The organism is Streptomyces sp. NPDC040410, assembly GCF_055595715.1.
On sequence record NZ_JBVIVK010000016.1, the window covers coordinates 1 to 56,523 of the forward strand.

Genomic DNA, 56,523 nt, shown 5'->3' on the forward strand with positions numbered 1-56,523 from the left:
GGCCCGATCCAGATCAGTCCGGCATCCAGCACGGCCTGGGCGAAGTCGGCGTTCTCCGACAAGAACCCGTAGCCGGGATGGATCGCGTCCGCGCCCGACTCCCGGGCCGCGCCCAGGACCTTTGCGATGTCCAGGTAGCTGGTGGCCGGGGTGTCACCGCCCAGCGCGAACGCCTCATCCGCCACCCGGACATGCAGAGCGTCCCGGTCCGGGTCGGCGTAGACGGCCACGCTCGCGATCCCGGCGTCCCGGCACGCCCGGGCCACGCGGACAGCGATTTCGCCACGGTTGGCGATGAGCACCTTGCGCACGATGAGGCTCCCTCCTTGAAACAAGCCGAGTTTAGGGACTGCCGACACGTCACTTCGACCCGTCCCCTGTGGTGAGCTTGCCCACACGGAGCGTGATACGAGGCTCGCTCGACCCGGGAAATCCCTTGTCGCACCTCGGCACGCAGGACTCCTCCGGAAAACCCTAGCCCTCCAATGTGGTCAAGGTCTCTGTGAGGGCGTGCTGCGGCCCACTCTGTTTCTTTGTGGAGTCCCTACGAATGGCCCAATGATTCTTTGCCTTCCGCAGAACCCTTGTCCCGCGGTTTACCCGTTAGTAGCGTTCGCGATGCCGAAGAAGGCCCAACGGCCCGAGGGGCCTCCCTGAGGGGTGGTGGTCGGGCGGCGGGTGGGCGTACTTGGGGTAACCGCAGCCTTGCTCGGACGGCAGTCGAAAGTGGGTGGGGACCGGTGATACAGAGGCCGGTGGCGTGGGTCGTGGCGGTCGTGCTTTTCGTAGAGGCGCTGGGCATCGCGGCGCTCAACTGGTTCCTGGGGATCGTCGTCGACCGGCAGGACATGTCCCTGGCCGGCCTCGACCCCGACATGATGTCGATGTCGTCGAAGATCGGCGGCGTCGTCTTCGGCCTCTACTTCGCGCTGTGCGGCCTGGTCGCGCTGCTCGTCGCCCTCCGCAACCGCCCGCCGGCCGGCTTCGGCCGCATCCTGCTGATCAGCGCCGCTGTCGTGCACGGCCTGCTGGGCGCGTTCGCGTGGGGGCTGATGGGCGTGACCGAGTTCGTGTTCATGCTCGTGGTGCTCGGCCTCATCGTGCTGCTGCTGATGACGTACGACTACGAGGTGGCGCCCGCCGCCGAGGAGCCCGAGAACGGCAGGGGGGACGACGGGGGCGCCCCGGTCACGCCCCCGCCGGCGCCCACAACTCCGTGATCCCGACGCCCAGATCGGCCAGCAGCCGGCGGACGAGGGGCAGGCTGATGCCGATCACGTTGCCGTGGTCGCCGTCGATGCCCTCGATGAACGGAGCCGAGCGGCCGTCGAGGGTGAACGCCCCGGCGACGTGGAGGGGTTCTCCCGAGGCGACGTAAGCGGCGATCTCCTCGTCGGTCGGGTCGCCGAAGCGGACGACCGTCGAGGCGGTGCCGGACGCGTAACGCCCGGTGAGGGTGTCATAGACGCAGTGGCCGGTCTGGAGGGTGCCGGCGCGACCGCGCATCGCCTTCCAGCGGGCGGTGGCCTCCTCGGCGTCCGAGGGCTTGCCGAGGGCGGCGCCGTCCAGGTCGAGCACCGAGTCGCAGCCGATCACCAGCGCGCCCTTGACCTCCGGCTGCGCCGCCACGACGGACGCCTTCGCCTCGGCGAGGGCGAGTGCCAGCTCGGCGGGCGTGGGCGCGCTGACGGCGTCCTCGTCGACACCGCTCACGATCACCTCGGGGTCCAGTCCGGCCTGACGCAGCAGGCCCAGCCGGGCGGGGGACTGGGAGGCGAGGACGAGTCGGCGGCGCGGCTGATCAGTCATGCGGTCAGCGTATCGGCGCGGGTCACCTCGTGCCGAGCACGATCATCGCGAGCACCATGGCCAGCGCCATGAGAACCCCCAGCCGCCGCAACATGTTCTGCATGTCGCGCAGTTCCTCGGGCGGCTCGTTGTCGGGATCGGACCACAGCATGAGTCCAGCGTGCGGGTGGCTGCCGCCGGGGCGCCTGAGTACGGGTACTCAAGTTTGTGGCCCGCAGCCGGTTTCGCCGTCGGCTGCGGGCCGGTGGGGGCTGGTCGCGCGGTTCCCCGCGCCCCCGAGGCCGGACAGCTCTAGTGCCGCGTCAGCCAAGGTTCGCCCCGTCGCGCCGCTCCTTGACGGGCAAACCCTGGCTGACCCGGCACTAGCCCGGCCAGTACGTGCGGGCCCATGTCGCGGGCCCCGGCTGGGGCAGGCGGTGGGCTGCGATACGGGACGGGTCCGACCAGGAGTCCCTCGGCATGGGTGCGCCGGGCGGTACGGAGGCTGCCGCCGCGGCGCGGGCCCTGACCACCGCCAGGGCGGCGGCCAGCTCCTCCGGGGTCGGGTTGCCCCTCAGGACCTTGATGTTCATGACGGCTCCCTGCCGGACTAGAGGGGGATGTTGCCGTGCTTCTTCGGCGGCAGCGACTCCCGCTTGGTGCGCAGCTGACGCAGACCGCGTACGACGTGACCACGGGTGTCGGACGGCATGATCACCGAGTCGACGTAGCCGCGCTCGGCCGCGATGTAGGGGTTGAGGAGCGTGTCCTCGTACTCCTGGATCAGCCGGGCGCGGACCGCCTCCAGATCCTCCCCGTTCGCCTCCGCCTCCGCGATCGTGCGGCGGTGCAGGATGTTGACCGCGCCCTGCGCGCCCATGACGGCGATCTGGGCGGTCGGCCAGGCCAGGTTGAGGTCGGCGCCCAGGTGCTTGGAGCCCATGACGTCGTACGCCCCGCCGAAGGCCTTCCTTGTGATCACCGTGATCAGCGGGACCGTCGCCTCGGCGTAGGCGTAGATCAGCTTGGCGCCGCGGCGGATGATGCCCGTGTGCTCCTGGTCGACGCCCGGGAGGAAGCCGGGCACGTCGACGAAGGTGACGACGGGCACGTTGAAGGCGTCGCAGGTCCGCACGAACCGTGCGGCCTTCTCGCTCGCGTCGATGTCGAGGCAGCCGGCGAACTGCATCGGCTGGTTGGCGACGATGCCGACGGGATGGCCCTCGACCCGCCCGAAGCCGGTGAGGATGTTCGGCGCGAACAGCGGCTGCGTCTCGAAGAACTCGGCGTCGTCCAGGATGTGTTCGATCACCGTGTGCATGTCATACGGCTGGTTGGCGCTGTCCGGGACGATCGTGTCCAGCTCCAGGTCCTCGTCGGTGACCGAGAGGTCCGCCTCCTCCGCGAAGACCGGGGCCTCGCTGAGGTTGTTGGACGGCAGGTACGACAGCAGCTGCTTGACGTACTCGATGGCGTCCTTCTCGTCCCCGGCCATGTGGTGCGCCACGCCCGAGGCCGAGTTGTGGGTGCGGGCGCCGCCCAGCTCCTCGAAGCCGACGTCCTCGCCGGTGACCGTCTTGATGACGTCCGGGCCGGTGATGAACATGTGCGAGGTCTGGTCGACCATGACCGTGAAGTCGGTGATGGCGGGGGAGTAGACCGCGCCGCCCGCGCAGGGCCCGACCACCAGGCTGATCTGCGGGATCACGCCGGACGCGTGGGTGTTGCGGCGGAAGATCTCGCCGTAGGCGCCGAGGGAGGCCACGCCCTCCTGGATGCGGGCGCCGCCGGAGTCGTTGATGCCGATGACCGGGCAGCCGGTCTTCAGCGCGAAGTCCATCACCTTGACGATCTTCTGGCCGTAGACCTCGCCGAGAGCCCCGCCGAAGACGGTGAAGTCCTGCGAGAAAACGGCGACGGGGCGGCCGTCGACGGTCCCGTACCCGGTGACGACGCCGTCGCCGTAAGGGCGGTTCTTCTCCAGCCCGAAGTTGGTGGACCGGTGCCGGGCGAACTCGTCGAGCTCGACGAAGGACCCCTCGTCGAGCAGCAGCTCGATCCGCTCACGGGCCGTCAACTTGCCCTTGGCGTGCTGCTTTTCGACGGCACGTTCCGAGCCGGCGTGCGTCGCTTCCTGGATACGGCGCTGGAGATCCGCGAGCTTGCCCGCGGTGGTGTGGATGTCGATCTCTTGACGCTTTTCCGGCTCGGACATCGGGATGCGGCTCCCTGCCTGCTCAAAAGGGGGGACGGTTACTCATCCGTAGCGTAGTGGTGTGCCTATCAATCGGCAGTGCGGCGTTTGCCACACCTAGGGTGGCTTGCATGACGCCGCAAGATGCAGCAGACGAGAACGACGACCGCTGGTCCGATCTGGACCGCCCGCCCCTCAACGCCGCCTCCCTGCGCCGGGCGCTGGTGCGGGACGGCGGGCACGGGGGGCTGTACCGCGACGTGCAGGTGGTGCGGCGCACCGGCTCCACCAACTCCGACCTGGCGGCGCTCGCCGCCTCGGGCGACGCGGAGGAGGGCGCGGTCCTCGTCGCCGAGGAGCAGACGGCCGGGCGGGGCCGCCTGGAGCGGCAGTGGACGGCACCGGCCCGCTCGGGCCTGTTCTTCTCCGTCCTGCTGAAGCCGGGCGAGGTCCCGGTGGCCCGCTGGGGCTGGCTGCCGCTGCTCACCGGAGTGGCGGTGGCGACGGGGCTGTCCCGGGCGGCGGGGGTGGACACGGCACTCAAGTGGCCCAACGACCTGCTGGTGACCGTCGGCGGCGAGGAACGCAAGGCCGGCGGGATCCTCGCGGAGCGGGCCGGGAACGACGGGGTGGTCGTCGGCGTCGGCATCAACGTCACGCTTCGCGCGGACGAGCTCCCGGTACCGCAGGCGGGGTCGCTCGCGCTGGCCGGGGCGGTGAACACGGACCGGGATCCCCTGCTGCGGGCGGTGCTGCGGTCGCTGGAGGAGTGGTACGGGCGGTGGCGGTCGGCCGGGGGCGACCCGGTGGAGAGCGGGCTGCAGGAGACGTATGCGGCAGGCTGCGCGACGCTCGGCCGGGTGGTGCGGGCCGAGCTGCCCGGTGACTCTTCGGTCACGGGGGAGGCGGTGGCGATCGACGGGGACGGGAGGCTGGTGATCGCCACGGAGGAAGGGGTGCAGGAGCCGGTGGGGGCGGGGGACATCGTTCACCTGAGGCCGGCGTGAGGACGATCGGCCCGTCCGGCGTTCGAGGACGGGGCCGTGCGGGCCGGTGCGGGAGTCCGGGGGCGGCAGCCCCCGTGGCGCCCGCACCGATGTCGGCCACCTCACCAGCGACGGCAGGGCACCGTCGGCCGCACCTGACGGAGTGAGGTGGCGCACACCTGCCGTAGAGTTGAGGCCGGTCGATACCTGACCGTGACAGATCGGAAGGGCAGCACGCGTGACCGTCGACGACACGGGCTCCGGCGCGGACGGGGACGGCCGGGTGGACCCTCCCCCGCTCTCGAGTGCGCTCGAGCCGGGGGAACCCTACGCCGCCGACCCCGGCGACGACCCGCTCGCCCTGCGTCTCGAACAGCTGATCATCGGCGCCGAGCGGCGCTACACCCCCTTCCAGGCGGCCCGCAGCGCGGGCGTCTCCATGGAGCTGGCCTCCCGCTTCTGGCGGGCCATGGGCTTCGCCGACATCGGCCAGGCCAAGGCGCTCACGGAGGCGGACGTGCTCGCGCTGCGCCGCCTGGCCGGCCTCGTCGAGGCGGGGCTGCTCAGTGAGGCGATGGCCGTGCAGGTCGCGCGGTCGACGGGGCAGACCACCGCCCGGCTGGCCGAGTGGCAGATCGATTCCTTTCTGGAGGGGCTGACCGAGCCGCCCGAGCCCGGTATGACCCGCACCGAGGTGACGTATCCGATCATCGAGCTGCTCCTGCCCGAGCTGGAGGAGTTCCTCGTCTACGTCTGGCGGCGTCAGCTCGCCGCCTCGGCCGGCCGGGTCATCCAGGCCGCCGACGACGAGGAGATGGTCGACCGGCGCCTCGCCGTCGGCTTCGCGGACCTGGTCGGGTTCACGCGGCTGACCCGCCGTATGGAGGAGGAGGAGCTCGGCGAGCTCGTCGAGGCCTTCGAGACGACCGCCGCGGACCTCGTGGCGGCGCACGGAGGACGGCTGATCAAGACGCTCGGCGACGAGGTGCTGTACGCCGCGGACGACGCGGGTGTGGCCGCCGAGATCGCCCTGCGCCTCATCGAGACGATGGCGCACGACGAGACGATGCCGGAGCTGCGCGTCGGCATGGCGTTCGGCACGGTCACCACCCGGATGGGCGATGTCTTCGGTACGACGGTGAATCTGGCCTCGCGGCTGACGTCGATAGCTCCGAGGGACGCCGTCCTCGTCGACAGCGCCTTCGCGGAGGAGCTGATCCGCACGGCGGAGGCGCCGGCCTCGGAGGCGGAGGCGGCGGAGGCCGCGGCCGCCGCGGAGAAGGAGGGCGAGGAGCCGCCTACGTACCGTTTCGCGCTCCAGCCGATGTGGCAGCGGCCGGTGCGTGGACTCGGCGTGGTAGAGCCCTGGCTGCTCGCACGGCGGGACGGGGAGTCGTAACCGACGCTCAGCGATGGCGGTGGCCGAGCTCGTCGACGCACAGGCCGATCACCGGCAGGCACAGGCGGGGTCGGTCCGGCTCGGGGGCCGGGGAGGCGGTGCTCTCGCTCGGCGCGGGCGTCGGTGTCCTGGACGGCTGCGGGGCCGGGGCCGCCGTCGACGGCGGGTGAGGTGCCGGGGTGTTCGGCGTGTCCGGGATGGTTGTGGCGTCGGGTATCCGTGGGGACGCGGGCGCCGGCCGCGTGGCCGCGGACGCCTCGGCGGGCAGGGAAGCGGTCGGCGTGGGCCACGCGCTCAGCCCGCCCATCGCGGACGTCGCCGAGGGGCTCGCTTTCGGCGCGGCCCCTTCCCCGGCGGGCGCGTCGGCCGGCCGGTCCGCACCGGTGTCGGTGCCCGGCCCCGGGCGGGGTCCGGCCTCCGCCGTGCCTATGCCGCCGCCCCCCGACTCGGGCGCCAGCCGTACGAGGCTCAGCACGCCGGCGGCCAGCGCCAGGCCCCCGGCGGCCAGCAGCACCTTGTGGGGGCGGGGCCTGCGGTGCCGGCCCCGGGGGCCGAAGACACGGGGGCCGGGACCGGTGGTGTCCACCTGGGGTCCGGGCTGCGCGGCGGCACCCTCGGTGCGCGTCTGCGGCCTCGTCGACGTGTCCGTCATCACGATCCCTCCCCGATGCGCCGGCCCCCGGTGCGCAGTGGTGGAGCGCACGCTATGCGCTCTCCGGAGCGGTCGGGCCGGAGTCGGGTGAGATGTCACTCGAACGGGGTGTCGGACGAGGCGGGGTGCGCCCTTTCCCCGGAAGGGTTCGGCTGCGATGATCGGGGCCGAGGTCCGTTAACCAGCGTTAACCGGAGGGTGTCATGAGCGAGGAACGGTTCGGGGAGTTCGTGCTGGTGCGGCGGCCCGGGCCCGGCCATGTGGCGGAGCTGGCCCTCGACCGGCCGGCGGCCATGAACGCGGTCTCGACCGACATGGCCCGGTCCCTGGCCTCGGCCTGTACCGCGCTGGGCGCGGACCGCGACGTACGAGTGGTCGTGGTGACCTCGACGCACGAGCGGGCCTTCTGCGTCGGTGCCGACCTCAAGGAGCGCAACTCCTTCAGCGACGCCGACCTGATGCGGCAGCGGCCGGTTTCCCGGGGCGCGTACACCGGGGTGCTGGAGCTGCCGGTGCCGACGATCGCCGCCGTCCACGGGTTCGCGCTCGGGGGCGGGTTCGAGCTGGCGCTGGCCTGCGACGTGATCGTGGCCGACCGGACGGCCGTGGTCGGCCTGCCGGAAGTGTCCGTGGGGGTGATTCCGGGCGGTGGGGGCACCCAGCTGCTGCCGCGGCGGGTGGGGGCCGCGCGGGCCGCGGAGCTGATCTTCACGGCACGACGGGTGGCGGCGGCGGAAGCGCGGGAGCTGGGGCTGGTGGACCAACTGGTGGAGGAGGGGCGGGACCGCGAGGAGGCGCTGGCGCTGGCCTCCCGGATGGCGGCGAACTCGCCCGTCGGCCTGCGGGCGGCGAAGAGGGCGTTGCGGCTGGGACACGGGCTGGATCTGCGGGCCGGCCTGGAGGTCGAGGACGCGGCGTGGCGGTCGGTGGCGTTCTCCGGGGACCGGGCGGAGGGGGTGGCGGCGTTCAACGAGAAGCGGAAGCCGGAGTGGCCGGGGGAGTAGACGCCGGGGCAAGGTCGGTTCAGCCTGTCCGGCGTTTGATGACGCGGCCCTACCGGCCGGCAGGCAGGGCCGGGGGCCGGGGAGCCGGGGCCGCCCGCCACGGCGCACCCGCGCGCACAACCTGCCGCACCGCCGGAGGTACTCGTTCGGCACGTCAATGTCCCTCTTCGCCCCAATCCTCCCTAGCCTGGAGTGATGGGTGAGGACAAGCGGCTCGCGGCTGTCGTCGCGTTGGCGCAGGGCATGGCGGCGGCCCACGGCTCACGCGAGGCGTGGCGGGCCGCCGCGGCAGGGGCGTGCCGTGCGCTCGGCGGGAGCTTCGCCGCACTGTCGGTGTGGGAACGGGAGCTCGGCCGGCTGCGGGTCCTCGTGAACGTCGGTGACCGTTCCGCGGGCGAGGAGGAGTTCCCCGACGACGAGGCCTACCCCGTGCACCAGTTCCCGGAGATCACCGAGTTTCTGCACGAGTGCTGGGCCCGGGGCGGCGAACCCAACGCCTGGGTCGAGACCGCCGACGGTCCGGCGGCGGGGCGCCGTCCCGGTTACGTCCATCAGCGGGTCGCCGCTCTGCGCCGCCGGGGGCGCGGCTCCTGTGTCGTGGCACCGATCGTGCTGAACGGTCGCGCCTGGGGCGAGCTCTATGTCGCCCGGCCGGCCGGCGCTGCCGTCTTCGAGCGGGCCGACGCCGACTTCGCCACCGTCCTGGCCGCCGTCGTCGCGGCCGGGATCGCCCAGGCCGAGCGGCTGGAGGAGGTCCGGCGGCTGGCGTACACCGACGCGCTCACCGGCCTGGCCAACCGCCGCGCCGTGGACGGACGGCTGGACGAGGCCGTCGAGCGGCACCGGCGGGACGGTGTCGTCGTCAGCCTCGTCGTGTGCGATCTCAACGGGCTCAAGCGGGTCAACGACACCCGCGGGCATGCCGTCGGCGACCGGCTCCTGGAGCGGTTCGGCTCCGTGCTGTCGCTGTGCGGGGCCATGCTGCCCGGCGCGCTCGCGGCCCGCCTCGGCGGTGACGAGTTCTGTCTGCTCGCGGTCGGCCCGTCCGCCGACGCGGTCGTCAAGGCGGCCGGCGAACTCTGCCGTCGCGCGGCCGAGCTGGAGCTGGGGGAAGGGGTCGCCTGCGGGGTCGCGTCCACCGACGACCCCATCGGGCCGGTGCACTCGGCCCGCCGCCTGTTCCGGCTGGCCGACGCGGCCCAGTACCAGGCCAAGGCGCGACGGGCGACCAGGCCGGTCGTCGCCGGGCGCGAGGGCCCCGACGATCCGGTCGTACGGCTGGCCGACGAGCCCTCCGGCGAGACGGCGACCCCCGAGCGCCGCAGGTTCAGGGGGCGGCCCTGAGGCAGCACTGGGGTGTGACGCAGTTGTAAGGGGCGAAGGCGTCCCCCACTGGTGACATCTTCGAATTCACTGCGTACGCTCCTGAATATGGATATGCACACTGTGGTGGTGGGGACGTCCGGGGTGACCGCGTCCGACGTTCTCGCCGTGGCGCGCGGCGGCGCCCGGGTCGAGCTCTCCGAGGAGGCGGTCGCGGCCCTCACCGCGGCCCGCCGGATCGTGGACCAGCTCGCGGCCAAGCCCGACCCCGTCTACGGCGTGAGCACCGGCTTCGGAGCCCTGGCGACCCGGCACATCAGCCAGGAGCTGCGCGCCCAGCTGCAGCGCAACATCGTCCGCTCGCACGCCGCCGGGATGGGCCCCCGGGTCGAGCGGGAGGTCGTACGGGCCCTGATGTTCCTGCGGCTCAAGACCGTCTGTTCCGGGCACACCGGCGTCCGGCCCGAGGTCGCGCAGACCATGGCCGACCTCCTCAACGCCCGTGTCACCCCGGTCGTCCACGAGTACGGCTCGCTCGGCTGCTCCGGCGACCTGGCCCCGCTGTCCCACTGCGCCCTCACCCTCATGGGCGAAGGCGACGCCGAGGGCCCGGACGGGGAGGTCCGACCCGCCGGCGAGCTCCTCGCCGAGCACGGGATCGCCCCCGTCGAGCTGCGGGAGAAGGAGGGGCTCGCCCTCCTCAACGGCACCGACGGCATGCTCGGCATGCTGGTGATGGCCCTCGCCGACCTGGACACGCTCTACAAGTCGGCCGACGTCACCGCGGCCCTGTCGCTGGAGGCCCTCCTCGGCACCGACAAGGTGCTCGCCCCCGAACTGCACGCCATCCGCCCGCACCCGGGGCAGGGCGCCAGCGCCGCCAACATGCTGGCCGTGCTGAAGGGTTCGGAGCTCACGGGCCACCACCAGGACGACGCGCCCCGCGTCCAGGACGCCTACTCGGTGCGCTGTGCCCCGCAGGTCGCGGGTGCCGGACGGGACACCCTCGCGCACGCCCGCCTCGTCGCCGAGCGCGAGCTGGCGTCGGCCGTGGACAACCCCGTGGTGCTGCCCGACGGGCGGGTCGAGTCCAACGGCAACTTCCACGGCGCCCCGGTGGGCTACGTCCTCGACTTTCTCGCCATCGCCGCGGCCGACCTCGCGTCCATCGCCGAGCGCCGCACCGACCGGCTGCTCGACAAGAACCGCAGCCACGGCCTCCCGCCGTTCCTCGCGGACGACGCCGGAGTCGACTCGGGGCTCATGATCGCCCAGTACACGCAGGCCGCGCTGGTGAGCGAGATGAAGCGGCTCGCCGTACCGGCGTCCGCGGACTCGATCCCGTCCTCGGCGATGCAGGAGGACCACGTCTCCATGGGCTGGTCGGCGGCCCGCAAGCTGCGCACCGCCGTCGGCAACCTCACGCGCGTGCTCGCCATCGAGCTGTACGCCGCCACGCGCGGCGTCGAGCTGCGCGAGGGGCTGACCCCGGCGCCGGCGTCGCAGGCCGTCATCGAGGCCGTACGGGAGGCGGGGGTGCAGGGCCCCGGACCGGACCGGTTCCTCGCGCCCGACCTCGCCGCGGCGGACACCTTCGTGCGCGACGGGCGGCTGGTCGCGGCGGCGGAGACGGTCACCGGCCCGCTCCAGTAGAGCGGTTCGGTGGTTCGGGGGCCTGCCGGGGGGCAGGCCCCCGAAGGCTCACCTCAGCTTCGCCGCCTGGGCGTCGATCACGGCGGCCGGGACGTCGTAGGCCTTGCCGGACACCATCGCGCCGAGGTTCATCGTGTAGTACGTAGCGATGGTGTTCCCGTGGCGCACGACCTCGGCGTGCACCGGAGCGGTGTCGCCGTCCTCCATGTCGCCGGTCGCGGCGAAGGCCACCGACTCCTCACCCGTGCCCGAGGCCTTCTCCTCGGCGACCTCGGTGAACTTCTGGTCCTCACCGCCCGAGGTGCCCGTGAAGCCGCCCGCGCACCCGGCGACCGCGTCGGAGACGGACTTGATCGCCTTCTCGGCGCCGTCGCCCTCGTACGAGGACAGGGCGACCACGGTGACGTCCAGGCTCAGCGAGTCGGTGAGCGCATCCTCGACATCCTCGCCGGAGGACAGGTCTTCCAGCGACTTCGAGGCGGCGTCGGAGGGCTTCGGCTCCTCGGTGGCCGTCCGGTTGGTCTCCGTCGCCGCGTCGCCCGGGGCGAGGCCGCTCATGACGTAGAGGAGCGGCGCGCACTTCTCGTCGTCGGCCTTGATGGCGCTCTTGGACGACGGGGCCGATTCGGCGACCGCCGCGACCTTGTACCCGTCCACATCGCCCCCGGCGATGATCAGCTCTTTCAACTCGGCGGCGCTCAGCGCCTTCGCGGCCGTGGTCGACTTCCCGGAATCCGAGTCCCTGGAGTCGTCCGACCCCGCGTCGGAGCAGCCCGTGACGAGGGCGAGCGACAGCACGCTCACCGCGGCGGTGGCGCACCGCCGCACGCCCGATGATCTCTTCATGAGCGGACTATGCGGTCCGAGTCAAAGAATCGTCAAGTACGTTAAAAACCAAGGCGCTCGCGGCGTACCGAATAGACCACGAAGCCCGCGCCCAGGGTCAGGAAGAGCGTCCCGCCGACGACGTACGGCGTGGTGTCGAAGCTTCCCGTGTCGGCCAGCCGGGTCTCGGCCGCGGCGTCGACCGTGCCCGTGGACGCGACCCGCGCCTGCGTCGTGACCTGCGGCGACGGGGCCGCCGAGGACTCCGTTCTCGCCGGGCTGTCCTGTGTCGCGTTCGCGGACGGAACGAACCACAGGGCACCCAGCAGGGTCCCCGCGGCGGTGGCGGTCAGCAACGGACGGCGAGCGGATGACACGGAATATCGATCCCCTTGTGACGCTGGTGAATTGGCCGTGTGGGGCGATGTTAGTGAAAGGCGCGGGTCACGGGAAAGTCACGGGCGCTTCGGGCCTTACGCTCCGGGCATGAGCACTCCAGAGACATCACGTTTTGTACGCCTTCGGGTGGAACTCGTCCTTGAGGTCGAGGACCGGGACGCGGTGATCAAGACCGCGTTGCGGCGGATCGTCGCCGACGCTGACATGCCGGCCGACGAACGGGCACACGCCGAGAGCGCTGTGACGGAAGACACTGCGGAAGCCCTCGCCTACCTCGTCGATCCGTTCGACCTGGTCAGCGATGTGCCGGGGATCGAGCTCGCGCAGGCCTCCTGGAGCAGCGAGCAGATCGACTACGACCCCGACTCGCCGGACTGGGATCTCGACGAGGATGATGTCGAGGAGAACGACGACGAAGAAGAGGCCGGCGACAGCCGGGCCGGCTGACGCGGCTTGGGGAAATCGTGACCCCGGGCGGCAACCGCCGTCCGGGGTTTCGTCGTCTCAGGGGGCGCACGGACCGATATCCGCACCACCCGCCCCGGCGGACGTGGTGTGCCCCACACATGCGAGAAATGTGGAACGGGACGAAGCGGTCTCAGCGTTGAAGTCTTGTTAACGGGCACTCTCGGGGTTCTGGGGAATCGGCAGCGATGGAGAAGCGTGTGATGACGAACAGTAAGCGGCGCAAGGGCCTGACGGTCGCGTCCGCACTGCTCGGCGGTGTGCTGGTGCTCTCGGCGTGTTCCGGCGAGGACAGCTCCGGGAAAGACGGCGGCAAGGACACATCGCAGGCCAAGGTCGACGAGGCGGCGGCCGACAAGACCTCCGAGGCCCAGATCAAGATCACGCCCAAGGACGGCTCGGACAACGCCTCCATCAACAACTCGGCCGCCGTCACCGTGAGCAAGGGCACGCTCACCGAAGTGACGATGAAGACCGCCGACGGCACGGCCGTCGAGGGCGAGATATCCGCCGACAAGACGAGCTGGAAGCCCAGCGCCCAGCTGGAGCGCTCCACCACCTACAAGGTGACGGCGACCGCGAAGGACTCGGACGGCCGCGCCGCCCACGAGAACGCCTCGTTCACGACGGTGTCCCCCACCAACAGCTTCATCGGGAACTTTGCGCCCGAGGACGGCTCCACCGTCGGCGTGGGCTACCCCGTGTCGATCAACTTCGACAAGGCGATCACCAACAAGGCGGCTGTCCAGAAGGGCGTCACCGTCTCGTCCAGCAGCGGCCAGGAGGTCGTCTGCCACTGGTTCAACGCCAACCGGATGGACTGCCGGCCCGAGGACTACTGGCAGGAGAACTCCACCGTCACGCTGAAGCTCGCGCTCGACGGAGTCGAGGGTGCCTCCGGTGTCTACGGCGTCCAGCAGAAGACGGTCACCTTCAAGATCGGCCGCAACCAGGTCTCCTACGTCGACGCGCAGACCAAGCAGATGAAGGTCACGCACAACGGCAAGACCATCAAGACCATCCCGATCTCGGCCGGTTCGCCCGAGAACAAGACCTACGAGGGTCAGATGGTGATGTCGGAGAAGTTCAAGGAGACGCGCATGAACGGCGCGACCGTGGGCTTCACCGACGACGACGGCAAGGGCGAGTACGACATCAAGGACGTGCCGCACGCCATCCGCCTGACGAACTCCGGCACCTTCGTGCACGGCAACTACTGGGGCGCCAAGTCCATCTTCGGCAGCGTGAACACCAGCCACGGCTGCGTGGGCCTGTCGGACACCAAGGGCGCGAACGACCCGAACACGTCGGCCGCGTGGTTCTACGACAACTCGATCCTCGGTGACGTCGTGGTCGTGAAGAACACCGGCGACAAGACGGTGGCCCCGGACAACGGCCTCAACGGCTGGAACATGGACTGGGCGCAGTGGAAGGCCGGTTCGGCCGTCTGACACCCCGACGATTCACGGCTTTCCGGTGCCGCCCCCAGGGGCGGCACCGGTGTTTTCGGGCTCTGCCACAGCCTTCTGGCGTAGAGGCGGATCACGGCGAGGGAGAACAAGACGAACTCGTAACAGTAAGCGCTGTCGGGCGCCTGTCTATTGAGCCAAGTGATCACTTCCCGGCATACTGCGTCATTCCGGGGGGTGCACGCGCATGCGTGCGAGACCACCCCCGGCCGGGTGAACGGGGAATTCGCCCGGTACTTCCGCAAGGGGGAGTTTTGCGTAGACAAGTGAAAAAGGCATGCGCGGCCACGATCGCCACGGCAGCCGCCGTGGCTCTGGCGGCGGGCATGACCAGCCCGGCGTCGGCGAAGGCCGCACAGGCGACCGGTACCTCCAAGGCCGAGCTCACGTCGAAGCACCGCCTCACCCTGATCACCGGTGACCGTGTCGTGGTCGACGCCAAGGGCCGGGTCGTGGGCCTGGAGCCCGCCAAGGGGCGCGAGCACATACCGGTCCAGCTCCGCAAGGCCGACGGCCACACGTACCTGATACCGGCCGACGTCGCCCGCCTGGTCGCGAACGGCAAGCTCGACCAGCGCCTGTTCGACGTCACCGAGCTCAACAAGGCGACCACCCGCAAGTCCCAGAAGTCCGGCCTGAAGGTCATCGTCGGCTACCGCGGCACCGCCGCGGCCACCAAGGCCGACGTCCGTGACGCGGGCAAGCTCCGTACGAGCCTCAAGTCCCTGAACGCGGACGCGATCCAGACGAAGCGTGAGGACGCGCCCGAGCTGTGGGACGCGGTCACCAACGGCGACAAGACCGCCTCCGGCATCGCGCACGTCTGGCTCGACGGCGTCCGCAAGGCCAGCCTCGACAAGTCCGTGCCGCAGATCGGCGCCCCCACCGCGTGGGCGGCCGGCTACGACGGCAAGGGCGTCAAGATCGCCGTCCTGGACACCGGCGTCGACGCGACGCACCCGGACCTCAAGGACCAGGTGATCGCGTCCAAGAACTTCTCCACCTCCGCCGACGCGACCGACAAGTACGGCCACGGCACGCACGTCGCCTCCATCGCCGCCGGTACGGGCGCGAAGTCGGACGGCAAGTACAAGGGCGTCGCGCCGGGCGCGAAGCTGCTCAACGGCAAGGTGCTGAGCGACGACGGCTACGGCGACGACTCGCAGATCCTCGCGGGCATGGAGTGGGCGGCCGAGCAGGGCGCCGACGTCGTCAACCTGAGCCTGGGCGGCGGCGACACCCCGGAGATCGACCCGCTGGAAGCCGAGGTCAACAAGCTCTCGGAGACGAAGGGCATCCTGTTCGCCATCGCCGCGGGCAACGAGGGCGACTTCGGCGACCAGACCGTCGGCTCTCCGGGCAGCGCGGCCGCCGCCCTCACCGTCGGCGCGGTCGACGACACGGACAAGCTGGCCTCCTTCTCCAGCCGCGGACCCGGCCTCGACGGGCAGATCAAGCCCGACGTGACCGCGCCCGGCGTGGACATCACCGCGGCGGCGGCCCCTGGCAGCGTCATCGACCAGGAGGTCGGCCAGAAGCCCGAGGGGTACCTCACGATCTCCGGCACGTCGATGGCGACCCCGCACGTGGCGGGCGCGGCGGCGATCCTCAAGCAGGAGCACCCGGACTGGACGTACGCCGAGCTCAAGGGCGCGCTGACCGGCTCCACCAAGGGCGGTGAGTACACGCCGTTCGAGCAGGGTTCGGGCCGCATCCAGGTCGACAAGGCCATCAAGCAGTCCGTGATCGCCGACCCGTCGTCGGTGAGCTTCGGCCTCCAGCAGTGGCCGCACACCGACGACAAGCCGGTCAGCAAGCAGCTGACGTACCGCAACCTCGGTACCAAGGACGTCACGCTGAAGCTGACGTCGACCGCGACCGACCCGAAGGGGCAGGCCGCTCCGGCCGGCTTCTTCAAGCTCGGCGCGACCACGCTGACGGTCCCGGCGGGCGGCAAGGCCTCCGTCGACCTGACCGTCAACACCAAGCTGGGCGGCACGGTCGACGGCGCGTACTCCGCGTACGTGACCGCGACCGGCGGCGGCCAGACCGTCCGCACGGCGGCCGCGGTGCAGCGCGAGGTCGAGTCGTACGACGTCACGCTGAAGGTCCTCGACCGTGACGGCAAGCCGGCCAAGTACTACAACGCCGGCCTGGCCGGCGTCTCCGGCCTCGCCAAGGAGAAGTTCTACTCGCCGTACGACGCCGACGGCACCGTCACCGTCCGCGTTCCCCGCGGCGGCTACATCCTCGACACCGGTGTCTTCGTGGACCCGGAGGACTTCGGCAAGGGTGTCGACTGGCTGGCCCGGCCGAAGCTGAGTGTCACCAAGAACACGACCATCACGCTGGACGCTCGGACCGCGAAGCCGGTCGACATCACCGTGCCCGACGCGGCCGCCAAGTCCGAGTTCGCGTCGCCGGGATACTCGATCGATACGGCCGAGTCCAGCTTCGGCTTCGGGTGGTTCCTAAGGACGTACGCCAACTTCCACACCGCTCACGTGGGTCCGCAGATCACCGACGGTTCGCTGACCCAGCAGTGGGACGGCCACTGGAGTAGTGGTGCCGACAAGGAGTACGACACGACGACCGGCGCCGTGGTTAAGCAGCTCGCCAGCGGTTACACCAAGCACTACAAGGCGAGCGAGCTGGCCAAGGTGAAGGTCCGCATGGGCGCTGCGGCAAGCGGCAAGAAGGGCTCGGTACAGGCCGTGGGCTGGCTGCCGATCAGCAGCGGCGCCTCCTCTATCGGCATCTCGCAGACCCTGCCAGGCACCCGCACCCTCTACTTGTCCACGTCGGGCGGCGTGAAGTGGGAGCTGGAGTTCGAGCAGTACGGTGGCGTCGACCCGGACGACTTCCCGATCACCGAGGCGTACTACACGCTCGGTGGCCCGCAGACCTTCAAGGCGGGCCAGTCCTACGCGAAGAGGGTCAACACGGCCGTCTTCGGACCGCACCTCACCAAGGACTTCGGTCTTTATCGTGACGGCAACCAGGTCTACGGCGTCCTGCCGCTGTTCGCCGACGGCAAGGGCAACCCGGGCTCCTCGGTCTTCACCTCGGTCGACACGACCCTCTACCGCAACGGCACCAAGGTCGGCTCGAACGACGACCCGCTGTTCGGCGAGAAGGAGTTCAAGGTCCCGTCCGGCGACGCCGAGTACAAGCTGACGACGTCGGTCAAGCGCAGCGTCAAGGTCGCGGCGGCCTCCACCCGCATCGACGCGAGCTGGACGTTCCGCTCCAAGAAGACCACCGACTTGACGAAGCTGCCCGCGTCCACGGCTCGCTTCGCGGCGACCACGGGCCTGGACAGCAAGGTCACGGCCGGCGAGACGGTCAAGATCCCGGTGATCGTCGAGGGCGCGGCCAAGGGCTCGAACCTGAAGTCGCTGTCGGTGTACGTGTCCTACGACTACGGCCAGACCTGGAAGAAGGCCGACGTCAAGGACGGCAAGATCACCGTGAAGAACCCGGAGAAGGGCAAGGCCATCTCCTTCCACGCCAAGATCGCCGACAAGAAGGGCAACAAGTCGACGGTCTCGATCTACAACGCGTACTACGGCAAGTAGATCTACGACGGCGTACTACGGGAAGTAGTGGACCCGTGGGCTGCCGGCCCGGTCCGCTGACCGGGTTCGCTGAGCGCTGAGCGAAAGGCCCGCCGGAGGTGCAGCTTCCGGCGGGCCCTTCGTGTTTCTGTGGGCGCATGACCGCAGAGACCGTCGAATACATCCGGTACCGCATCCCCGAGCAGCAGTCGGCGGAGTTCCTGGCCGCCTACACTCGCGCCGCGGCCCACCTGGCGGCCGCGCCGCAGTGCGTCGACTACGAACTGACCCGCTGCGAGGAGGACTTCGAGCACTACATCCTGCGCATCACCTGGACGTCGTCCGAGGCCCACCTGGAGGGCTTCCGCAAGTCGGAGCTGTTCCCCGACTTCCTCGCCGAGATCCGCCCCTACATCGGCAACATCGACGAGATGCGCCACTACAAGCCGACGACGGTCCGGGGCACGGGCTCCGCCGTCCCCACCCTCTACTCCTGGGCCGGCGGAGCCGAGGCGTTCTCCCGCCTGACCTCGGTCTTCTACGACAAGGTCCTCAAGGACGACCTCCTCGCCCCGCTGTTCGAGGGACTGGCCCCCGAACACGCCTCGCATGTCGCGCTCTGGCTCGGCGAGGTCTTCGGCGGCCCGCCCGCCTACTCGGAGACCCTGGGCGGCCACGGCCACATGGTCACCAAGCACTTCGGCAAGAACATCACGGAGCCCCAGCGCCGCCGTTGGGTCAACCTCATCCAGGACGCGGCGGACGATGCGGACCTGCCCGCAGACGCCGAGTTCCGCTCGGCGTTCCTGGCCTACGTGGAGTGGGGCACGCGGCTGGCGGTGTACTTCTCCGGCCCGGACGCCAAGCCCCCGGCGGAGCAGCCGGTGCCGAAGTGGACGTGGGGGGCGGCGCCGCCGTACCAGCCGTGACGTAGGGTCCGCCTCATGACCGCCGCCGTGACCGCCATGATCACCGCCGTCGTCGGTGTCCTCGGCACGCTCTTCGCCCCCGTGCTCAGCCAGCGGCTCACCGCACGCCAGCGCACCGAAGAGGCCGAACTGGCCGAGGGCAGACGGCGGTTCGAGGAGCGGCGGGCGGCGTACACGGGGATGAACCGCGCCTCCCGCCAGTTCCACACGCTTCTCAAGGACGCCCTGCACCGCCTCCGCGACGGCGTCTACACGGACCAGGAGCGCGACCAGCTGGAGGAGGCCCGCCGCGATCACCGCGACCGTTACGCCGAGGCGCAGATGATCGTCCCCGAACGGATCCTGGAGGCGTCGCGGGCGGTGAACCGGGTCCTCGCGGAGGCGGACGCCGTGGTCAAGCGGCTCGACCGGGGACTGGCCCGGGAGGGCGAGAACGCGCAGCAGGCACTGCTGGACCTGAAGGAGGCGGAGTCCCGGCTGGGGGCGATGCGAAGGGTGATGCGTGAGGACCTGGGGGTGGCGGACTGAGCGCCGCCCAGTGGTGGCTCCTCCGTGTGCCGCGGTGGCTCTTCGGTGTGTCCGGCGATGGCTTTCCGGTGCCGGTCACGGCAACTTCAGCCCGTCCGGCGTTCGGGGACGAGGCCTCTCAGCCCGTCCGGCGTTCGGGGACGAGGCCGTTCAGGACGATCGGGGGTCAGGGGGCGAAGCCCCCAGTCGCGCGCCCGCACCCGACCGCGTCGCATCCGCACCCCAACTCGCCAGCAAGCGGAGCGCCTCCGCCGACGGGGAGCCCGGTTCCGCGTGGTACGTGATCAGGCTCTGGTCCTGGTCGTCGGCCAGCCGGAACGACTCGAAGGACAGCGTCAGGTCGCCGACGAGCGGGTGGCGCAGGCGCTTGACACCGTGGCCCTTCTCCCTGACGTCATGCGTGGCCCACAGCCGCCTGAACTCCTCGCTCTTCACGGACAGTTCACCCACGAGGGCGGACAGCCGCGGATCGTCCGGGTGGCAGCCGGCGTCCATGCGCAGATAGCTGACGATGTCGGTCGCCTTCTGGTCCCACTCCACGAACAGATCGCGGTACTCGGGCTGCAGGAACACCATCCGCGCCCAGTTCCGCTCCTGCGGCGGCAGCTGTGACCAGTCGCCGAAGACAGCCGCGGCCATCCGGTTCCACACGAGGATGTCCGAGCGCCGGCCCGCGATGTAGGCCGGGACACCGTCCATCGTGTCCAGCAGCTGCCGCAGCGCCCCCCGCACGTGCTGGGTACGCCCCGCCGGCTTCTTCTTGTGCCGCTTCGGCTTCGCCAGATGTGTGAGGTGCGCGTGCTCGGCGTCGGTCAGCCGGAGCGCGCGGGCGATCGAGTCGAGGACCGCCGAGGACACGTTCCGCCCGTTGCCCTGTTCCAGGCGCGTGTAGTACGCCACCGACACCCCGGCGAGCTGCGCCAGCTCCTCGCGGCGCAGTCCCGGCACCCGGCGGTGCCGCCCGTACTCCGGCAGCCCCACGTCCTCGGGCTTCAGCCGGGCGCGCCGGGTGCGCAGGAACTCGCTCAGCTCGGCGCGCCGGTCCAGGGGCGCGCCGGCGGCGGCCTGCGCGGCCTCCTGTACGGGATCGGGCTGTGCGTCCATGCCTCAAGTATTCACGGTCGTACGCACACGAACCTGACCCCGCCAGTGGTAGGCACAGCGAACGTAGGCAGAGCCGTGGCCTGGGTGAACCCCGGCCGGTCCGGCAGGCTGGACGCCGTGCCCGGACGGAAAGCAGAAGGCAGCCGGGCGCGGAACCCTGCTAGGAGAACCCCGGCATGACCACTGTTGCTGCGTACGCCGCACCCGCTGCGAAGGCTCCGCTGGAGCGCACCACCATCGAGCGTCGGCCGGTCGGTGAGTTCGACGTCCTGATCGACATCAAGTTCGCCGGCATCTGCCACTCCGACATCCACCAGGCGCGGGAGGGCTGGGGCAAGGCGATGTTCCCGATGGTCCCCGGTCACGAGATCGCGGGCATCGTCTCCGAGGTCGGCCCGGGTGTCACCAGGTTCGCCGTGGGCGACCGGGTGGGCGTCGGCTGCCTGGTCGACTCCTGCCGGGAGTGCGAGAACTGCAAGGCGGGCCTGGAGCAGTACTGCACCGGGGGCAACGTCGGCACGTACAACGCCCTCGACAAGAACGGCGAGCCCACCTACGGCGGCTACTCCGAGAAGATCGTCGTCGACGAGAACTTCGTCGTCCGCATACCTGAGGGGCTGAGGCTGGAAGAGGCCGCTCCGCTGCTGTGCGCCGGCATCACCACGTACTCCCCGCTGAAACACTGGAACGCGGGCCCGGGCAAGAAGGTCGCGATCCTCGGCATGGGCGGCCTCGGCCACATGGGTGTGAAGATCGCGCACGCGCTGGGCGCGGAGGTCACGGTCCTCTCGCAGTCCCTGCGCAAGAAGGAGGACGGCCTGAAGCTGGGCGCGGAGCACTACTACGCGACCAGCGACCCGAAGACCTTCAAGGAGCTGCGCGGCACCTTCGATCTGATCCTGTCGACGGTCTCGGCCCCGCTGGATCTGGACGTCTGCCTGTCCCTGCTGAAGACGGACGGCGCCTTCGTGAACGTCGGCGCCCCCGAGGAGCCCGTCTCCCTCAACCTCTTCTCGGTGATCGGCGGCCGCAAGACCCTCGCCGGCTCCGGCATCGGCGGCATCCAGGAGACCCAGGAGATGCTGGACTTCTGCGCCGAGCACGGCTTCGGCGCCGAGATCGAGCTGATCGGGGCGTCCGAGATCAATGAGGCGTACGAGCGGGTGCTGGCGAGTGACGTGCGGTACCGGTTCGTGATCGACACGGCGACGATCTGACGGCCGCCGGACCACTCGGGGCCCCGGCGAGTGCTACCGCCGGGGCCCCGATCGCTGTCGGTCTTCTTGGCTCAGACGCTGACCCGTACCTCGTTCAAGCGCACCGCGACGCCTTCGTCCGCGGTGGAAGGGCGTGGCGACGCCTGGTCCATGCGACCACGCGTCGAGTCCGGCATCCCCGTGTCCCGGATACAGCGTGGAACAACCGGCATCCATTGTCAGCGGTCACTGTCAGCGGTCACTGTCAGCGGTCACTGTCAGCGGTCATTGTTATCTTGGGCCCACTTTGATCAGAGCCAATTGACGGGAGCGGGCATGTCGAATCACCTCACCGCATGGAAAACCATCGTGGACAGTGCGGATCAGCGGGCCGAGGTGGCCCGGCATCTGCGGGTCCTCACCACTTCCGACAAGGATCAGGAGCTGCTGGACCGTGTGATGGAGCGGTTCCGGCGAGCTGAGGTCAGCGACAGCGACGACCAGTTGCACCTGGTTTTCGAGTCCGTCGAGTCCGACGAGTGCGTCGTCGAGTGTTCCGCGCCGTACAGCGGCCCGGACGGCGATGTGCCGCCCTCGATGCTCGCCGTTGCCCGCGTCCACAACGGGATGGGGTGGGAATACGGCGGTGGTGGGAGCATCGGGTTCAACGGCGTCTCCGACGGTGGGGTGTGCTGTGGTGGCTGGGAGTCAGACGCTCTGACCGACGCGGAAGACGAGAACGCGGAGTTCCTCGGTCGGCTGGCGGCTGCCGGCCTGGATGCCGAAGACGTGCCGTCCCCTGGCGACTACGGGCAGAACTGGCTCATCTGGGATCCGACCGACCGCAATGCCTTGGGGGAACCGGTGTTGTATTTCGTCTCCCACGGTGACTGCATCGCACAGCCGGTCACCGAAGCGCGGGACCTGCCGTACGGGTCGCAACTACTCCGCCTCATGGTCCAGGACATCCTCGACGAGACGATGTTCTCAGCCGTGTACAGCTGACAGGAGTGATGCGTTCTCAGGCCGTGAGGTCGAGTGCGGGCGGTTGCGTGCCGGGGCGTGACCGGCCGTCACCGCCCAGTGTTTCTGGATGAGTTCGGCGACTTGTCGCGGGGCGGCCTGCTCAGGGCCTCTTAGGTCAGCCTTGCCTTACCTGCTCCCGGAGTATGTTGAGTACGGGAGGTCCATGCCATGACCGTTCAGCTGAACCACACCATCGTCGCCGCGCACGACAAGAAGGCGTCGGCCCGCTTCCTCGCCGACATCCTGGGGCTGGACGTGAGCCCCCAGTACGGCCCGTTCATCCCCGTCGAGGTCCCCAACGGCGTGACCCTGGACTTCATTGACACGTCCGGGACCATCACCCCGCAGCACTACGCGTTCCTCGTGTCGGAGGAGGAATTCGACACGATCTTCGCCCGTATCCAGGAGGCGGGCCTGACCTACTGGGCCGACCCGTTCCACAGCCGCCCCGGCGCGATCAACCGCAACGACGGCGGCCGGGGCGCGTACTTCGACGACCCGAACGGACACAACCTGGAGATCCTGACCAGGCCGTACGGCAGCGGCGGCTGATCCCAGGGCGGGCGGGCAAGGACAAGCCGGGAACTCCTCCCTCGTCCGCTCGGCCCCGGGGTCCGGCCGTCGTCGCTACTGCGGAGGCGCCGAACCGCCCGGCGAGGTCTTCGTCAGCGGGGAGGCGGCCTGCCCGCCCATGTCGAGACGGAACGGCGGGTACTGGTCGGTCATCAGCGCGGCATACGCAGCCACCCGGGCGGCCCAGCGGGCCAGGCCCAGCAGGAAGTCGAAGAGAGGCACCGGGTATCGGGCGGTCGCCGCCAGGATGATCACGGCGACCAGGGAGAGGAAGGCGATCAGCCCGCCGCCACCACGCCAGCCTTCCTCGTCTCCCCAGCCCCAGCCACCGACGAACATCCCGACGACGATGTACTGCGGGATCGCCAGCAGCCACCACTTCACCAGGACCAGGCCGCGGGAGAGGCGTTCGGGATAGGCGACGTCGAAGCGCGCCGGATAGTCGGGCACGTCCGCGAGGGTGAACGGCGGGTACCGGTCGGTGCCGAGCGCGGTGTGCGCGTAGTAGCTGACACGCCAGTTCCAGCGCATCACGCCGACATTGAAGTCGAAGAGGGACCGCGGGTACCGGCCGGTGAACAGGATGGCGAAGAACGCGACGACGGTCACGAAGGCGAACGCGATCCACAGGAAGAACAGCACGATGTAATGCGGGATGGCCAGAAGCCACTTCACGAGCCACAGCCATCTGGACAGGCGAGGGTCGAGAGACGCCTCGATACGCACAGCTGACACGGTGGCAGGAATCATGTGGCACAACTCCCAGGTGGTTTCCTGATCATGAGTTCAGGCTTGCACGGGAGGACGAAGCCTGCGACCTGGGCTGGTCCACAAGCGGGGCGCGCCGCCGCCGACCGGCAGTCGGGGCCATGAGAGCCACGACGAGGACGAGCAGACCGCAGCCGGCGACGACGAACCAGCCGGGACGCGACGCCTCGGCGAGCTGTGCGGGCGCGGCGTCGACGACGAGGCTGCCCGCGACGGCGATGCCGAGGGCCGAGCCGAGCTGACGGGCGGTGGACGTGATCCCGCCCGCGACACCGGCCCGGGCGGCCGGCAGGCCGCTGACCGCGGTGTTGGTGATCGGCGCGTTCGCGAATCCGAACCCCATGCCGACGAGCAGACAGGCCGGCATCAGCCATCGGACGTCGGTGCGGTTGCCGATGCCGGCGAGGCAGAGGCCGCCCGCCATGGTGAAAGCCCCGGCGAGGACCAGCGGCAGGCGTGGGCCGAACCGCCCGACGAGCACGCCGGAAAGCGGGGCGCACACGGTCGCCGCGACGGCCATCGGCAGCGTGACGATCCCTGCGGCGAACGGGGTCATGCCCTTCGCCTGCTGGAGGTAGAGCGTGGTGAGCAGCAGGGTCGCGCTGAGGGCGATGAACACCGCGACCGCGCCCACGACGGCGGCGACGAAGGGCCGCCCACGGAACAGCCGGGGGTCCATGAGCGGCTCGGCCCGCCGTGACTCGACCCACCCGAAGGCGGCCGCGGCGACGATGACGACGACGTAGCCGGCCATCGCCGCGGGCGAGCCCCACCCGATGTGCGGTCCCTCGATCAGGACCGCGACCGAACAGCCGGCCACCAGGGCCAGCAGCAGCTGCCCCGGGCCGTCGAGCCGACGCGGTCGCTCCGCACGGGACTCCGGGACGAAAGCGGCGGTCAGGGCCAGTGCCACGGCGACGACCGGAAGGTTGATCCAGAAAACCGAGCGCCAGCCCGCACTCGAGACGAGAGCGCCGCCGACGAGGGGGCCGACGGCCATGCTGACGCCGAAGACGGCCGCCCACACGCCGATGGCGCGCGCCCGCTCCTTCGGCTCGGTCATCACGTTCACGACGATCGCGAGCGCCACCGGGCTGAGCATCGACGCGCCGACGCCCTGCACCGCGCGGGCCGCGACCAGGACGCCGAAGGCCGGCGCGAGCGCGCATGCCACGGACGCGACGCCGAACACGACGAGCCCCATCCGGAAGACACGCCGCCTGCCGATGCGGTCGGCCAGCGCGCCGGACGAGATCAGCAGGCCGGCCAGCGCGAGCGTGTACGCGTCGACCGTCCACTCCAGACCGCGGGTGCCGACGTGCAGGCCGGCGCCTATCGAGGGCAGGCCGACGTTGACGATCGTGGTGTCCAGCCCGACCAGGAACAGGCTCAGGCAGCAGACGGCCAGCACCGTCCAGCGCTTGGGCGCGACAGGGTCCGTGACCGTGGGGTCCATGGGCTTCTTGGAATTCATCGGCTTCATCGGCCTCATGGGCTTCATGGGATTCATGGGTTGCTCCTTACGGGCGCATCGCGGGGGCTCGCGGAATCGAACCCGCACGGGCCCGGGCAACAAGGTCGGTCCGCAGAGACCTGTTCGGACAGGAATTTTGCAAGAACTGCAAAAGGCGTGGGCGGCCGTCCACACTGGAGGGCGTGGACGCCGAACTGGAGCAGCTGCTCACCGCCATCGGATCAGCCGGCAGCGGCAAGGCGAGGGGTCACATGGAGCGGTTGTACAAGCGCGGCAGCAGATCCTGCGAACCGGAAGTGATCGAGCCGGGCACCCGTGACGCCATTGCCGCCCATGCCGAGACCCACTCCCTCGGCGACATACTGGCGAACTGCGTCGCCTGCTGCGCCACCGTCAGCACGCGCCTGTACAAACCGGGTCTGCGCTCCCGCCTGAAGGGCATGGCGGACCCGGACCCCGAGCACCGCACGATCGCCTTGTTCACACCCCGCCATCTCGTGGTGGCCGTGATCCGGGAGTCCACCGGTACCGCCGTGCTGTCCGCACGGCTGGACGACATGTCCCTGGCCGGGCACAGCGCACTGGCCGACCGTCTTCCCGGTCGCCTTCCAGTTCCCGAGGACAGCGGGATCAGCGTCACCGCCCTGTGGTCCGGCCACCCGGAGCGCAGCTCCTACCACGTCGCGCTGGGCGACGACGCGGACGGCAGGTCCTTCCTCGAAGCGCTGCGTACGGCGGTCGCGGCGGCCAAACAGAGCTGAGCCGCGCCGAGGGCCACGCGGACGTGCGATACGGCGACCCGCCCGGACCGGCTGAGGGGACGGCCTCACCGGCCGGCCGGGGCGGGCCTGGGCTGTAGCTGCGGGCTGCCCTGGACTGGTCAAGGTCGTCCGGCTCCCGGTGCTCCAGGATGAGGCGGCGCCAACGGGGTACCCGTAGGTGTCACTGGAGGACCTTGGGCTGTGGAACCCACCGACTGGCTGCTGACCACGGGCGAACGCGGCAACGGCGCGACACGTCTGGACAGCCGCCGATCGCATCGGGCGGCTTGGTCGTACGGAAACCTGGTGCGGCCTCTCATCCACGGCTCGACGTACTTCCCGGAACTGCTCAGCGCGATCCGCGCGCAGCGCGCCGGAGACCTGCTCCTGTTCACCGACTGGCGGGGCGACCCCGACGAGCGCCTCGCCGGACCGGGGAGCGAAATAGGCACCGTCCTCAGCGAGGCCGCAGAGCGCGGTGTGATCGTCAAAGGGTTGGTCTGGCGCTCCCACCTGGACCGTTTCCAGTTCAGTGAGGCCGAGAACCGCCACCTCGGCGAGGAAATCGAAGCGGCGGGCGGCGAGTGCCTGCTCGACATGAGGGTGCGCCCCGGCGGCTCGCACCACCAGAAGTTCGTCGTACTCCGGCATGCCGGACGCCCCGAGCTCGACATCGCGTTCGCCGGCGGCATCGACCTGTGCCACAACCGCCACGACGACGCGACGCACCGGGGCGACCCGCAGTCACTGCCCATCGCCGCCGCGTACGGACGGCACCCACCGTGGCACGACGTCCAGCTCGCGATACGCGGACCGGCCGTCGGCGACATCGAGGCCGGCTTCCGCGAACGCTGGGACGACCCCGCGCCGCTCAGCCGCAGCCCGCTCGTCCGCCTGCGGGAGCTCGCTCACCGCGAGGACACACGTGCGGACCCGCTGCCACCCCAGGCACCCGACCCCTCGCCCTGCGGAGCCCACACCGTCCAGGTCCTGCGCACCTACCCCAACCGGCTGCTGCGCGGCTACGACTTCGCCCCCGACGGCGAGCGCAGTATCGCGCGCGGCTACCGCAAGGCGCTGCGGCGGGCCCGCGCCCTGATCTACCTGGAGGACCAGTACCTCTGGTCTCCGCACGTGGTGGAATGCTTCGCCGAGGCGCTGACCGCCCACTCCGGTCTGCGCCTGATCGCGGTCATCCCCTCCCTTCCCGAACAGGACGGCCGGTTCACCCTGCCGATGAACCTGATCGGCCGGATCACGGCCCTGGAGAGGCTGCGCCGCGCCGGTGGCGGGCGCGTCGCGGTGTACGGGCTGGAGAACCACGCCGGGACACCGGTGTATGTGCACGCCAAGGTGTGCGTGATCGACGACGTGTGGGCCTCGGTCGGATCCGACAACATCAACCTCCGCTCCTGGACCCACGACTCCGAACTCACCTGTGCCGTCCTGGACGAGAGCACGGACCCACGTGAGCCGCGCGACCCCGGCGGTCTCGGGGACGGCGCGCGCGGCTACGCCAGGAATCTGCGCCTGGATCTCGCGCGCGAACACCTGGACAGGGAAGCACCCCGGGCCCAGCACGCTCCCGACACGCTCTGCGATCCCGTGAGCGCCTTCGACGCCTTCGCGGCGAGCGCCGCCGCACTGGACTCCTGGCACGACAACGGTCGTTGCGGCCCCAGGCCGCCCGGCCGCCTGCGCACCTATCGCCCGCCGAGTCTCGCCCGTACGGCCAAGACGCTCTGCACGCCTCTGCATCGCCTTCTCGTCGACCCGGACGGCCGCCCCTTCAGGCTGCGGCGCCGCAACGACTACTGACTTTCGTGGCCGCCGCCGGCCTGGAACGCCGAGCCGGCAGAGTTCTGGGGGCGGCGAAGGCGGGCAGTCCGCCGGTCCGGTGCCTCAGCGGCATGCCGATCCCGGGCGGCCATGACCTCATCGCCGTACTCGAAGGCAGCGGGTGCGGCGGCAGCCAGTGTGCATGCGGCCCGGTGTTGTGCCAGCAGGCGGAAACCTCGTTGCTCGGCCCGATCGACACGCTCGGGGCGTGGCGGATGCAGCGTCGGCGAGAAAGAGCGACGATGGACGGGTAGCCGCGGCGCGAGCACCACCCCGGGGGTCTGGAGATGCGACATGCCGGTTCACAAGGTCCGCCCGGACATCAGCGTCCTGAATGACAGCCTGGAGGTGCCGGGAATCGGGCACCTCCCGGTGAACGCCTTCGTGTTGCTCGCCTCCCAGCCCGTCGTCATCGACACCGGCCTCGGGCTGCCCGACCGGAACTTCCTGGAGGCGGTCGCTTCCGTGCTGGACCCCGCTGATGTGCGATGGATCTGGCTCACACACCCGGACCGGGATCACACGGGCGGGATCTTCGATCTGCTGGCCGCGGCGCCCGAGGCCCGCGTTGTGGCCACGTTCCTCTCCGTGGGGCTCATGTCCTGTGAGCGGCCGCTGCCGCTCGACCGCCTCTACCTGATCAACCCGGGGCAGAGCATGGATGTCGGCGACCGCACCCTGACGGCGTTCAGACCTCCGCTGTACGACAACCCGGGCACGGTCGGCTTCTTCGACGACCTGACGGGGGTCTGCTTCAGCTCCGACTGCTTCGGCGGGCCGATGGCCAGCGCCGAACTGGCCCGAGCCGATGACGTCGGTGCCGTCGGCGAGGAGGATCTGCGGGCCGCGCAGCTGCTGTGGGCCACGGTCGACAGTCCCTGGGTGCAGAACGTCGATGTCCGGAAGTTCCTGGGCAGCTTCGAGCCTCTGCGTCAGAGGGAGCCGGAACTCATCCTCTCCACGCATCTGCCGCCGGCCACGGGGATCACCGGCGCGATGATCGACAGGCTGGGTTCGGCGGCCGGCGCTCCGGCGTTCGTCGGGCCGGACCAGGCGGCGCTGGAGCAGATGCTGGCGGGGTTCGAGCCCGGTGGCGGCGAGCACCAGGACATGCCCGGAACTCCGGGATGATCCTACGGTCAGGCGCGGGTCCCCTTCAGGGTCCCACTGGAGGCGTGCGGGCGCGCACGCCCAACTGCCGCTGCTGGCTCGCGCGGTCCGGGGGAACCCCACGGGCGTAGCGTCAAGCGGGGCTCGCGGCCCTTTGAGTGAAGGGTGCGCGTTGCCCTCCGTCCGCCCCACGACCGTCCGTTAGGCTCGCGCCGCCACACAGGTTCCGATCTTCACGGAGGGCAGGACGGCGAGGATCAATCGCGAGCGCCTCGTCAGAACGCTGACGTTCTGGCTGCGTCCTGCCTTCGCATTGCGGGTCATCAACCGGTTTCAGAAAATCGTGGGTTTCGACCGCTCGATGGCCCTGGCCTCCAGCGCTTTGACCACGCTGGTCCCGCTCGCCATCCTCAGCGGCGCCGTTCTCAGCAACCTCGTGCACTACGACGCCGCGGATCGGATCATCAAGCGCTACGGCCTCACCGGAGAAGGGGCCGAGGCAGTCAACTCCCTCTTCTCCCCGGCCGAGAACACGAGTGCGAGCGCGGGCGCCTTCGGGTTCGTGTTTTTGACGATCTCCGTGCTGAGCTTCGCGCGAGCCTCGCAGAGGCTCTTCGAACAGACATGGGAACTCAAGCCCCTCAGCGTCCGCAACACCCGGAACGGCCTGTGGTGGATCCTCACCCTGGTCGGCTACGCAGTGCTCACCGGCTGGCTCGCCGCGGCTCTTGGAGGGGGCACCCTGGGTCTGGCGGCCTCGTTGTGCGCGGTACCGGTGACCGCCGTGTTCCTCGTCTGGAGCGGCTGGATCCTGTCCGCGAAGCGGATCGTCCGGGCTGACCTGATCCCTTTCGGCGTCACCGCGGCCGTTCTGACAGCGGCCTGCTCCGTGGGCGCGACCGTCTACCTGCCACGCCTCTTCAACTCCTCCGTCTCACGGTACGGGGTCTTCGGTGCCGTCTTCGCAATGATCTCGGCCCTCTTCGCAGTGATGCTCGCCATCGTCGCATCGGCGGCACTGGGACGAGAAGTACGAGACGAGCTCAGCCGCATCCGTCATGGCCAACGCCCTTCCGACAACGAGGTCCGTCGCCAGTGGGACAGCGTGGTCGAGCAGACTCGGTCACGTTGGCGCACCGCACGGGAGCAGGTCTCTCGTCGTCGGCCCAAGGACTCGGACCACTGACAGGTTCCCCGCCGAGGCCGCCGTAGAGACTTTCGAGTTTCCGCGGGATCCGCGTCGCGTCACGAGCCCGCCCGAGCCGCGGGGACCGACCTGTGCAGGGACAGAGCGAAAGCACAGCTGGTGATGGTGAGGACGACGATCGGCGGAAGGGGCAGCAGGAGCACGGATATCACCAGGACGGCCAGCGAGACCGCGAGGGCGATCCATCCGAAGGCGGTGCGGCGCTGGACGAGGGTGGGGGAATGGCGGACGGCGGCGAGGATCAGGAGGCCGCAGGTCGTGACGAAGAAGGCCATGGCGATGCTCATGCCGTTGAAGACATCGAGGACCGTCCGTTCCAGACCCAGCAGGGTGAAGGTGGACTCCCGCATGGCGGCGTCGGCTTCACGCCGTTGCGGGGTCTGGGCGGCCAGCGCCGCAGCGCCGGAGAGGGCGAGGTGACCGATGCCCAGGAAGACGAAGCCGTAGGCGCCGACCGCGAAGGGCCGGACGGAGTCCGCCCGGCGGAGGGCGCTGGATGTGACCGGGGTGTTCACTGTTACTCCTTGACGTTGGCGGGGGCGGGGGCGGAAGGCGGTTGCCAGCCGAGGACCGTGTCGAGGGCTCTCAGTGACAGCGTCTGTGGCGTGCCTGATCCGGCGCAGAGGCGCGGCCAGTTCGTGGCATGGCACCTCACCTCCGCCGCCTCTACAGCTGTAGAGGTCGATGACCCGCACTCTACATCTGTAGAGTGCGGGTATGTCCATCCCCGACCGCCGAGACCTGATCGCCGACGCCGCCATCAGCACCGTGGCCGCCGCCGGGCTGCGCGGCCTGACCCATCGCGCGGTCGACGCCGCCGCGGGCCTGCCGGCCGGCAGCACGTCGTACTACTTCCGCACCCGCAGCGCTCTGATCAGCGCCTGCTACCTCCGCCTGGCCGAACTCTCGGTCGCCGACATGGATCGCTGGGAAGCGGACCACGGGCCCCCGGACCTGGACTCCGCCGCAGGCCTGATGGCCGCACTGCTGCACCACTGGCTTACGGCGGCGCGCGACCGCCAGCTCGCCCGCTTCGAACTCAGCCTGGAGGCAACCCGTCGGCCGGAGCTGCGTGCCGACCTGCAGACCGCCGGCCTCGCCGCACGGTCCAGGGCCACCACCCTGCTGGCAGCGCTCGGGGCTCCCCGTCCGGCGCAGGCAGCGGATCTGCTCGTCGCCTGGACCGACGGCCTGCTGTACGACTGGCTCGTCGGCGCGCTGGCCGCGACCCGCCCGCTGCCCGATGTGACCGAGCTGACCGCGGTGGTCCGTCGGATGCTCGATGCCGCGCTTTCCACCTGACCGAAGCCGACGACCTCGTCGGCGTACGGACGTCCGGAATGGCGATCGCGCTCAGGCCGCTGCATCCTGGGCGGCCCCAGCCCGTGGCACCACTGTCCCAGCGGTGGAACCTCCATTCTGGAAGCCACACATCGCCTCGACTGCCCCCAGCACACGCGGATACGGCGCAATCCGGGCGGGCACCACGTCAGTCGCCGCCCCGAGGGGCCATCACCCGATTCGGCGAACGCGCCCGGTCACAGACGCAGTTGGGCCAGCGCGGCGTCCCCGGCGGCGTAGGGACGCTCCTGGGGCAGCAGTCGGGCCGCGGAGTCCAGGTCGCCGCTGCTCACCAACCCGTGGATCTCGCGAGCGAGCGGAGTGACGTCACTGATCGCCACGATCCACTCATCCGCGTAGCGCCGTACGGCCTCACCGGAGAGCCCGAGTTGCAGCGAGCGGTACGGCTGCGGCCTCAGGCGCAGATCACGCTCGGGATCCCACTGCACCCGAGCGGGCGCGCGCCGCAACTGCCGCTTCCAGTCGGCCTGGTCGGCGTGCAGCCCGGGCACGTAGTGCGACAAGCACGCGTTGAGCAGGGCCCACTCGAAGCCGTCGCGGCTGATCTCGACGGCCAGGACGGTCTCCTGCCCCTCCTTCGTGCCCCAGCCGCAGCGGTACATCATCCACAGGAACGACGGCTTGATCCATGTCATGCGGTCCCGCTTCCACGCGGCGGGGAAACGGCCCTGGCGAACCGCGGCCATGCCGATCTCGGGGGAGTAGGCCTGATAGACGGTGATCGTGGACGCCGTGTGGAGCGCGCGGATCCTGCGTTGCGGTTCTTCCATGCAGCACAGGGTGAGGCCGCCGGATTCCAGTCGGCCACCGATTTTCGAGTGTGCTTCCGCGAGACGACTGGGCGGCGGCACCGCGCGCACGATGCGACACCACCACCGCCGCCGGTCGGACGGGCTCAGGCGATGGGCGGGACCGACGGCTGCCGTTCCCGCCACAGCGAGGCGAGTTGCGTCGGTGCGACGCCTGCGATCACCCGAGCGCAGATTCAAATCAGCAACTGGACCCAGTATGGGCTCGAAGTCACCGCGCTGCTGAGACTGATCAACCAAAACAGCAGGGCAAGCGACATAGACACCTGCAGATGCCGGCCGACGTGCACGTGCAGCCCGTCACGGGTCAGTCTCAGGCCCCACTGACTGCCCTTCCCCTTGGCCATGCTCTTCCCTTCCATTCTCTACAGGCATGCCGAGAAGTCCTCCGATGGGATGGAGGCTGGGCATGCGGTGGTGGATCCATGAAAAGCCCATGAGGGAAGGGTGATCCAGCTTTCAGAACAGACTCGTCTCACTTCGTACGCTGCTGGCCAGAGGCCGTACGGCAGCCGTGTTTGACCGAACGAGGCGGTTGTTCGGCAGTGTTCGGAGAACGTCGTGAACGTTCGGCCATGAGCCTCTACGCTGACCCTACAAGCGGCCAGAACGGGGGCGAGATGACTGGCAACGCGCAGACGGCGGCAGACCATCAGTTGATCAAGACGGCAGGTGTCGCACTGCGAGAGTTCGCCGACGCCTTGAACCATCTGCACATCTACTGTGGCGCCCCATCTTTTCGGCAGATCGCAAAGGCAACGGTCACCAGACGGACCACGCTCTCCGCTTCCGCAATTTCCGAGGCGTTGACCGGCAAGCGGCTTCCCTCCCTGGCCTTCGCACTGGAGCTGGTGCATCAGTTGACGAACGGAGATCCAGAGAAGGCAAAGGAATGGCATTTGAAGTGGAGCGACACCAAGCACTTGCAGAAGCAAGCAGCATCAGCCAGAAGACGTCTGAAGGAGCAGGGTGCCTCAACAGCATCATCGAGGCCTCGACGGAGGGCGGCTGTTCGGCCGCAGTTGGGTGGTTTCCCGGATGCCCAGCAGTGGTCGTCTTCGGAGTCTGCGCCTGAGCGAGCGCCTGCCGATGTGACGGAGCGGGCTGTCGCTGATGGTGAGGAAGGCGAACCCAGGCCGAGGCGTCGACGGAGGGCGGCTGTTCGGCCGCAGTTGGGTGGTTCCCCGGATGCCCAGCAGTGGTCGTCTTCGGAGTCTGCGCCTGAGCGAGCGCCTGCCGATGTGACGGAGCGGGCTGTCGCTGATGGTGAGGAAGGTGAAGTCAGGCCGAGGCGTCGACGCACGAGGACGAGAACACCTGCGCTCCCGCAGCTTGAGCAGCAGTTCAGCGCCCTTGCCACAGCGTCACCACGACCCTCGGAGGCGACGGCAACGTCGGCGCCGTCCCAAGTGCAGCAGCGTGCGGCAAAGATAATCGCGGACGCGGAATACAACGCCAACGCCATCATTGTTGAGGCACACGAAGCCGCCAGGAAGATCCTCGCAACAGCACAGGAGGAGGTTCGTCAGCTTCTGGGTCCGGCACGGTCCCAACCATCGGACGACCATCCATTGGATAAACGCACGTCCTCTGGCTCACGGCGGCGACGTAGGACCGTGAACGATTTCCCTGCTCCAGCGGAGTCGGACCCAGTGCGTTGCCATGTCTGCAATCACACCTTCGCGCGTTCCCAAGCGCCTTCAATCGCCGGCCGTCTGCAATGCCCGAGGTGCGACACATTCATTGAAGCTCCGCCATCTTGACGTGGCTGGTCAGGGTGCTGGTGTGATGTCGTTTCGGGGCGCTCGTGCTGGTCATGGGCGCCAGTCGGGGGTGTAGATCGTCTGGCAGGAGTGGGTTTTTGGATTCCCGTCCCTCATCCCCACCCAGCGCCGTACCGGAGAGGCGAACCGCCCGAATTACTCCGGCAAGCATCGTCGCCACGGCCTGCACGTCCTCGCGCTGACCGACGAGCGGGGCCGTCTGGTGTGGATATCGGCCGCCCGGCCCGGCCGCACCCACGACATCACCGCCGCCCGCCGCGACCGCATCCCTGGCCCACCTGCGTGCTGCCGGCCTCGGTGCCCTGGCCGGCCTGGGCTTCCCGGAACAGCGTCACCGGGCCGGGATCGGCTGGGTGAGGTTCACCGGGTTGCCGTCGGGGTCCTGGATGTGGGCGACGCGCTGTCCCCACGGCATGTCGTTGGGGCCGCTGCGGACCGAGCCGCCCAGCGCCTCCACCCGGCCGAGCGTCTCGTCGACGTCGTCGACACCGATGCTGAGCAGGATCCGGGGTGCCGCCCCAGTCCCCGGGTTCGTCGCCTTGGCCACCAGCCCGAGGTCGGTGTCGCCGATGCGCAAACCGAGGTAGAAGGCCGGGCCTTCCGCCGGTACCCGGAAGATCTCCTCAGCGCCGAACAATTTCGTATAGAAGCCGAGCAGGACGTCCTGGTCGGCAGTAATGATCACTGGCTGGATGGTGGACATGGCACTCCTGGCGAGAACGGTCGTGTCGGGTAGACCGTTCGAGGACGGTGAACTCATCGGCAAAACCAACCCCGCCGGACGATCTGCGAGACAGACTGCCGCCCACGACCAGTACGAGCATCCCGAAACGAGGTCACGCCACCCCGCTGACCAGCCGCTTCAAGATGGCGGAGTTCATTGACGCCATGGGCCGCCCCACCACTGACCGACTCACAAGCCTGCCGACAACCGGCGACGGGGCAAGACATCCCGGTCTTGGCGAGCCCGTACTGCCGTGTGACCCGTCGGATCAGGCCCGCAGACCCTTGAGCCCGTCGTAGGCGGCCGTCACAAGCTCCAGTCCCCGGTTGTCGTCCGCGGGTTCACGCATCTGGTTGGTCACGTACGCCACCGCCATACGGCCCTCGGGATCGATCACGACGAGCGAGCCGCCCCAACCTCCCCACCCGAAGGTGTCGCCGAACAGCCCGTAGCCCAGCCCGTAACGGACTGGCATGCCAAGGATGCGGTCCTCGCCGCTGAACTGCTCCTCCCTTGCACGGTCACAGCCCGCCTGCGACAGCAGTCGCACCCCGTGCACTGCTCCTCCGCAGGCCATCACCGACTGCACGAGGGCGACCGAGTGGGCGTTGCCGAAGCCGCTCGCCGCGGGGATCTGCGCGCGACGCCAGGCCACGCTGTTACCGTCACGGACCCGTACGGCGGTGCCGGCGGCGGGGGACACGCTGCTGGCGGGCGCGCTCGCGGCGTAGTCCTCGTCCCGGGACGGCGGCGGGACGGTGAGCGCCACCCGGTGGTCGTGCTCGGCAGGCAGTCCGATGTGGAAGGCGGCACCCAGCGGTCTGGCCACCTCCTCTTCGAAGAACTCGCCCAGGCTTCGGCCGGTGATCCGGCGTACGACCTCGCCCACGAGAAACCCCTGGGTGAGCGAGTGGTATCCGGCCGTGCTTCCCGGTTCCCATTGCGGAGCCTGCGCGGCCAGACGTGCCGTGGCGGACGGCCAGTCGTAGAGATCCTCGATCGGCCCGTCCCAGTCGGGCAGGCCCGCGGTGTGCGCGAGCAGGTGTCGCACCAGCACGCTTTCCTTGCCTGCCGTGGCGAACTCGGGCCAGTACCGGCCGACCGGTGCAGCAAGATCGAGGTCGCCACGGTCGGCCAGGACCAGCGCGCACAGTGCCGTCATCGTCTTGGTGACGGACCAGACATTGGTGATCGTGTCCCGCTGCCACGGGATGGTGCGGTCCGCGTCGGCGAACCCACCCCAGACGTCCACCACCGGCTCGCCGTCCACGAAAACCGCAACCGAGGCACCCGCGTCCCCGTCGTCCAGCAATCCGGCCAGCGCACTCGGCACTGCGGTGAACAGGTCGTCATAGGTGCCCTGAATATCGGCCATGCGCCGTATTAGCGCGCATCGGCCCGTCAAGGGCAATCGAATTTCCCGGCCCGGCACGTGTGTTGGGCGCTCCAGTCGATCACCTCGGCCGGCGGAGGGACCGGCACGAGAGCGCGTGCGGACGCCGATCGGGCGACTGCGGCACACCCGTCTGGCGGAAGAAGGCGGTCTCCTCCCTCTCGGCCTCTGGAGCCGGAGCGATGCCGGCCTTTCCACGAGCGTGCCCGGTCGCGGGCGTACGGGGGTGGTCAGTTCGTCCTCCACCCCGGCGAGCCGTCGGGCCGCGGAGTCCAGGTCGCCGCTGCTGACGAGTGCGTGGATCTCGTTGGCGGGCGGAGTCACGTCGCGGAGACTGTCCACTCGTCCGCGTAACGTGCGTGGTACGGCCCCACCGAGGGTCCAAGCGCAGAAATGCCTCAGGATCGGCGCCGACCCGGCCGTGGCACCGCGCGAACGATGATCGACACCACGGCCGGTTGGGCGGGACTCAAGCTGGTTCGGCTACTTCTCCGGCGCCGGAGCGATGCCCGTCGGGCAGGAAGCTCCCCAGTTCGTCTCGAACGGGGTACTCAGCTTGACCCCCGTCCCGCCCAGCCCGCAGTACCCGCCCGGGTTTTTGGCGTCCGAAAGATACTGCTGGTGATATCCCTCGGCCGGATAGAAGATCCGGCCTTCGGCAGGCAGGATCTCCGTCGTGATCGTGCCGTGGCCCGAGGCCGTCAGGACCTGTTGGTAGGCCGCTCGGGAGGACTCCGCCAGCGCTGCCTGTTCGGGGGTGTGGGTGTAGATCGCGGAGCGGTACTGGGTTCCCACGTCGTTGCCCTGGCGGAAGCCCTGCGTGGGGTCGTGGGACTCCCAGAACGTCTTCAGGAGCTTCTCGTACGAGATCAGCCGGGGGTCGTAGGCCACGCGGACGGCCTCCGTGTGGCCGGTGAGGCCCGAGCAGACCTCCTCGTACGTGGGGTTCTCGGTGTGGCCGCCCTGGTAGCCGACCAAGGTCGTCCACACGCCTGCGGGGAGCTGCCAGAACTTGCGCTCGGCGCCCCAGAAGCAGCCCAGGCCGAAGTCGGCGACCTCGTAGCCCTCGGGGTAGGGGCCGAGCAGCGGGGTGCCGAGGACCGTGTGGCGGTCGGGGACCGTGAAGGCCGGCTCAGGGCGCCCCTTCAGCGCCTGCTCGGGGGTGGGCAGGACGGGCGTGCGGCCGAACAGCATGCGAGGGCTCCTTCGTCTCCTTGCCGATGGTCCCGGCCTTCGGTCCTGATCGACGGTCCTCGGCCGGGGCGGCATCCTTCACAACGTCTCGGTGCCGCCCCGAATTCCGTCAGGGGGACGGGGACGCGTTCGCCAGGCTCAGATCCCGCTATCAGCGGAGAAGCGGCGGAGCGGCGGAGAAGACGGCCGGCCGGCGCCCGAAGGGCACCTGGCCGGCCCCACCCACACACCCGCGCGGATCCGCGCGGACCCCGCCCGCGGCGTCAGTGCGGCAGGGTCGCCGGGCTGCCGCCGTTCGCCTCGTAGCCCGCGACCGCGAGCGCCCGGTAGACCGCGAACTCCGCCGCCGGGTCGGCCTGCAGGGTCCAGGGGAGGGCGCCCACGTGGCCGTCGACGTGTATCAGCTGGTTCATGGCCTCCGCCCAGCGCTCGGAGCGGACCAGGAAGAAGACCAGGAGGTGGCGGACGTGCGCCAGCATCGGGTCGTCTGGGCGGGCCGTGTGCACGGCGTGGAGCGCGCCGTGGATCGCCTTGGTGACGACCTCGCTCTGGTAGAAACTGCTGACCAGGTTCACCTCGGGCAGGTGCTCGAAGACCGAGAACAGCGGCATCGCGGCCAGCAGTGAGCCCTGGGGTGCGCGGGCAGCGGCGGCCTCCGCGAACGACGTGGCCAGTTCGCGCGAGCCGTGCCACTTCTCGCACCAGTAGTGCAGGGCTGCCAGATGCGCTCCCATGTGGGCCGGGGCGCGGTCCAGGATCTGCAGCCAGAGCTGCTCGAACTCCGGTCGAGGGTAGGCGAGTCCGCGGGCCACCGACAGCTCGACGATGTACGGGATGGGGTCACCGGGAGCCAGCAGCGCGGCGTCGGCGCACGCCGACTTCGCCTCCTCCATGATGATCCGGAACTCGTCCGTGCCGGGTGTCGACGTCCGCCACGCCTGCTGCACGAGGAACTCGGCGTGTACGGCCGCGCTGCCCGCGTCCTTGGGTGCCTCGGTCCGCCACACCCGCAGCCACTGCCCGCCGGGCGTCTCGCTGACCCCGCCGGGCCGCTGCCGCAGCTCCAGCGACGCGGCACCGGCGAAGGCCTGCACGCGCTGCCAGCGCAGCTCGCCCTCGCTCTCGGTGCCCGCGAGGAGCTGCGCGGCCGCCCGGTAGTCCTGGGTGCGCTGCACCAGGTCCAGGACGTCCAGCAGGTCCTGGTCGGGGCCCGGCATGCGGACGTCCAGCTCCTCCTGCCGGACGAACCCGTAGTTCGCCGGGTCCGCGGCGTCCGGGTGGCCCGGATGAACCTGCTCGATCACGCCGCGCCTGCGCCGCAGGAACGGAAGCAGCACGAAGCCGAGCATGACCAGCGCCATCAGGACCCAGATAATCTCCATGCCTCAAGCGAACCAGACCGCGCCGACAATTGGCCAACCTGGTCGCGGACCCTGTGGAAAACGGCGACGCCGTTCTCGTGGGCGCGGGGAAAACCCTCCCGTCCGGCCTCCCGCGTCCCGCCGTCCGGCACGGTCACCGCAAGCGCACTACCCTCGGTGCCCATGAGCGACAGGCACATCAGTCAGCACTTCGAGACCCTTGCGATCCACGCGGGCAACACCGCCGATCCCCTCACCGGCGCGGTCGTCCCGCCGATCTACCAGGTCTCGACCTACAAGCAGGACGGCGTCGGCGGCCTGCGCGGCGGTTACGAGTACAGCCGCAGCGCCAATCCGACCAGGACCGCGCTCGAAGAGAACCTCGCCGCCCTGGAGGGCGGCCGCCGCGGCCTCGCGTTCGCGTCCGGACTGGCGGCCGAGGACTGCCTGTTGCGTACGCTGCTCAGCCCCGGCGACCACGTGGTCATCCCCAATGACGCGTACGGCGGCACGTTCCGGCTGTTCGCGAAGGTCGTCTCCCGATGGGGGGTGGAGTGGTCGGTCGCCGACACCAGCGACCCCGTGGCCGTACGGGCCGCCATCACGCCGAAGACCAAGGCCGTGTGGGTGGAGACCCCCTCCAACCCGCTGCTCGGCATCACCGACATCGCCACCGTCGCCCAGATCGCCCGGGACGCGGGCGCCCGGCTGGTCGTCGACAACACCTTCGCCACGCCGTACCTGCAGCAGCCGCTGTCCCTCGGCGCGGACGTCGTCGTGCACTCGCTGACCAAGTACATGGGCGGCCACTCGGACGTCGTCGGCGGCGCGCTGATCGTCAGCGACCCGGCGCTGGGCGAGGAACTGGCGTACCACCAGAACGCGATGGGCGCGGTCGCCGGACCCTTCGACTCCTGGCTGGTGCTGCGCGGAACCAAGACGCTCTCGGTGCGCATGGACCGGCACAGCGAGAACGCCACCGAGGTCGCCGACATGCTCACCCGGCATGCGCGCGTGACGCGCGTTCTGTACCCGGGTCTGCCGGAGCACCCCGGTCACGAGGTCGCCGCCAAGCAGATGCGGGCATTCGGCGGCATGGTCTCCTTCCAGGTGGAGGGCGGTGAGGAGGCGGCTGTGGAGGTCTGCAACCGCGCCAAGGTGTTCACGCTCGGTGAGTCGCTCGGCGGCGTGGAGTCCCTGATCGAGCACCCGGGGCGGATGACTCACGCGTCCGCGGCGGGCTCGGCCCTCGAGGTCCCCGCCGACCTGGTCCGCCTTTCCGTGGGCATCGAGAACGTCGACGACCTTCTGGAGGACCTGCAGCAGGCGCTCGGTCAGTAGGGCGGCCGGGTCACCAGCCGGTGAGCGGTGGAGTCGTGTCCGAGGGCGGCTCCACCCAGGGGCGGGCCATCACCGCCCACACGACGAAGGCCACGGACGCGGCGAACAGCAGCAGCCACATGAGCCGGCGTACGGCGATCCTGCGGCGCAGCATGCGGCCGCCGCGCCGCACGACGTCCGCGTACAGGTCGGGCGGGACGGCGGGCTGCGTCCGCTCCATGATCCGCCGCGCGGCGGCCTCCCGCTCCGGCCGGTTCACGACGCCGCCACCTTCGTCCTCACCGCCGGTGCCGGCCCCCGCGGGGGATGCAGCAGCGTGGCCGTCGCCCGGTCACAGATCGCGTGGACGCGTTCCGCGGGCAGGCCGAGCAGGGCCGCAGTCTGCTCCTCGGCGACGCCCTCGAAGAACCTGAGGACCAGGATCAGCCGCTCCTGGGGAGCGAGCACGGCCAGCGGACTGCCGGGGTGCGGGCGGGCCCGGCCGAGGCCGCCGTACTGGTGCCACGCCCCCCGGGCGAAGCGGGTGGCCAGGTACTGGCGGGCACGGTCGTACGGGTCCTCGCCGCGCAGGCCGTCCCAGCACGCGTACGTGTGGGCCAGGGCCAGCGTCAGCAGGCGGCGCGCGCGCGGGTTGTCGTCCGGTGCCTCCGCCGTCAGCAGCGTGGCGGCATGCAGCAGCCGCCCGGCCGCGCCAGCGACGAACGCCTCGAACTCCCGGGCCCTGCGGACGCCTTGGGACGCATGCCGTTGTCGCACCGCGCCTCCCGCCTGAGGGCGACCCTGAGGAAACGGGCCCCGGCCGCGTACGGAACGCGTCAGCCGCGTGCGACAGGGATCCCGATCTCATATGAGGCCAGGGGTGGCCTTTCGGTCAAGAGCCACGCACGCACTGGTGGCCTCCCGCCGGGAACCGCTCCGCACGCGTGCGTGGTGGCCGCTCAGGACGACGACGGCGCGTCTGCTCCCGGCAGCCCCTGGGCGGCCATGCGGGCCGACAGGGCGGTGTTGAAGCGCGTGAGGAGCGTGCAGAACGCCTCGCGTTCCTCCGGCGCCCAGTCGTGTGTCAGCTCGGCCATCAACTGACGCCTGGACGAACGTACTTCCTCGAGCCGGGACTGCCCGCGCGGGGACAGCTGGAGCACCACGGCCCGCCCGTCCTCCGGATGTGAGGTGCGCTTCACAAGCCCGGTGTCGACGAGCGGAGCCACCTGCCGGGTGACCGTCGACGAGTCGATCCCCATGCTCGCGGCGAGCGCCTTGACGCCCATCGGTCCCTCTTTGTCGAGACGGTTCAGCAGCAGGTACGCGGCACGGTCCATGGAGTTGCGCACCTGCCCCACCCCGCCGAGCCGGGTCTGTTCCGCACGGCGGGCGAACACCGCCACCTCGTGCTGCAGGGTGTCGAGGAGACCGATGTCACCGACGGTCGTCATGTCCATCGACATTTCAGGTGTTGTGGGCATGGCCGGAGGCTCGCTTCATGAAAGGGGTGCTGGGTTGGGGGACAGGGTACGCGGCCGGGAGGCGGGCCGTACCGGCGCTGAGGAAACCAGTCTCGGAGGTTGGTCACAGCGGGGGTTCCGGCGTGTGAACTGCGAGACTTGTGTCATGAACCACCGTACGGCCCACTCCTTGCCTCCGGTCACCCTGGACGACGTGCGCGGTGCCCAGAAGATGGTCACGGGCGTCGCGCGGATGACCGCCATGGAGGGCAGCCGCCACCTGTCCCAGCTGGTCGGCGCGCCGGTCCACTTCAAGTGCGAGAACCTGCAGCGGACGGGGTCGTTCAAGCTGCGCGGCGCGTACGTCCGTATCGCCGGCCTCCTGCCCGAGGAACGGGCCGCCGGTGTCGTCGCCGCGAGCGCGGGCAACCACGCGCAGGGCGTGGCGCTGGCCTCCACGCTGCTCGGGGTGCGGTCCACGGTGTTCATGCCGAAGGGCGCCCCGCTGCCGAAGATCAGTGCCACGCAGGAGTACGGGGCCGAGGTGCGCCTGCACGGCCAGGTGGTCGACGAGACACTGGCCGCCGCGCAGGAGTACGCGGCCGAGACGGGCGCGGTGTTCATCCACCCCTTCGACCACCCCGACATCATCGCGGGCCAGGGCACGGTCGGCCTGGAGATCCTGGAGCAGTGCCCGGAGGTGCGCACGATCGTCGTGGGTATCGGCGGGGGCGGGCTCGCGGCCGGTATCGCGGTCGCGGTGAAGGCGCTCCGGCCGGACGTGCGGATCGTGGGCGTGCAGGCGGCCGGCGCGGCCGCGTATCCGCCCTCGCTGGCCGCCGGGCGGCCGGTGTCGGTCGGGAATCCGGCGACGATGGCCGACGGCATCAGGGTGGGGCGGCCCGGCGACGTGCCGTTCGGGATCGTCAACGACCTGGTGGACGAGGTCCGCACGGTGACCGAGGACGAGCTGTCCACCGCGCTGCTGCTGTGCCTGGAACGGGCGAAGCTCGTGGTGGAGCCCGCCGGCGCGAGCCCGGTCGCGGCACTGCTGAGCGACCCCGGGTCCTTCGAGGGGCCGGTCGTGGCGGTGCTGTCCGGCGGCAACGTCGACCCGCTGCTGCTCCAGCGCATCCTGCGGCACGGCATGGCCGCGCAGGGCCGCTACCTGGCCGTGCGCCTGCGCCTGACGGACCGGCCGGGCGCCCTCGCGACGCTTCTCGGGGTGTTGTCAGTGGTGGACGCTAACGTCCTCGATGTGAGCCACGTACGGACCGACCCACGGCTCGGGCTCACGGAGGCGGAGGTCGAGCTGCACCTGGAGACGAAGGGCCCGGCGCACTGCGCCGAGGTCGGCCAGGCCCTCCGCGAGGCGGGCTACACCGTCATCGACTGAGGTCAGGCGCGGATCGTCACCCGTTCGGAAATTTCCATTGAGAGACACGATACATCGCGTTATGGTGTGCCCCGTGAATGATGAACAATCCCCGACGACGTGGAGACTCATATGCCAGGCGCCATCTATGCCGAGGGTCTCGTCAAGACCTTCGGCGACGTAAGGGCCCTGGACGGCGTCGACCTCGATGTCCCCGAGGGCACCGTGCTGGGCCTGCTCGGGCCCAACGGCGCGGGCAAGACGACGACGGTCCGCTGTCTGACGACCCTGCTGCGCCCCGACAGCGGCAAGGCGGTCGTCGCCGGCCTCGACGTGCTCAGGCAGCCCCACGAGGTGCGGCGGTCCATCGGTCTGTCCGGCCAGTTCGCCGCCGTCGACGAGTACCTGACCGGCCGCGAGAACCTCGAGATGGTCGGCCGGCTCTACCAGATGAAGGCCAGGGCGGCCAAGGCCCGGGCCGAGGAACTGCTCGAGCAGTTCAACCTCGCGGACGCCGCCGAGCGCACCGCCAAGACCTACTCCGGAGGCATGCGCCGCAGGCTCGACCTGGCCGCGGCCCTGGTGGTCTCCCCGCCCGTGATGTTCATGGACGAACCGACGACCGGGCTCGACCCCCGTAACCGCCAGCAGCTGTGGGACGTCATCAAACAGCTGGTCTCCGGCGGTACGACCCTGCTGCTGACCACCCAGTACCTGGAAGAGGCCGACAACCTCGCGCACGACATCGCGGTCGTCGACCACGGCCGTGTCATCGCCCGCGGCACCTCCGACCAGCTCAAGGCCCGCACCGGCGGCGAGTGCGTCGAGGTCGTCGTCCACGACCGCGAACACATCGCGACCGCGGCCGAGGTGCTGGCCGGCTTCGGCAAGGGGGACACCTCCGTCGAGGATCACACCCGCAAGATCACCGTCCCCGTCACCGGCGGCGCCAAGCTCCTCGCCGAGGTCATCCGCGAGCTCGACGCACGCGGCATCGAGATGGACGACATCGGGCTGCGCCGCCCGACCCTGGACGACGTCTTCCTGTCCCTGACCGGCCACGTGGCCGAGGTGAGGGACGAGGAGAACGGATCGGCGGCCGGGGCGGCCGCCAAGGACCGCCGGCACAAGAAGGAGGCCACCGAGTGAGCGCCGTCACCGATGCCGTACGGGCCGCGGCCCCCGGCCACCCGTTCGGCCAGTCCGTGCGCGACTCGCTGGTCGTCGCGAAGCGCAACCTGATCCGGATGTCCCGCATCCCGGAAATGGTGATCTTCGGACTGATCCAGCCGATCATGTTCGTGGTGCTGTTCAGCTACGTCTTCGGCGGATCCATGCAGATCGGCGGCAGCACCAGCGCCACCGACTACAAGAACTTCCTGATGGCAGGCATCTTCGCGCAGACCGTCACGTTCGCCACGGCCGGAGCCGGCGCGGGCATCGCCGACGACATGCACAAGGGACTCATCGACCGCTTCCGCTCGCTGCCCATGGCGCGCGGGGCGGTCCTGACCGGGCGTACGCTCGCGGACCTCGTGCAGACGGCGCTGACGCTGCTCGTGCTCGCGGTGGTCGCTCTCCTGGTGGGCTGGCGCGTCGGATCCGACGGCGACACGAACGCCGTCAAGGTCCTCGGTGCCTTCGGCCTGCTGCTCCTGCTCGGCTACGCGTTCACCTGGATCGGCGCCCTGATCGGCCTGTCCGTCCGCACGCCCGAGGCGGCCACGTCCGGCGGCCTGATCTGGCTGTTCCCCGTGACCTTCATCTCCAACGCGTTCGTGGACACCAGCAACATGACCCCGTGGCTGCGCCATGTCGCCGAGTGGAACCCCTTCAGCGCCACTGTCCAGGCATGCCGTGTGCTCTTCGCCAACCCCGGCCGGTCTCCGTCGGACGCCTGGCCGATGGTGCACCCGGTGTGGGCGTCGCTGATCTACTCGGTCCTGATCATCGTCATCTTCAGGACGCTGTCGGTCCGGAAGTACCGGTCGGCGACGGCATGACCAGGGCCCCGGGCGTCGGGGACGCCGGGGGCCCATCACAGGTCGTGCAGGTCGGGAGCGGCCGGGGATCAGCTGCTGTACGGCTCGGCCTTGAGGATCTTCACCGAGGCCTTCTTGCCGTTCGGCAGCTCGTACTCCGCGTCCTCGCCGACCTTGTGGCCGATCACGCCGGAGCCCAGCGGCGACTGCGGCGAGTAGGTCTCGATGTCGGCACTCGCGTACTCGCGCGAGGCGAGCAGGAACGACAGGGTGTCGTCCTCGTCGCCGTCGAAGGCGATCGTCACGACCATGCCGGGCGCGACCGCGCCGTCCGCCGAGGCCGGGGCCTCGCCCACCTGGGCGTTCTCCAGGAGCTGGGTCAGCTGGCGCACACGGAGCTCCTGCTTGCCCTGCTCCTCCTTGGCCGCGTGGTACCCGCCGTTCTCACGCAGGTCGCCCTCCTCGCGCGCGGCCGCGATCTTGGCGGCGATCTCCGTGCGCGCGGGACCAGTAAGGTGCGCAAGCTCGTCCCTGAGCTTGTTGTACGCCTCCTGGGTCAGCCAGGTGACGTTCTCGCTGGTCTGGGTCACAGGTGCTCCTCGTAGGTACTGGGAATACAAAGCATCGCCCTACCCAGAAGAATGTTCCTTCACGGATGGGCGAAACCACGAGCCTAACAATTCAGGGGCGGAAGGGGGAGGACATAAGCCACCAGAATTACGTCCGCGCAGGTCAGCGCCTACGTATTCAAAAGTGACGTCAGTCGGCGTGGCAGCCGAGCAGCTCGGCCGTCGTACCCGGCGAGGTGGTGCGGAGCGTGACGACCTTGTCGATACGCGTGGCGGGCCCGTCGAAGCGGAAGTCGGCCCGGCCCACCTCGGCACCGTTCTCCGCCTGGGACCGCAGGGTGCAGTACCCGCCGGCGCCGGCGTCCTTGTGGACCTCCAGATGCACCTTCACGGCGTCCTTCGAGGGATCGAAGGTGATCACCTCGGCGCTGATCTTGTTCTGGCCGACGTAGTGGTAGGCGAAGTAGCCGACCAGGGCGAGCAGTGCCGCCGCGAGGAGGGCACCGACGACCTTGAGCCTGCGGTCGGCGCGCGCGTCCGAGGAGCGGCCGTAACGGCCCTCGGGCAGCCGCGTGCTCGCCGTACTCATGATCGTCCTCTCGGCAGGGGCCGGACCCGGTTGTCCCCGAAGGGGCCCCGGAGTTGGACCCCGGAATTATTCGCCCCCCGATTCGGTCACTATAGAAGCCTCCCGCCCGCCGCCCGACCGCCACCCCTCAACGACGTCCCTGCGGGACGGCACCTGTTGAATTGCACCCGGTCACACCGGGCGCCGACTACTGAGGATTGAGTCTTGACTGACCAGCTGCGACTGATGGCCGTCCACGCCCACCCCGACGACGAGTCGAGCAAGGGCGCGGCCACCATGGCGAAGTACGTGTCCGAGGGGGTGGACGTGCTGGTCGTGACCTGCACGGGCGGGGAGCGCGGCTCCATCCTCAATCCGAAGCTGCAGGGCGACAAGTACATCGAGGAGCACATCCACGAGGTACGCAAGAAGGAGATGGACGAGGCCCGCGAGATCCTCGGTGTGAAGCAGGAGTGGCTCGGCTTCGTCGACTCCGGCCTGCCCGAGGGCGACCCGCTGCCGCCGCTGCCCGAGGGCTGCTTCGCCTTGGAGGACGTCGACAAGGCGGCCGGCGAGCTGGTGAGGCAGATCCGCTCGTTCCGCCCCCAGGTGATCACGACGTACGACGAGAACGGCGGATACCCGCACCCCGACCACATCATGACCCACAAGATCTCCATGGTGGCGTTCGAGGGCGCCTCCGACACCGAGAAGTACCCGGAGGCGGAGTTCGGCCCCGTCTACCAGCCGCTCAAGCTGTACTACAACCAGGGCTTCAACCGCCCGCGCACCGAGGCGCTCCACAGCGCCATGCTGGAGCGCGGCCTGGAGTCGCCCTACGGGGAGTGGCTCAAGCGGTGGAAGGAGTTCCAGCGCACCGAGCGCACGCTGACCACGCACATCCCGTGCGCCGACTTCTTCGAGATCCGCGACAAGGCACTGATCGCACACGCCACGCAGATCGACCCCGACGGCGGCTGGTTCCGCGTCCCGATGGAGATCCAGAAGGAGGTCTGGCCGACGGAGGAGTACGAGCTCGCGAAGTCGCTTGCGGACACCTCCCTCCCCGAGGACGACCTCTTCGCGGGCATCCGCGACAATGCCTGATATGAGCGCAAGCGCAAGCCTGGCAATGACGCACCTCGTCCCCCTCGCCAAGGAGGTGGACGAGAACAAGGTCACCCCCGGTGTCCTCGGCTTCATCGTCTTCGCGGCGATGGCCCTGGCCGTGTGGGCCCTGATGAAGTCCATGAGCCGCCACATGGGCAAGGTCGACTTCAAGGAAGCACCCGACCCGAAGGCGGACGGCGAGGCCGACTCCGAGGACACCCCGGCCGAGCCCAAGGCCCGGCGGGGCTGACGAGTCCGGGAAGGCGGGCGCCGGTCAGGGGGCCGGCACCGCCACCCCCATCACCTCCCGGGCATGGCGGCTCGGCACCATACCCAGCCGCCACGCCTGCCAGCCCGCCTCCAGGTCGATCCCCCGCTCCAGGAGCAGCTGGTACGCCTCCACGTAGTCGTCCAGCTTCTGGTCCCGCGAGAGGTGCCCCGCCCGCGACAGCTGGGCCAGCTCCTCCTGGGCCACCGCCGTGCCGATCTCCACGCCGCCGGGAGCCGCGTACGGCAGCAGGGTGCAGCGCAGGAAGCGCGCCCAGTCCTCGCCCCGGCGGTCGCCGTACGACATGAACAGCTCCACCGCCTCGTCGCACAGCGCCAGAGCCTGCTGCGTCCGGGCGTTGCCCGCGTCGACGACCGCGAGTTCCAGACAGGTCCACGCCTCGCCGTGCGCGACGCCGATGCGCTGGAAGTCGGCGCGGGCGTCGACCAGCAGCTGGCGCGCGAACCCCGAGTTGCGCAGCGAGCCCGTCTGGGCCGCACGCTGGTCTCGGGTCGCCCGGGCCGAATGGTGGCGGGCACACGCCAGGCCGTAGACGTCCCGCATGCGCGAGAACATCGTGCGCGAGCGTTCCAGTTCACGTACCGCGTGATCCAGGTTGCCCGTCTCCTCCAGGGCCTGGCCCAGGTAGTAGACCGTCCACGCCTCGCCGCGGGCGTCCTCGTTGTCGCGGTGGCGCGAGGTCGCCCGCCGCAGGCCGTCCACCGCCGTGGCGGGATCGCCGGCGATCAGACGGGCCCGGGCCAGCTGCGTCAGGGCCCACGCCTCGCCGCGGCCGTCGCGGGTACGGCCGTACAGATCGAGGGCGGTCCGCAGCTCGGCCTCCGCGCGCGCGATGTCGCCCATGCGCAGGCCCAGCTGACCGAGCTGGAAATGGGCCCACGCCTCGCCGTGCACCGACTCGCCCGCCCGGTGCAGCACCAGCGACTGGGTCAGCAGGTCCATCGCCTCGCGGAGACGGCCGCGGTCCCGTTCGACCGCCGCCAGCGCGTGCATCGTCCAGGCCCGGTCCGTGGCCAGCTCCGGGGCCGCCTGAAGATCCAGCGCCTCCCGCAGCTTCGCCGTCGCCTCGCTGAGATTGCCCTGGTGGTGCAGGGTGATGCCGAGCGAGCACAGGGCGCGGGCCGCGCCCGCGTCGTGATGGGCCTCCATGTACAGGTCCACCACCGACGTCAGCGTCGTACGCGCCTTGTCGAGCTCGCCCAGCTGCCGGGCCGCGATACCCGTACGCCACTGCACCGAGCGGACCAGCAGACCCTGGTCCACAGCCTGCGTCAGCTCGCTGATCTCGCCCAGGCGGTACAGGTCTCCGCGCAGCAGGCAGTAGTCGCACAGGGCGCCGAGGAGGTTCAGGACCGCAGCCTGGTTCACGCCCTCCGCGTGCCGCAGCGTCGCCGTGATGAAGCTCGACTCGTCGTCCAGCCAGCGCAGCGCCTCGTCGAGCGAGGTGAAACCGTGCGGACTGAAACGGTCCGAGCGGGTCGACACGTTGCCGTCCACCAGACGCAGCACCGAGTCCGCCAGGTCCGCGTAGTTCACGATCAGCCGCTCCTGCGCCGCCGTACGGTCCGACGCCTCCTCCTCGTCGACGAGACGGGCGTGAGCGAACGCGCGGACCAGGTCGTGCAGGCGGTAGCGGTCGCCGCGGACATGGTCGATCAGGCCCGCCCGGGCCAGGGCCACCAGGTGGCGGGTCGCCTCCGTCTCGTCCGTGGCCAGCAGCGCGGCCGCCGCGGCCGCACCCAGCGACGCCCGGCCGGCCAGCGCCAGCCGGCGCAGCAGCCGGCGGGCCGTGTCCGACTGGTCGGTGTAGCGCAGCCACAGCACGCGCTCGACGGGCTCCACCGGGCCGTACGCGGCGAGATCCGCGGCCAGCCGGCGGGGCGAGCGCGGGCCCAGACCAGAGCCCGCGATACGCAGCGCCAAGGGCAGACCCCCGCACAACTCCGCGATCCGGTCGGCCGATTCGGCGTCGTACGGCCCCGAACCATCTTGCGCCGCCGCACCCAGCAACTCCTCCGCACCGGCCGCGTCCAGCGATTCCACCGGGAGCCGGTGCACCCGGGCGGAGAGATCGTCGGGCAGTTCGAGAGGTTTGCGGGCGGTGACCAGGACCAGGCTGTCGGAGCGCTCGGGGACGAGCAAGCGGACCTGCGCGGGGTCGAAGGCGTCGTCCAGGACGATGGTGACGGGCACGCCGGTCAGATGCTGGTGGTACAGCTCGCTCAACCGCTTGACCTGCTGCTCGGGGGAGGAGCGCTCACGGAACAGCAGCTGCTCGCGCGGCGCGCCGAGACGGTTCAGCAGGTGGAGCAGCGCGTCGCGGGTGGGCAGCGGCGACTCCTCCGGGCTGTCACCGCGCAGATCCACGACACACGCGCCGCGGAACTGGTCCTTGAGATCGTGGGCCGCACGGACCGCCAGCGTGGAGCGGCCGCTGCCCGGCGCGCCGTGCAGGACGACGACCGTCGGCCGGGTCCTCGTGCTCGCACGGGCCGCCTGCACCCACTGCCGGATCCGCGCCAGCTCCTGCCGACGGCCCGCGAACGGTTCCACCGGCTCCGGAAGCTGACCGAACGACTGCTCCAGGACGCTGCGCCCGCGGGCCGCCGCGCTCTTGTCCGTGCCGCGCAGCCGCGGCCCCGTCTTCTTCGGACCGGTGGAGGCGCTCAGCACACGCTGCTGGTCCAGGAAGGGGCGGATGCCGCGCACCTCCAGCGCCGTCAGCCACTGCAGGCGCAGCTGCTCGGGACCGCCGGGCTGGCCGATGGCGCCCGCGCGGTGGTGGGCGGCGGGCAGATGGGCACCGGCCACCTTCACCACCGTCGCCGCGGCGCCCACGACGCCCACCGTCACGCCGGTGCCCAGGGCCGTGCCCGCGCCGGTGCCGAGAGCCAGGTCGGCGACGGTGGCGGCGACGGCGGCGACGCCGGCCACCAGCAGGGGAGTGCCCGCGCCCTCCCGCGCATACCGCTGCCCGAAGGTGACCCGCCCCGCCTCCGACTCGTCCAGGGCGCGGGTGTACGCCTCGTACTCCTCGGCCGCCGTCTGGGCCATGGCGTCCAGCGATCCGCGCGCCCGTGACAGCAGCACGCCGCCGTCGGTACGCCCACCCGACCGGCGCACCTCCTCCTCCACGGCCCGAGCGAGCAGTTGCTCGGCCTCCGCCCGATGACCGTCCCGCATGTCACGTCCCCCTCCGGCGGCAACAGGTTTCTTGGTCAAGTGTGCTGCGGATGATGCGTTCAGGGGAGGGGGCGGGATCAGGGGGACATGTGAGGACCCGCCCCGGACGGCCTGCGGCGCACGCGTGCTGTCCGGTGTTCTCCGGGTGCTGCGGCAGGATGGAGGTATGCCGAACCGACTGGCCCATGAGACGTCCCCCTACCTCCTCCAGCACGCCGACAATCCCGTCGACTGGTGGCCCTGGTCGGCCGAGGCGTTCGACGAGGCTCGCAAGAGCAACAAGCCGGTCCTGCTGAGCGTCGGCTATTCAAGTTGCCACTGGTGTCATGTGATGGCTCACGAGTCGTTCGAGGACCAGCAGACCGCTGACTATCTCAACGACCACTTCGTCAGCATCAAGGTCGACCGGGAAGAGCGCCCCGACGTGGACGCCGTCTACATGGAGGCCGTTCAGGCCGCCACCGGGCAGGGCGGCTGGCCCATGACCGTGTTTCTGACGCCTGAGGCCGAGCCGTTCTACTTCGGGACGTACTTTCCGCCGGCGCCCCGGCACGGCATGCCCTCGTTCCGGCAGGTGCTCGAAGGGGTGCGCAGCGCCTGGGCCGACCGGCGGGACGAGGTGGCCGAGGTGGCCGGGAAGATCGTGCGGGATCTGGCGGGGCGGGAGATCGGTTTCGGCGACAGCCTGGCGCCCGGTGAGGAGGAGCTCGCGCAGGCGCTGCTCGGGCTTACGCGGGAGTACGACCCGCAGCGCGGCGGGTTCGGCGGGGCACCCAAGTTCCCGCCGTCCATGGTGATCGAGTTCCTGCTGCGGCATCATGCGCGGACCGGGGCCGAGGGGGCGCTGCAGATGGCCCGCGACACCTGCGAGCGTATGGCGCGCGGCGGTATCTACGACCAGCTCGGGGGCGGGTTCGCCCGCTACTCCGTCGACCGGGACTGGGTCGTGCCCCATTTCGAGAAGATGCTCTACGACAACGCGCTGTTGTGCCGTGTGTACGCCCACCTGTGGCGTGCCACCGGGTCCGAGCTCGCCCGTCGGGTCGCGCTGGAGACCGCGGACTTCATGGTGGGCGAACTGCGGACCGCCGAGGGCGGGTTCGCCTCCGCGCTCGACGCCGACAGTGACGACGGGAGCGGGAGGCACGTCGAGGGCGCGTACTACGTGTGGACGCCGCAGCAGCTGCGCGAGGTCCTCGGTGACGACGCCGAGCTCGCCGCCCGCCACTTCGGTGTGACGGCGGACGGTACCTTCGAGCACGGCTCCTCCGTCCTCCAACTTCCGCAGGACGAGGGTGTGTTCGAAGCGGGGAAGATCGAGTCGGTCAGGAGCCGTCTCCTCCGTGCCCGGTCCGCCCGCCCCGCCCCAGGCCGTGACGACAAGGTCGTCGCCGCCTGGAACGGGCTCGCCGTCGCCGCGCTGGCGGAGACCGGTGCCTACTTCGACCGTCCCGACCTGGTGGAGGCCGCGCTCGGCGCGGCGGATCTCCTCGTACGGCTGCACCTGGACGACCACGCCCGGCTGGCGCGTACCAGCAGGGACGGTCAAGTGGGGGCGAACGCCGGTGTGCTGGAGGACTATGCCGATGTGGCGGAGGGATTCCTCTCGCTGGCCTCCGTCACCGGGGAAGGCGTGTGGCTGGAGTTCGCCGGGTTCCTGCTCGATCACGTCCTCGTCCGGTTCGTCGATCCGGAGTCGGGTGCGCTGTACGACACCGCCGCCGACGCCGAGCGGTTGATCCGCCGGCCGCAGGATCCGACCGACAACGCGACCCCGTCCGGCTGGACCGCCGCCGCGGGCGCCCTGCTGAGCTATGCCGCCCACACGGGTTCCGAGCCGCACCGCACCGCCGCCGAGCGGGCGTTGGGTGTCGTCAAGGCGCTCGGGCCGCGGGTGCCGCGGTTCATCGGCTGGGGGCTCGCCGTCGCCGAGGCGCTGCTCGACGGTCCTCGCGAGGTCGCCGTCGTGGGGCCGGGCCTGGACGACGAGGCCACAAAAGCACTGCACCGTACGGCACTTCTCGGGCCCGCCCCCGGTGCCGTCGTCGCCGTCGGGACTCCGGAGAGTGACGAGTTCCCGCTGCTCGCCGATCGGCCGCTCCTCCACGGTGAACCAACCGCGTTTGTCTGCCGTAACTTCACTTGTGACGCCCCGACGACCGATCCTGATCGGTTGCGCATCGCGTTGAGTCACTGAAAGGGCAGGAAAAGCGGCGCGGAGGGGCACATCGGCCTGCCCTAATGAGGCAAGTGTTCGGATGGATCCCGTTAGTCACCGCACCGTTCCGAAACACGCTATTTATCGGAACAGCTCTCGCGCTTCACAGTTCCCCCCTACTCTCTCCACAGTAATGCGGCGGGGGTGACTCACCGTCGCGACAGGGGGCATTGGGATCTGGGGGGATCTGTTGCTGACGTCTGTCTTCATCGCTGCCGTCTCGCTGGCCTTGTTCTGGATGGCGGCCTTCACCTTGTGGTGGCAGATGCACGCGTGGCGTACGCCCGAAGTGCTCGCCTCCACCCGATTCAGCAGTCCGGACGGTGACGAGCACGTCTCCTTCTCGCTGCTGCTTCCGGCGCGGCACGAGCAGGCCGTGCTGGACCACACCATCCAGCGGCTGCTGGAGTCCACACACACCGACTTCGAGATCATCGTCATCGTCGGGCACGACGACCCCGAGACCACGGCGGTGGCCGAGAGGGCCGCCGAACGCGATCCGCGCGTCCGTGTCGTCGTCGACACCCATGAGAAGAAGAACAAGCCGAAGGCCATGAACACGGCGCTGCCGCACTGCCGCGGCGACGTCGTAGGTGTCTTCGACGCCGAGGACCAGGTCCATCCGGAGCTGCTCGCCCACGTCGACCACGCGTTCCGGACCACCGGTGCGGACGTCGTGCAGGGCGGGGTCCAGCTCATCAACTTCCACTCCAGCTGGTACAGCCTGCGCAACTGCCTGGAGTACTTCTTCTGGTTCCGCTCGCGGCTGCACCTGCACGCGCAGAAGGGGTTCATCCCGCTCGGCGGCAACACCGTCTTCGTACGGACCGATGTGCTGAGAGAAGCCGACGGATGGGATCCCAACTGCCTGGCCGAGGACTGCGACCTCGGTGTGCGGCTGTCCAGCGTCGGCAAGAAGGTCGTCGTCGCCTACGACTCCGACATGGTGACCCGCGAGGAGACCCCGGGCTCGCTGATGTCGCTGCTCAAGCAGCGCACCCGGTGGAACCAGGGCTTCCTGCAGGTCTACCGGAAGAAGGACTGGAAGCAACTCCCGGGCTTCGGGCAGCGGTTGCTCGCCCGGTACACGCTGATGACGCCGTTCCTGCAGGCCTTCTCCGGTGTCATCATCCCGCTCAACGTCGCGATCGCGCTCTTTCTCGACGTGCCCGTCGGCATCGCCTTCATCACCTTTCTGCCGGCTGTCACCGCGCTGGTGACCTTTGTGTTCGAGCTCGTCGGACTGCACGACTTCGGCAAGCAGTACGGGCTCCGCGTCCGCTTCGTCCACTACCTCAAGCTCGTCGTGGGCGGCCCGTTCTATCAGGTCCTCCTCGCAGGGGCCGCCATCCGCGCCGTATGGCGTGAGCAACGCGGCCGCAACGACTGGGAGTTGACCACTCATGTCGGCGCTCACCTCACCGAAGCCGAAGTGATCCGAGAGTCCCGAGAGGACGTTCCCGCGTGACCTCCACCCTTCCCGCGGTGACCACTCCCCAGGTCCCCGCGCAGCGGCAGCCTGCGCCTGAAAGCCGTTCGGCCGGTCGAGCAACTCCGCCGAAGCCGAAGCGGCTCCGTTCCACCCGCCCCGACCTCCTCCTGTGCGGTGCGCTCCTGGTGGCGATCCTCGTCGTGCAGGGCTGGAACATCGCCGACTACCCGACGCTCAGCGACGACGAGGGCACCTATCTCGCCCAGGCCTGGGCGGTCCAGCAGGGCGAGGGCCTCGCCCACTACACGTACTGGTACGACCACCCGCCCCTCGGCTGGATCCAGATAGCCGTACTGACCTGGATCCCGTCGCTGCTGAGCCCCGACTCGATGACCGTCGGCTCGATGCGCGTCATGATGCTGGTGATCAGCGGGATCAGCGCCGTCCTCGTCTTCGTGCTCGCGCGACGCCTGTCACTGCCGCGCTGGGCCGCCGGGCTCGGCATGGTGCTCTTCGGGCTCTCACCCCTGTCGGTGGTGCTCCAGCGCGAGATCTTCCTGGACAACCTCGCGGTGATGTGGACGCTCCTCGCGTTCACCCTCGCCGCCTCTCCGAGCCGCCACCTCTGGCACCACTTCGGCGCGGGCATCGCGGCCGCCACGGCCGTCCTCACCAAGGAGACGATGCTCGTCATCCTGCCCGCTCTCCTGCTGACCATGTGGCGGCACGGCCACCGCGACACCCGGAAGTTCGCGCTGACGGGCGCGATCACCGCCTGCGCGCTGATCGGCCTCTCGTACCCGCTCTTCGCACTCCTCAAGGGCGAGCTCTTCCCGGGCAGCGGTCACGTCTCGCTCTTCGACGGCCTCAAGTACCAGATGACCAGACCCGGTTCCGGCTTCATCCTGGACCAGGGCTCCGGCTCGTACGGCGTACTGCAGTCCTGGCTGTACTACGACCGGGTCCTGATCATCGGCGGCCTCGGGGGAGCCCTGCTGCTCCTGGCCACCTGGCGCTGGTCCGTCACCGCCCGGGCGCTGGCCGGCCCGTCCCTGGCCGTGGCGATCCTCGCCGTGGTCGCGATGCGCCCCAGCGGCTACCTGCCCGCGATGTACGTCATCCAGGCACTGCCCTTCCTCGCGCTCGTCCTCGCCGGGGGGACCGCCTCGGTCGCCCACGCCGTGCTGAGCCGTCGGCGGGCCGAGGGGGAGAAGCGGTTCGTCACGTCGGGCCGGTACGCGCTCGCGGGCGTCCTCGCCCTCGCCGCCGGCGCCTATGTCGTACCCCACTGGTACGACGGCGACCGCACCGCCGTCACCGCAGACGCCAACGCCCCCTACCGGGCGGCCTCGAAATGGCTGGCCACGGAGGTGGAGGACCCCAAGGACACCCGGGTGCTCGTCGACGACGCGCTCTGGCTGGACCTGGTGCACGCCGGGTACGAGCCCGGGCGGGGTGTCATCTGGTTCTACAAGGCCGACCTCGACCCCGCGGTGACGAAGACGATGCCGCGCGGCTGGAAGGACCTCGACTACGTCGTGGCCTCCCCGACGGTGCGGCGCGACGCGGTCGACCTGCCCAACGTCAGGGCGGCCATGCAGCACTCGACGCCGGTCGCCACCTTCGGCACGGGCGAGGACCGGATCGAGATCCGGCAGATCCAGACCACGGGCAGTGCCTCGGGAGGCGAGCGATGAGCCAGGACTACACCGTCCCGGGACGGCTGAACGATCCGGCCGTCCGCGCGGCCGAGGTGCCGGAACCGGGGGCCGTGACGATCGTCGTACCGACCTTCAACGAGTCGGGGAACGTACGGCAGCTGCTGCACCAGATCACCGAGTCGGTGCCGTCCCGGCTGCCCTGTGAGGTCGTCTTCGTGGACGACTCCACCGACGACACGCCCGAGGTCATCCACGAGGCGGCGAAGGACTGCCCCTTCCCGGTCACCGTGCTGCACCGGGACGAGCCGGTCGGCGGGCTCGGCGGGGCGGTCGTCGAGGGGATGAAGGCGGCCTCGTCCGACTGGATCGTCGTCATGGACGGCGACTGCCAGCATCCGCCCTCGCTGGTCCCGGAGCTGGTCGCCACCGGCGAGCGGGCGAACGCCGGACTGGTCGTCGCCTCCCGCTACATCAAGGGCGGCAGCCGCGCCGGGCTC

General features: G+C 70.1%; 52 protein-coding genes and 1 pseudogene (1 of these 53 only partly in view). 30 read left to right on the forward strand and 23 right to left on the reverse strand.

Features of this window, described 5'->3' with window-relative positions; translation table 11 throughout:
* A partial coding sequence (locus tag ACZ562_RS27845) for a biotin carboxylase N-terminal domain-containing protein (protein ID WP_471184425.1) occupies positions 1-311 on the reverse strand: 311 nt, incomplete at its 3' end.
* 429 nt (positions 312-740) lie between these two features.
* On the opposite strand from ACZ562_RS27845, the gene ACZ562_RS27850 reads away from it, so the two are divergent.
* Positions 741-1,220, forward strand: a complete 480-nt coding sequence (locus ACZ562_RS27850) for a hypothetical protein (protein WP_471184428.1) — start codon at positions 741-743, stop codon at positions 1,218-1,220.
* Here the strand turns inward: ACZ562_RS27850 and ACZ562_RS27855 are convergent.
* From ACZ562_RS27855 to ACZ562_RS27870, 4 genes are all read right to left on the reverse strand, one after another.
* Positions 1,189-1,809 (reverse strand): Maf family protein, encoded by a 621-nt coding sequence (locus ACZ562_RS27855; protein ID WP_471184431.1) that lies wholly within the window; start codon positions 1,807-1,809, stop codon positions 1,189-1,191. The genes ACZ562_RS27850 and ACZ562_RS27855 overlap by 32 nt on opposite strands.
* A gap of 22 nt (positions 1,810-1,831) precedes the next feature.
* Positions 1,832-1,960: a morphogenic membrane protein MmpB gene (gene mmpB / locus ACZ562_RS27860; protein ID WP_471184433.1), complete on the reverse strand. Its 129-nt coding sequence runs from the start codon at positions 1,958-1,960 to the stop codon at positions 1,832-1,834.
* A gap of 211 nt (positions 1,961-2,171) precedes the next feature.
* On the reverse strand, positions 2,172-2,381 hold the full coding sequence (locus ACZ562_RS27865; RefSeq protein ID WP_471184436.1) for an acyl-CoA carboxylase epsilon subunit: 210 nt from the start codon (positions 2,379-2,381) through the stop codon (positions 2,172-2,174).
* 17 nt (positions 2,382-2,398) lie between these two features.
* Positions 2,399-4,003: an acyl-CoA carboxylase subunit beta gene (locus tag ACZ562_RS27870; RefSeq protein WP_471184439.1), complete on the reverse strand. Its 1,605-nt coding sequence runs from the start codon at positions 4,001-4,003 to the stop codon at positions 2,399-2,401.
* A gap of 110 nt (positions 4,004-4,113) precedes the next feature.
* Here ACZ562_RS27870 and ACZ562_RS27875 point away from each other — a divergent pair, with 110 nt between their 5' ends.
* Both ACZ562_RS27875 and ACZ562_RS27880 read left to right on the forward strand, forming a co-directional pair.
* Positions 4,114-4,989, forward strand: coding sequence for a biotin--[acetyl-CoA-carboxylase] ligase (locus ACZ562_RS27875; protein WP_471184441.1), 876 nt, complete (start codon positions 4,114-4,116; stop codon positions 4,987-4,989).
* Positions 4,990-5,206: 217 nt separating this feature from the next.
* The gene (locus ACZ562_RS27880; RefSeq protein WP_471184444.1) at positions 5,207-6,367 is read left to right on the forward strand and encodes an adenylate/guanylate cyclase domain-containing protein; all 1,161 of its coding nucleotides are present in this window, start codon (positions 5,207-5,209) and stop codon (positions 6,365-6,367) included.
* 7 nt (positions 6,368-6,374) lie between these two features.
* On the opposite strand, the gene ACZ562_RS27885 is transcribed toward ACZ562_RS27880, so the two are convergent.
* On the reverse strand, positions 6,375-7,019 hold the full coding sequence (locus ACZ562_RS27885; protein ID WP_471184447.1) for a hypothetical protein: 645 nt from the start codon (positions 7,017-7,019) through the stop codon (positions 6,375-6,377).
* 203 nt (positions 7,020-7,222) lie between these two features.
* Here ACZ562_RS27885 and ACZ562_RS27890 point away from each other — a divergent pair, with 203 nt between their 5' ends.
* From ACZ562_RS27890 to hutH, 3 genes are all read left to right on the forward strand, one after another.
* A complete protein-coding gene (locus ACZ562_RS27890) occupies positions 7,223-8,023 on the forward strand; it encodes an enoyl-CoA hydratase/isomerase family protein (protein ID WP_471184449.1) in 801 nt (266 codons plus the stop codon).
* 195 nt (positions 8,024-8,218) lie between these two features.
* Positions 8,219-9,367, forward strand: coding sequence for a GGDEF domain-containing protein (locus ACZ562_RS27895; RefSeq protein WP_471184452.1), 1,149 nt, complete (start codon positions 8,219-8,221; stop codon positions 9,365-9,367).
* Between the two features lie 93 nt (positions 9,368-9,460).
* The gene (gene hutH / locus ACZ562_RS27900) at positions 9,461-10,999 is read left to right on the forward strand and encodes a histidine ammonia-lyase (protein WP_471184808.1); all 1,539 of its coding nucleotides are present in this window, start codon (positions 9,461-9,463) and stop codon (positions 10,997-10,999) included.
* A gap of 48 nt (positions 11,000-11,047) precedes the next feature.
* Here the strand turns inward: hutH and ACZ562_RS27905 are convergent, their stop codons facing one another.
* Both ACZ562_RS27905 and ACZ562_RS27910 read right to left on the reverse strand, forming a co-directional pair.
* On the reverse strand, positions 11,048-11,845 hold the full coding sequence (locus ACZ562_RS27905) for a hypothetical protein (RefSeq protein WP_471184455.1): 798 nt from the start codon (positions 11,843-11,845) through the stop codon (positions 11,048-11,050).
* 41 nt (positions 11,846-11,886) lie between these two features.
* Complete coding sequence (locus ACZ562_RS27910) at positions 11,887-12,201, reverse strand: hypothetical protein (protein ID WP_471184457.1); 315 nt, start codon at positions 12,199-12,201, stop codon at positions 11,887-11,889.
* Positions 12,202-12,310: 109 nt separating this feature from the next.
* On the opposite strand from ACZ562_RS27910, the gene ACZ562_RS27915 reads away from it, so the two are divergent.
* The 5 genes from ACZ562_RS27915 (at position 12,311) to ACZ562_RS27935 (ending at position 19,171) form a co-directional block, all read left to right on the forward strand.
* Positions 12,311-12,670, forward strand: coding sequence for a hypothetical protein (locus ACZ562_RS27915; protein ID WP_471184460.1), 360 nt, complete (start codon positions 12,311-12,313; stop codon positions 12,668-12,670).
* Positions 12,671-12,891: 221 nt separating this feature from the next.
* Positions 12,892-14,139: a L,D-transpeptidase gene (locus ACZ562_RS27920; RefSeq protein ID WP_471184462.1), complete on the forward strand. Its 1,248-nt coding sequence runs from the start codon at positions 12,892-12,894 to the stop codon at positions 14,137-14,139.
* 284 nt (positions 14,140-14,423) lie between these two features.
* Positions 14,424-17,735: a S8 family peptidase gene (locus tag ACZ562_RS27925; protein WP_471184464.1), complete on the forward strand. Its 3,312-nt coding sequence runs from the start codon at positions 14,424-14,426 to the stop codon at positions 17,733-17,735.
* Between the two features lie 137 nt (positions 17,736-17,872).
* Entirely contained in the window at positions 17,873-18,643 is a 771-nt protein-coding gene (locus ACZ562_RS27930; protein ID WP_471184466.1) for a globin domain-containing protein, read from the forward strand.
* 15 nt (positions 18,644-18,658) lie between these two features.
* On the forward strand, positions 18,659-19,171 hold the full coding sequence (locus ACZ562_RS27935) for a hypothetical protein (RefSeq protein WP_471184469.1): 513 nt from the start codon (positions 18,659-18,661) through the stop codon (positions 19,169-19,171).
* A gap of 150 nt (positions 19,172-19,321) precedes the next feature.
* Here the strand turns inward: ACZ562_RS27935 and ACZ562_RS27940 are convergent, their stop codons facing one another.
* Complete coding sequence (locus ACZ562_RS27940; protein ID WP_471184471.1) at positions 19,322-20,275, reverse strand: helix-turn-helix domain-containing protein; 954 nt, start codon at positions 20,273-20,275, stop codon at positions 19,322-19,324.
* A gap of 176 nt (positions 20,276-20,451) precedes the next feature.
* Between ACZ562_RS27940 and ACZ562_RS27945 the strand changes: the two genes are divergently transcribed.
* The 3 genes from ACZ562_RS27945 to ACZ562_RS27955 all read left to right on the forward strand — a co-directional run bounded on the left by ACZ562_RS27945 (position 20,452) and on the right by ACZ562_RS27955 (position 23,049).
* Positions 20,452-21,492: an NAD(P)-dependent alcohol dehydrogenase gene (locus ACZ562_RS27945; RefSeq protein WP_471184474.1), complete on the forward strand. Its 1,041-nt coding sequence runs from the start codon at positions 20,452-20,454 to the stop codon at positions 21,490-21,492.
* A gap of 348 nt (positions 21,493-21,840) precedes the next feature.
* Positions 21,841-22,476, forward strand: coding sequence for a hypothetical protein (locus tag ACZ562_RS27950; RefSeq protein ID WP_471184476.1), 636 nt, complete (start codon positions 21,841-21,843; stop codon positions 22,474-22,476).
* Positions 22,477-22,665: 189 nt separating this feature from the next.
* Positions 22,666-23,049, forward strand: coding sequence for a VOC family protein (locus ACZ562_RS27955; protein ID WP_471184478.1), 384 nt, complete (start codon positions 22,666-22,668; stop codon positions 23,047-23,049).
* Between the two features lie 75 nt (positions 23,050-23,124).
* Here ACZ562_RS27955 and ACZ562_RS27960 read toward each other — a convergent pair whose 3' ends face one another.
* Together ACZ562_RS27960 and ACZ562_RS27965 are read right to left on the reverse strand one after the other, a co-directional pair.
* Complete coding sequence (locus ACZ562_RS27960) at positions 23,125-23,820, reverse strand: DUF4389 domain-containing protein (protein WP_471184481.1); 696 nt, start codon at positions 23,818-23,820, stop codon at positions 23,125-23,127.
* Positions 23,821-23,848: 28 nt separating this feature from the next.
* Positions 23,849-25,348, reverse strand: a complete 1,500-nt coding sequence (locus tag ACZ562_RS27965) for an MFS transporter (RefSeq protein ID WP_471184483.1) — start codon at positions 25,346-25,348, stop codon at positions 23,849-23,851.
* Positions 25,349-25,494: 146 nt separating this feature from the next.
* Between ACZ562_RS27965 and ACZ562_RS27970 the strand changes: the two genes are divergently transcribed.
* From ACZ562_RS27970 to ACZ562_RS27985, 4 genes are all read left to right on the forward strand, one after another.
* Complete coding sequence (locus ACZ562_RS27970; protein ID WP_471184485.1) at positions 25,495-26,073, forward strand: hypothetical protein; 579 nt, start codon at positions 25,495-25,497, stop codon at positions 26,071-26,073.
* Between the two features lie 201 nt (positions 26,074-26,274).
* Positions 26,275-27,891 carry a phospholipase D family protein gene (locus tag ACZ562_RS27975; protein ID WP_471184487.1) on the forward strand — a complete coding sequence of 539 codons (1,617 nt, stop codon included), beginning with the start codon at positions 26,275-26,277 and terminating at the stop codon, positions 27,889-27,891.
* Between the two features lie 315 nt (positions 27,892-28,206).
* Positions 28,207-29,043: an MBL fold metallo-hydrolase gene (locus tag ACZ562_RS27980; protein ID WP_471184489.1), complete on the forward strand. Its 837-nt coding sequence runs from the start codon at positions 28,207-28,209 to the stop codon at positions 29,041-29,043.
* Between the two features lie 322 nt (positions 29,044-29,365).
* Positions 29,366-30,208, forward strand: coding sequence for a hypothetical protein (locus ACZ562_RS27985; protein ID WP_471184492.1), 843 nt, complete (start codon positions 29,366-29,368; stop codon positions 30,206-30,208).
* Positions 30,209-30,267: 59 nt separating this feature from the next.
* Here the strand turns inward: ACZ562_RS27985 and ACZ562_RS27990 are convergent, their stop codons facing one another.
* Positions 30,268-30,744 carry an LIC_13387 family protein gene (locus ACZ562_RS27990; protein ID WP_471184494.1) on the reverse strand — a complete coding sequence of 159 codons (477 nt, stop codon included), beginning with the start codon at positions 30,742-30,744 and terminating at the stop codon, positions 30,268-30,270.
* A 202-nt stretch (positions 30,745-30,946) separates the two neighbouring features.
* On the opposite strand from ACZ562_RS27990, the gene ACZ562_RS27995 reads away from it, so the two are divergent.
* Entirely contained in the window at positions 30,947-31,531 is a 585-nt protein-coding gene (locus tag ACZ562_RS27995) for a TetR/AcrR family transcriptional regulator (RefSeq protein WP_471184497.1), read from the forward strand.
* 236 nt (positions 31,532-31,767) lie between these two features.
* On the opposite strand, the gene ACZ562_RS28000 is transcribed toward ACZ562_RS27995, so the two are convergent.
* Entirely contained in the window at positions 31,768-32,361 is a 594-nt protein-coding gene (locus tag ACZ562_RS28000) for a DUF4291 domain-containing protein (RefSeq protein ID WP_471184499.1), read from the reverse strand.
* 1,932 nt (positions 32,362-34,293) lie between these two features.
* Here ACZ562_RS28000 and ACZ562_RS28005 point away from each other — a divergent pair.
* Positions 34,294-34,452, forward strand: a pseudogene (locus ACZ562_RS28005) (transposase family protein); the annotation flags it as partial.
* A gap of 63 nt (positions 34,453-34,515) precedes the next feature.
* On the opposite strand, the gene ACZ562_RS28010 reads toward ACZ562_RS28005, so the two are convergent.
* From ACZ562_RS28010 to ACZ562_RS28025, 4 genes are all read right to left on the reverse strand, one after another.
* On the reverse strand, positions 34,516-34,887 hold the full coding sequence (locus ACZ562_RS28010; protein WP_471184503.1) for a VOC family protein: 372 nt from the start codon (positions 34,885-34,887) through the stop codon (positions 34,516-34,518).
* A 289-nt stretch (positions 34,888-35,176) separates the two neighbouring features.
* Positions 35,177-36,283: a serine hydrolase domain-containing protein gene (locus tag ACZ562_RS28015; protein WP_471184505.1), complete on the reverse strand. Its 1,107-nt coding sequence runs from the start codon at positions 36,281-36,283 to the stop codon at positions 35,177-35,179.
* A 501-nt stretch (positions 36,284-36,784) separates the two neighbouring features.
* Positions 36,785-37,495: a peptide-methionine (S)-S-oxide reductase MsrA gene (gene msrA, locus ACZ562_RS28020; protein ID WP_471184508.1), complete on the reverse strand. Its 711-nt coding sequence runs from the start codon at positions 37,493-37,495 to the stop codon at positions 36,785-36,787.
* A gap of 263 nt (positions 37,496-37,758) precedes the next feature.
* Entirely contained in the window at positions 37,759-38,877 is a 1,119-nt protein-coding gene (locus tag ACZ562_RS28025; protein WP_471184510.1) for a hypothetical protein, read from the reverse strand.
* A 162-nt stretch (positions 38,878-39,039) separates the two neighbouring features.
* Between ACZ562_RS28025 and ACZ562_RS28030 the strand changes: the two genes are divergently transcribed.
* Entirely contained in the window at positions 39,040-40,197 is a 1,158-nt protein-coding gene (locus ACZ562_RS28030) for a cystathionine gamma-synthase (RefSeq protein WP_471184513.1), read from the forward strand.
* Positions 40,198-40,207: 10 nt separating this feature from the next.
* On the opposite strand, the gene ACZ562_RS28035 is transcribed toward ACZ562_RS28030, so the two are convergent.
* The 3 genes from ACZ562_RS28035 to ACZ562_RS28045 all read right to left on the reverse strand — a co-directional run bounded on the left by ACZ562_RS28035 (position 40,208) and on the right by ACZ562_RS28045 (position 41,642).
* Entirely contained in the window at positions 40,208-40,456 is a 249-nt protein-coding gene (locus ACZ562_RS28035) for a hypothetical protein (protein WP_471184516.1), read from the reverse strand.
* Positions 40,453-40,953, reverse strand: a complete 501-nt coding sequence (locus tag ACZ562_RS28040; protein ID WP_471184519.1) for a sigma factor-like helix-turn-helix DNA-binding protein — start codon at positions 40,951-40,953, stop codon at positions 40,453-40,455. Before ACZ562_RS28040 ends, ACZ562_RS28035 begins: the two co-directional genes overlap by 4 nt.
* 182 nt (positions 40,954-41,135) lie before the next feature.
* Positions 41,136-41,642 carry a MarR family winged helix-turn-helix transcriptional regulator gene (locus tag ACZ562_RS28045; RefSeq protein ID WP_471184811.1) on the reverse strand — a complete coding sequence of 169 codons (507 nt, stop codon included), beginning with the start codon at positions 41,640-41,642 and terminating at the stop codon, positions 41,136-41,138.
* Between the two features lie 163 nt (positions 41,643-41,805).
* Between ACZ562_RS28045 and ilvA the strand changes: the two genes are divergently transcribed.
* The 3 genes from ilvA to ACZ562_RS28060 all read left to right on the forward strand — a co-directional run bounded on the left by ilvA (position 41,806) and on the right by ACZ562_RS28060 (position 45,017).
* Entirely contained in the window at positions 41,806-43,035 is a 1,230-nt protein-coding gene (ilvA, locus tag ACZ562_RS28050; RefSeq protein WP_471184522.1) for a threonine ammonia-lyase, read from the forward strand.
* A gap of 111 nt (positions 43,036-43,146) precedes the next feature.
* Positions 43,147-44,163: an ATP-binding cassette domain-containing protein gene (locus tag ACZ562_RS28055; protein WP_471184524.1), complete on the forward strand. Its 1,017-nt coding sequence runs from the start codon at positions 43,147-43,149 to the stop codon at positions 44,161-44,163.
* Positions 44,160-45,017, forward strand: a complete 858-nt coding sequence (locus ACZ562_RS28060; RefSeq protein WP_471184527.1) for an ABC transporter permease — start codon at positions 44,160-44,162, stop codon at positions 45,015-45,017. The genes ACZ562_RS28055 and ACZ562_RS28060 overlap by 4 nt, the downstream gene beginning before the upstream one ends.
* Before the next feature lie 68 nt (positions 45,018-45,085).
* Here the strand turns inward: ACZ562_RS28060 and greA are convergent, their stop codons facing one another.
* Entirely contained in the window at positions 45,086-45,586 is a 501-nt protein-coding gene (gene greA / locus ACZ562_RS28065; RefSeq protein ID WP_471184530.1) for a transcription elongation factor GreA, read from the reverse strand.
* A gap of 169 nt (positions 45,587-45,755) precedes the next feature.
* A complete protein-coding gene (locus ACZ562_RS28070; protein ID WP_471184532.1) occupies positions 45,756-46,154 on the reverse strand; it encodes a DUF4307 domain-containing protein in 399 nt (132 codons plus the stop codon).
* A 204-nt stretch (positions 46,155-46,358) separates the two neighbouring features.
* Here ACZ562_RS28070 and mca point away from each other — a divergent pair, with 204 nt between their 5' ends.
* Both mca and ACZ562_RS28080 read left to right on the forward strand, forming a co-directional pair.
* The gene (gene mca / locus ACZ562_RS28075; protein ID WP_471184535.1) at positions 46,359-47,240 is read left to right on the forward strand and encodes a mycothiol conjugate amidase Mca; all 882 of its coding nucleotides are present in this window, start codon (positions 46,359-46,361) and stop codon (positions 47,238-47,240) included.
* Entirely contained in the window at positions 47,233-47,493 is a 261-nt protein-coding gene (locus ACZ562_RS28080) for a hypothetical protein (protein ID WP_471184538.1), read from the forward strand. Before mca ends, ACZ562_RS28080 begins: the two co-directional genes overlap by 8 nt.
* A gap of 24 nt (positions 47,494-47,517) precedes the next feature.
* On the opposite strand, the gene ACZ562_RS28085 is transcribed toward ACZ562_RS28080, so the two are convergent.
* The gene (locus ACZ562_RS28085) at positions 47,518-50,715 is read right to left on the reverse strand and encodes a tetratricopeptide repeat protein (protein WP_471184541.1); all 3,198 of its coding nucleotides are present in this window, start codon (positions 50,713-50,715) and stop codon (positions 47,518-47,520) included.
* A gap of 166 nt (positions 50,716-50,881) precedes the next feature.
* On the opposite strand from ACZ562_RS28085, the gene ACZ562_RS28090 reads away from it, so the two are divergent.
* From ACZ562_RS28090 to ACZ562_RS28105, 4 genes are all read left to right on the forward strand, one after another.
* Positions 50,882-52,912 carry a thioredoxin domain-containing protein gene (locus ACZ562_RS28090; RefSeq protein WP_471184543.1) on the forward strand — a complete coding sequence of 677 codons (2,031 nt, stop codon included), beginning with the start codon at positions 50,882-50,884 and terminating at the stop codon, positions 52,910-52,912.
* A gap of 211 nt (positions 52,913-53,123) precedes the next feature.
* Entirely contained in the window at positions 53,124-54,401 is a 1,278-nt protein-coding gene (locus tag ACZ562_RS28095; protein ID WP_471184546.1) for a glycosyltransferase, read from the forward strand.
* Positions 54,398-56,062, forward strand: a complete 1,665-nt coding sequence (locus tag ACZ562_RS28100) for an ArnT family glycosyltransferase (protein ID WP_471184549.1) — start codon at positions 54,398-54,400, stop codon at positions 56,060-56,062. The genes ACZ562_RS28095 and ACZ562_RS28100 overlap by 4 nt, the downstream gene beginning before the upstream one ends.
* Positions 56,059-56,523, forward strand: the 5' end (the start) of a protein-coding gene (locus ACZ562_RS28105; RefSeq protein WP_471184552.1) for a glycosyltransferase. The gene runs 741 nt beyond the window's last position; only the first 465 of its 1,206 coding nucleotides appear in the window; the start codon lies at positions 56,059-56,061; its stop codon lies beyond the right edge, outside the window. The genes ACZ562_RS28100 and ACZ562_RS28105 overlap by 4 nt, the downstream gene beginning before the upstream one ends.

Coding starts and splice junctions, on each gene's coding strand:
- mmpB (WP_471184433.1), bottom strand. CDS start 1,960: ATGCTGTGGTCCGATCCCGACAACGAGCCGCCCGAGGAACTGCGCGAC.
- ACZ562_RS27920 (WP_471184462.1), top strand. CDS start 12,892: ATGACGAACAGTAAGCGGCGCAAGGGCCTGACGGTCGCGTCCGCACTG.
- ACZ562_RS27935 (WP_471184469.1), top strand. CDS start 18,659: ATGACCGCCGCCGTGACCGCCATGATCACCGCCGTCGTCGGTGTCCTC.
- ACZ562_RS28045 (WP_471184811.1), bottom strand. CDS start 41,642: ATGTCGATGGACATGACGACCGTCGGTGACATCGGTCTCCTCGACACC.
- ACZ562_RS27865 (WP_471184436.1), bottom strand. CDS start 2,381: ATGAACATCAAGGTCCTGAGGGGCAACCCGACCCCGGAGGAGCTGGCC.
- msrA (WP_471184508.1), bottom strand. CDS start 37,495: ATGCTGTTCGGCCGCACGCCCGTCCTGCCCACCCCCGAGCAGGCGCTG.
- ACZ562_RS27885 (WP_471184447.1), bottom strand. CDS start 7,019: ATGACGGACACGTCGACGAGGCCGCAGACGCGCACCGAGGGTGCCGCC.
- ACZ562_RS28070 (WP_471184532.1), bottom strand. CDS start 46,154: ATGAGTACGGCGAGCACGCGGCTGCCCGAGGGCCGTTACGGCCGCTCC.
- ACZ562_RS27960 (WP_471184481.1), bottom strand. CDS start 23,820: ATGATTCCTGCCACCGTGTCAGCTGTGCGTATCGAGGCGTCTCTCGAC.
- ACZ562_RS27890 (WP_471184449.1), top strand. CDS start 7,223: ATGAGCGAGGAACGGTTCGGGGAGTTCGTGCTGGTGCGGCGGCCCGGG.
- ACZ562_RS27895 (WP_471184452.1), top strand. CDS start 8,219: ATGGGTGAGGACAAGCGGCTCGCGGCTGTCGTCGCGTTGGCGCAGGGC.
- ACZ562_RS27930 (WP_471184466.1), top strand. CDS start 17,873: ATGACCGCAGAGACCGTCGAATACATCCGGTACCGCATCCCCGAGCAG.
- ACZ562_RS28025 (WP_471184510.1), bottom strand. CDS start 38,877: ATGGAGATTATCTGGGTCCTGATGGCGCTGGTCATGCTCGGCTTCGTG.
- ACZ562_RS28010 (WP_471184503.1), bottom strand. CDS start 34,887: ATGTCCACCATCCAGCCAGTGATCATTACTGCCGACCAGGACGTCCTG.
- ACZ562_RS27940 (WP_471184471.1), bottom strand. CDS start 20,275: ATGGACGCACAGCCCGATCCCGTACAGGAGGCCGCGCAGGCCGCCGCC.
- ACZ562_RS27995 (WP_471184497.1), top strand. CDS start 30,947: ATGTCCATCCCCGACCGCCGAGACCTGATCGCCGACGCCGCCATCAGC.
- ACZ562_RS28080 (WP_471184538.1), top strand. CDS start 47,233: ATGCCTGATATGAGCGCAAGCGCAAGCCTGGCAATGACGCACCTCGTC.
- ACZ562_RS27905 (WP_471184455.1), bottom strand. CDS start 11,845: ATGAAGAGATCATCGGGCGTGCGGCGGTGCGCCACCGCCGCGGTGAGC.
- ACZ562_RS27875 (WP_471184441.1), top strand. CDS start 4,114: ATGACGCCGCAAGATGCAGCAGACGAGAACGACGACCGCTGGTCCGAT.
- ilvA (WP_471184522.1), top strand. CDS start 41,806: ATGAACCACCGTACGGCCCACTCCTTGCCTCCGGTCACCCTGGACGAC.
- ACZ562_RS28090 (WP_471184543.1), top strand. CDS start 50,882: ATGCCGAACCGACTGGCCCATGAGACGTCCCCCTACCTCCTCCAGCAC.
- ACZ562_RS28055 (WP_471184524.1), top strand. CDS start 43,147: ATGCCAGGCGCCATCTATGCCGAGGGTCTCGTCAAGACCTTCGGCGAC.
- ACZ562_RS27945 (WP_471184474.1), top strand. CDS start 20,452: ATGACCACTGTTGCTGCGTACGCCGCACCCGCTGCGAAGGCTCCGCTG.
- ACZ562_RS27915 (WP_471184460.1), top strand. CDS start 12,311: ATGAGCACTCCAGAGACATCACGTTTTGTACGCCTTCGGGTGGAACTC.
- ACZ562_RS28085 (WP_471184541.1), bottom strand. CDS start 50,715: ATGCGGGACGGTCATCGGGCGGAGGCCGAGCAACTGCTCGCTCGGGCC.
- ACZ562_RS27980 (WP_471184489.1), top strand. CDS start 28,207: ATGCCGGTTCACAAGGTCCGCCCGGACATCAGCGTCCTGAATGACAGC.
- hutH (WP_471184808.1), top strand. CDS start 9,461: ATGCACACTGTGGTGGTGGGGACGTCCGGGGTGACCGCGTCCGACGTT.
- ACZ562_RS27955 (WP_471184478.1), top strand. CDS start 22,666: ATGACCGTTCAGCTGAACCACACCATCGTCGCCGCGCACGACAAGAAG.
- ACZ562_RS28015 (WP_471184505.1), bottom strand. CDS start 36,283: ATGGCCGATATTCAGGGCACCTATGACGACCTGTTCACCGCAGTGCCG.
- ACZ562_RS27965 (WP_471184483.1), bottom strand. CDS start 25,348: ATGAATCCCATGAAGCCCATGAGGCCGATGAAGCCGATGAATTCCAAG.
- ACZ562_RS28000 (WP_471184499.1), bottom strand. CDS start 32,361: ATGGAAGAACCGCAACGCAGGATCCGCGCGCTCCACACGGCGTCCACG.
- ACZ562_RS27870 (WP_471184439.1), bottom strand. CDS start 4,003: ATGTCCGAGCCGGAAAAGCGTCAAGAGATCGACATCCACACCACCGCG.
- ACZ562_RS27855 (WP_471184431.1), bottom strand. CDS start 1,809: ATGACTGATCAGCCGCGCCGCCGACTCGTCCTCGCCTCCCAGTCCCCC.
- ACZ562_RS28030 (WP_471184513.1), top strand. CDS start 39,040: ATGAGCGACAGGCACATCAGTCAGCACTTCGAGACCCTTGCGATCCAC.